The sequence below is a fragment of the Pseudoalteromonas qingdaonensis genome, assembly GCF_038739665.1.
GTDB lineage: Bacteria > Pseudomonadota > Gammaproteobacteria > Enterobacterales > Alteromonadaceae > Pseudoalteromonas > Pseudoalteromonas qingdaonensis.
This window is the reverse complement of the sequence record NZ_JBCGCU010000005.1, coordinates 169,948-215,053: the sequence shown is the minus strand read 5'-3', so window position 1 is coordinate 215,053 and position 45,106 is coordinate 169,948. Positions and strand designations below refer to the sequence as shown.

The window sequence follows — 45,106 nt, the reverse complement described above, 5'->3', positions numbered from 1 at the left end:
ATGGCAAAAGAAAAGTTTGAACGCGTAAAACCGCACGTAAACGTTGGTACAATCGGCCACGTTGACCACGGTAAAACAACTCTAACTGCAGCAATCACTAACGTACTTGCAAAAGTATACGGTGGTACAGCAAAAGACTTCGCATCAATCGATAACGCTCCAGAAGAGCGTGAGCGTGGTATCACCATCTCAACTTCACACGTTGAGTACGACACTCCAACTCGCCACTACGCGCACGTTGACTGTCCTGGACACGCTGACTACGTTAAAAACATGATCACTGGTGCTGCTCAAATGGACGGCGCTATCCTAGTAGTAGCTGCGACTGACGGCCCTATGCCTCAGACTCGTGAGCACATCCTACTTTCTCGTCAGGTTGGTGTACCTTACATCATCGTATTCATGAACAAATGTGACATGGTTGACGACGAAGAGCTACTAGAGCTAGTAGAAATGGAAGTTCGTGAACTTCTTTCTGAGTACGATTTCCCAGGTGACGACCTACCACTAATCCAAGGTTCAGCTCTTAAAGCGCTTGAAGGCGAGAAAGAGTGGGAAGACAAGATCATCGAGCTTGCAGAAGCCCTAGATACTTACATCCCAGAGCCAGAGCGTGACATCGATAAGCCATTCATCATGCCTATCGAAGACGTATTCTCAATCCAGGGTCGTGGTACAGTTGTAACTGGTCGTGTTGAAGCTGGTATCATCAACGTGAACGACGAAGTTGAAATCGTAGGTATCAAAGAAACTACGAAGACAACTTGTACAGGTGTTGAAATGTTCCGTAAGCTTCTAGACGAAGGTCGTGCAGGTGAGAACATCGGTGCCCTTCTACGTGGTACTAAGCGTGACGAAGTTGAGCGTGGTCAAGTACTAGCAGCTCCTGGTACAATCAAGCCGCACACTAAGTTCGAATCAGAAGTATACGTACTTTCTAAAGACGAAGGTGGCCGTCACACGCCATTCTTCAAAGGCTACCGTCCACAGTTCTACTTCCGTACAACTGACGTAACTGGTGACATCCAACTACCAGACGGCGTAGAAATGGTAATGCCTGGCGACAACATCAAGATGACTGTTGAACTAATCTGCCCAATCGCGATGGACGAAGGTCTACGTTTCGCGATCCGTGAAGGTGGTCGTACAGTAGGTGCTGGTGTTGTAGCTACAATCGTTGAGTAATCAACGATATAGCTAAAACGCTAAAAAAGAGGTCGCTTCGGCGGCCTTTTTTTATGCGTGAAAAACCTTATAGGCCAGCTTCACGGCCGTGAGTTGTAGGTCAGGCTTCAGCCTGACAATCCCTGTATCTCCCCACACAGCCTTTTAAGCAACTCTACTTACCTTTTCAATTAAAACTCCCCACAGCTCTCTGTGGTGCGATCTTGTCGCGTTGACGACGGCAACCAAAGGGCGGTTTACGCCAACCACCCCTTGGAAACCCAAGGCGCCCCAACATTGCATAATTTCATCAACGAGTTACGAGAAATGAACGTAACCAACAGGCACAGCGCATCCCTGCTCTGGGCCTGTTTTCGCCAGCGTCCTGCTGGCGATTACTCTTCTCGTATCTCGTTTCGGATGCAATGTAAGGGGATAGGGCTGACACATCTGTGTTCTTGAGGTGGGTTGGAATTTGTGGCTGTGGGCGAGGCTTTAGCCTTGCATTGGCTATCACTAATTTATCGTTGAATCCTGATTCCTGTTCGTGATGATTATCAATCGTAGGCCACTCGTCGCCCCGCTTTGGAAACTCCGCGAACCCATAATTCGCTAATGCTTACGCACTCGGATTTTTGCTAAACGCTTCGCTTAGGCTGCGACACGATTTAGCGGCACTTCCCTGTGCCGATAAATCTAGCTCGGCGTCGTGCCTTGCTGTCTTAGCCACGCGCCGCAGCACAAGCCGATTTCTTCAGCGCGAATTTAAACGGGAAATCAGCTGATACATCTGTGTTAGACAGCTGCATTTGAACGATTGTGAATTAGGGTTTATAGGTTGGCGTGTATCAACAACAATGCACACAGAACTTATTCTTGATGCATTAGAGCAAGCTATTTGGCACCGTGGCAAGCCCGAGGGGTTAATTCACCACAGCGACAGAGGGAGTCAATATTTGTCTATTCGATACACTGAGCGACTTGCTGAAGCTGGAATTCAAGCGTCTGTAGGCAGTGTGGGTGACTCTTATGACAATGCATTGGCTGAAACAATTAATGGCTTATTTAAAACAGAGGTTATTCGCAGAAATGGCCCGTGGAAGAATGTTGATGCTGTTGAATACGCAGCGTTAGAGTGGGTTAATTGGTTTAATAATCAACGCCTCTTATCTTCAATTGGGTATATTTCACCAGCTCAATATGAAACAGACTACTATGATAATTTAAACGAGTCAGGTAAAGTGGTCTGACTTAAACAAACTGGTCTCCGATGAACTCGGGGCGATTCATTGTTTGGCGACGTTAGAATACCACCAACAGGCAGTTGATCGTCTGTCACCCATTAACCATGAGTGGTGCACTTATTATCTGAATTCGGGCGTAATTGTTACAATAGCTCTACCTGTATTATTTATACCGATAGGAACTTATTTTATATGGATATACCTAAAACAATCTCAATGAGAATAGCTATGCTAGCCAAAAAGGATAAGAAGGTTTCTGATTTGTGCGCAAGTTTTATATCAGAAAAGTATAACCCTGATGTAAAGGACTTTTGGGGTAATGTATCTGTTTGGCTTAAGTATGTGGCTAAAGGACTTGAGCTGCAATCAGCTTTAAAAAATGAATACGGTATAGAAGAAGAGTTTAACTGGGGAGAATTTGATAAGTACCCTCACTGTACAATAGCAGAAGGTGCTTTGAGACAATATACAAAAGCTATTTTCATAAATGATTTTAAAGAGTTATCAGCTAAATGCCGTCAGTTGTCTTACAGGAATGAATTTGGTGAAATCGAAAGAGAAGATTTTATAAATTATCTTGTGGGGAAATATATTAATTCAAGGGTAGAGGCTCCATTACGTGCTTTCAAACAGTTTTTGACGGACTACTGTGATAAAGAATGGGTTATAGCTCTGGATATGTCGGAGCTGTATCGTGAGAATATAATGATGGTTTTAGATATTGTTAGGGAAGATGCCTCTGCTTGTGAGAATGAGCCTGATGATCCATATGAGTATGAAAAGATAGTAGCCCACCAACTTTGTGAACTGGGGTGGACTGCGTATTCTACTTCTGGTAGTGGCGATCAAGGAGCAGATGTTGTTGCCGAAAAATATGGTTTGAGGTTTGTTATTCAATGTAAGCTGTATAGCCAACCTGTAGGAAATAAAGCTGTTCAGGAGGTATCTTCTGCAAGAGATTACTATGAAGCGTTTGGTGCCGCAGTTGTAACAAATAATGACTATACAAAGTCTGCTAAGCAATTGGCTGAAAGCCAGGACGTATGGCTTCTCCATGATAGCATGCTCGATGAGTGGAGTTACGCTGTAGATCAAATGATTGAAGCGCTTGATGGCGAAGATTAACTTTGGCTAGGGTCTGTTGATCTTTGTTGTACATATTTTGCTTAGCAATGCGTCGGCAGCCACATTATTGAAAATACCGGTGACAGAGGGCGTTCAGAAATATTAAGGTGGGAGTCCAGTTTGGTTTGTTCTGGTGCCTTCTATATTACGTAGCCTTATTGGTGGTATTTTTAAATTAGCCGTTAAATATCCAATACCTGCGTTAGTCATAGTAGTAATTGTTTTAATTGCTGGTAATTCATAAACACATAACAAGACCTTAAAGTCGGATTCGTAACAGTTTGCTCAGTTTCACTTCGTTTCATATTTTAGCAAACTGCTCACCGCTTAAGGCGGCGTTATACATTTCATAGAGGCTCATATGATTATCCAATTTAAGTGGTCAAATGCAAACTATCTTGAAGCTGGTAAACAAGCTGAGTTTGAAAAAGCAGTTAGAGACGATTTAAATTTAGAATCTGATGATAGAGCAAAACCATGTCATACCGGAGATTTGCTCGTTGATCTTAGTGTTGCAGGTCTATCGCTGAATAAAGTGGTTGGCAACGTTAAATGTAATTGCGGAATCAGCTATTTAATTATTGATGGTACAGTAAATCAAAATATTAGTTACAGCAGGGTCTGATAGACACTGCATGTATAACAAGCACCATCAAAAACGGGTCCTATGGACGCTCGACTCGCAACAAGTTGCTCCCGTTTTGATTCGCGCTGTAGAAATCGGCTTTTGTTGTGGAGTGTGCTAGAGACAGCGAGATAGGGATATCGAGCTAGGTTTACCGAGGTAGGACACCTCGTTAAACCTTGTCGAAAGCAAAACGAAACGCTTAACAAAAGCTTGAGTTCGGAAGCATTAGCGAATCCCGGGTTCGCGGGGTTTCCAAAGGGGGAGTCGAATCACTCCCTCTTTGGTTGTTGTCGCCAACGCGACAAAATCTAAAATCGAAGCGCCTTTCGCAAGGCTAAAGCCTCGCCTACAGACAAGGTGCAGAAACAATCCCGCATTAAAGGCCGGTGCCCTTTGATCGCTTCTCCACCACCGCTGCGGTCATCCTTGAAATACAACACAAATCGCCCGCGCTGTTATAAATCTTAATCTCCCACACGGAAGAGCGGCCGCCGATATGCACGGGTTTGGTTACGGCTTTGAGGGTACCGGTGCGTGAGGCTTTGAGGTGGTTGGCGTTGATCTCCTGGCCGACGCAGTAGTATTTGCTGGTATCGACAACAAAGTTGGCGGCGTAGCTGGCGACGGTTTCGGCCAGTACCACGTAGGCGCCGCCGTGGACTATGCCCATGGGGTTGTAGAGCTCGTTGTCGATTGGCATGGTGGCCACCAGGTAGTCGTCGCCGATTTCGCTGATTTCAATACCGAGTTTGGTCATCAAGGTGCCTTTGCCGCCGACGCCGAGGTCTAGTTGGCGGCAAAGATCAAAATCGATTTCCTGTGCCCAAATACGTGTGCTCATGCTTACTGCTCCTTATGTGGCAAGGTCTGTGAATGCTCGGGTGTTGCTCACGATGGCAACCTGGCTCACATAATGCTGCACATGCTCCGGCATCTGCAAGTCTTTTACGATGGTTAGCTTGCGCAGGGAGGGAAGAGCGGGCGGCTGTATCTGGGGTTGTGAGCAAAAATATCGCCTCCTTGTCATCATCCGAACCCCTGAATTGACTAGACTGTTTGTAACGGCTTAAGGGTTAATGCGCAGGAGAGGTTATGGACTTTCAATCCGTGTATGATTTTTGGTTTTATCAGTGCCAGCCAGAGGATTGGTTTAAAAAGAGTGAGGGGTTCGACGCTCAAGTCACTGAGTTGTTTGCCGAAACCCACCGCGCTGCCAGTCGGGGTGAGCTGTATCAATGGCGTCGAAGTGCCAAAGGGGCGCTCTGTGAAATTATCGTGCTGGATCAATTCTCCCGTAATATATATCGCGATACCGCCAGCGCCTTTGCTCAGGATGCGCAAGCCCTGTGTCTGGCTCAGCATGCGCTAGAAAAGGGTTACGATCTGCTGCTAACCGAGCAGGAGCGTAGTTTTTTATATATGCCTTATATGCACAGCGAAAGCACCGCCATTCATATACTTGCCGAGCACCTGTTTCGACCTTTGGAGAGTTATTCCTATGAGCTGGCCCGTAAGGCTATTATTGACCGCTTTGGTCGCTACCCCCATCGCAACGCCATACTCGGGTGTCGGTCGCCCCCCGAGGAGCAAGCTTTTCTGGAGACGCCCAGCAGTGGCTTTTAACTTGTCGCTGTGGGGCTAAAGAGGAGAGGGGGCGACTTCCGTAAATTCCCTGATTTTATTTGCGATTTTCTGACAACTGTATATACTCACAGTTAAATGTACTGTATGGAAAACCAGTTGTATGCGCCCTTTAACTAATCGCCAATCGCAAATTTTAGAGCTGATCAAAGTCTTTATTAAAGATACCGGCATGCCGCCAACGCGCGCCGAAATTGCACAAACATTAGGTTTTCGCAGTGCCAATGCTGCCGAGGAGCACCTTAAGGCGCTGGCCAAAAAAGGGGTGATCAGAATGAAACCCGGTGCCAGCCGAGGTATTCAGCTGGTTGAGGAAGAAGAGCCGGAGCAATTAGGCCTGCCGTTAATCGGTCGCGTTGCCGCCGGTGAGCCTATTTTGGCGCAGGAACATATCGAGAGTCATTGCCAAATCGACCCCATGTTGTTTAAGCCGGCGGCGGACTATCTGTTACGGGTTAATGGCATGAGTATGAAGGATATAGGTATTCTTGATGGCGACCTGCTGGCGGTACATCGTGCTCAGGTGGCCGAAAACGGTCAGGTGGTGGTGGCCCGAGTGGGTGACGACGTAACCGTGAAACGCCTGGAAAAGGCCGGCCGCAAGGTTTTACTGCATGCGGAAAATGAAGAATTTGCTCCTATCGAAGTCGATTTAGAACATGAATCTTTTGATATTGAGGGCTTAGCGGTTGGTGTAATTCGAAACGCCGACTGGATGTAGGTTTTATTTGGTATTTTGGCCCCCGATACGCCGTTTATTGGGGGTTTTACGACGCTTTTCTCCCTTCTTTCACTGTTAGCTAACAGTTTGAATATTCCACAAATATTTATTTAAAAAAGCAAAACAAAAACGCTTCATTTCTTGCTATTCGTTCAAATCTTGACTAATTGGTTAGATTACAGGCTTTGCTGGTTGCTTTTTAATCGCTTTGTGTAAAGTAAATGTAATCGGCCAGTTCTAAGCATAATAATAATGAAGATTGGCTAGCAGTAATTGCCTCTTCTCTTTTTGCGTTGCGCGTTTTAAGGAGATGGTACATGAAGCAGCTGTGCTCCCTCATGTTGCTGTGTCTGTTTGCCCCGCACTTGGCTTTTGCAAATAGTGATTATAATTTGCGCCCAGGGGTGACGGATATCAGCGAGAATGTTTACCAGTTACACATGACGATATTTATAATCTGTTGTGTGATTGGGGTGATAGTGTTCACTATCATGTTTTGGGCCTTACTAAGGCACCGTAAGTCAAAAGGTGCGCAGCCCGCATCTTTTCACGAGAGCACTAAGGTCGAAATTATTTGGACCGCAATTCCCTTTCTTATCCTTATCGGCATGGCGGTACCTGCGACCAAGACCTTGATTGCCATGGAAGATACCAGCAAGGCCGATATCACCATAAAGATCACCGGCTCGCAGTGGAAGTGGCATTACGAGTATATGGGCCATGATGTGGGCTTTTATTCCTTACTGGCCACGCCACAGGAACAAATTCAGAACGCTCAGAAGAAAGGCGAGAACTACCTTCTTGAAGTGGATAAGCCACTGGTGATCCCAACCGGTAAAAAAGTACGCTTCCTGATGACCTCGGACGATGTTATCCATTCCTGGTGGGTGCCGGACTTTGCGGTGAAAAAAGACGCCAACCCAGGCTTTATCAATGAGGCCTGGACCAAGGTTAACGAAACCGGTATCTATCGCGGCCAATGTGCCGAGCTGTGTGGTAAAGACCACGGCTTTATGCCCGTGGTAGTTGAGGCCAAGGCACCGGCGGAATTCGATACCTGGCTGGCAGGGCAAAAACAGGCTGTGTTGGACCAAGCCCAGGCCGATGCGGCCTTGCTTGACCAAACTCTATCAAAAGACGAGCTGATGGCTCTGGGCGAGCAGGCTTATATGGCCCGCTGTGCCGCCTGTCACCAACCCACAGGTTTGGGCCTTGCCGGGGTGTTCCCTGCTATCAAGGGCAGCCCAATCGCAACTGGCGAAATTAAAGATCACATCGATATTGTGGTGCACGGTAAACCAGGCACCGCCATGCAGGCATTTGTTAGCCAGCTCACACTTAAAGAGCTAGCGGGTGTTATCACCTATCAGCGTAATGCGTTCGGTAATGACACCGGCGATGTTGTGCAACCAAGTGCAATTCAGGCCTTTATTGATGGGGAAGAACAATGAGTACAGCCGCTGCGACACATGAACACCACGGGCCTGCAACTGGTATTAAACGCTGGCTCTTTACCACGAACCATAAAGACATAGGCACGCTTTACCTGCTGTTTTCGTTGCTGATGTTTTTAACCGGCGGTGCCATGGCCATGGTGATCCGCGCCGAACTGTTCCAGCCGGGATTACAACTGGTTGATCCGCACTTTTTTAACCAGATGACCACAGTCCATGGTTTGATCATGGTCTTCGGTGCGGTAATGCCGGCCTTTACCGGCCTGGCTAACTGGATGATCCCCATGATGATCGGGGCACCGGACATGGCCTTGCCGCGCATGAATAACTGGAGCTTCTGGATCCTGCCCTTTGCCTTTGCCATTTTGTTAGCCTCCCTGTTTATGGAAGGAGGCGGCCCGGCATTTGGTTGGACCTTCTACGCGCCTTTGTCGACCACTTACAGTAACGACAACACAGCGCTGTTTGTATTTGCCATCCATATCATGGGGATCAGCTCCATTATGGGTGCCATTAACGTCATAGTGACTATCGTCAACATGCGCGCGCCGGGCATGAAGTGGATGAAACTGCCGCTGTTTGTGTGGACCTGGCTTATCACCGCCTTCCTGTTGATTGCGGTAATGCCGGTGCTGGCCGGGGCGGTGACCATGGTACTGACGGACAAATACTTCGGCACCGATTTCTTTAATGCCGCCGGTGGTGGCGATCCCGTGATGTTCCAGCATATTTTCTGGTTCTTCGGTCACCCCGAGGTGTACATAATGATCTTGCCGGCATTTGGTATTATCTCCACCATAGTGCCCGCCTTCTCGCGCAAAAAACTGTTTGGCTACTCCTCCATGGTGTATGCCACCGCGTCCATCGCCTTGTTGTCTTTCATTGTGTGGGCGCACCATATGTTTACCACCGGCATGCCGCTCGCTGGTGAGCTCTTCTTTATGTACTCCACCATGCTGATATCCGTGCCCACCGGGGTCAAGGTGTTCAACTGGGTGGCAACCATGTGGCGCGGCTCCATCAGTTTTGAAGCGCCCATGATGTTTGCCATCGCCTTTATTGTGCTCTTTACCCTGGGCGGTTTCTCCGGCCTGATGCTGGCCATTACGCCGGTGGATTTCCAGTACCATGATACCTACTTCGTGGTGGCGCACTTCCACTATGTGCTGGTAACTGGCGCTGTGTTCTCCATTATGGCCGCCGCTTATTACTGGCTGCCGAAATGGACCGGGCATATGTACAGCCCCACCTTGGCGAAGTGGCACTTCTGGATGTCCTTAATCAGCGTCAATGTGCTTTTCTTCCCCATGCACTTTGTTGGCCTTGCGGGTATGCCACGCCGTATCCCCGACTATGCGCTGCAGTTTGCCGACTTTAACGCCATTATCAGTATCGGCGGCTTTGCTTTTGGCCTGTCGCAGCTGCTGTTTGTTGCTGTGGTGTTTAAGTGCATTAAGGGCGGTGAAAAAGCGCCGGCTAAGGTTTGGGACGGAGCCGAGGGCTTGGAATGGCAGGTGGCTTCACCAGCGCCTTATCACACCTTTGAAACGCCGCCCGAGGTGAAATAAATGAACCATATGCCGCTGTTAAGAAAGCTGTTATTAGGCACCCTGGCCATGTTCGCCTTTGCCTTTGCGCTGGTGCCCTTGTACGACGTGTTCTGTGATGTCACCGGCCTTAATGGCAAGCCTTCCATGGAGCAGGCGCAACAAAGCGAGCGGGTGGATAACAGCCGTGAGGTTACCGTGAGCTTTACCACTCATGCCCAAAGCGGTGCGCCCTTTAAGGTCAGCGCCCAGCAGCAGTCTGTGGTGGTTAAGCCCGGCGAGATGAGCCTGGTGACCTTTGCGGCAGCCAATACCAGTGATCAAGCCCGAGTGATGCAGGCTATTCCGTCTGTCTCTCCGGGTTTAGCGGCAAAATATCTACATAAACTGGCTTGCTTTTGCTTTGACCAGCAAACCCTGCAAGCCAACGAAAAACAAGAATATCAATTAAGATTTTATGTCGATCCGGCGTTGCCCCCCGAGTACGAGGAGCTAACGCTGTCATATACGCTTTTTGATATCAGCGCCAAGCATCCCGAGTCGTTAGTGGCGTCGGCGCGATAACCCAAATGAGGCATGAATATGAGTGAAGAGTATCAAAAGTACTATGTGCCGGCGCAAAGTCCCTGGCCGATAGTCGGTGCGGTGGCGCTGTTCTTTATTGCCGCCGGTGCGGGCTTAACCGTGATGCAAATGGGGCAGGAAAGCAGCCATGGTCATTATCTGTTATTTGCCGGTATTGCCGTGTTGTTGTATATGCTGGTGGGCTGGTTTCGTAATGTGATCAACGAATCCCACGGCGGTCTCTACTCAATGCAAATGGACCGCTCCTTCAGACAGGGCATGAGCTGGTTTATTTTCTCCGAGGTGATGTTCTTTGCCGCCTTCTTCGGCGCGCTGTTTTACGCCCGTATGCTGGCGGTGCCTTGGCTCGGTGGCGATGGCAATAATGTGATGACGGGCGAAGTGTTATGGCCTGAATTCACATCGGCATGGCCGCTGGAAAGCACCCCAGGTGGCACAACAACCCAGGCCATGGGCTGGCAGGGGCTGCCACTTATCAACACCATTATCCTTTTGGTGTCTTCGGTGACCTTGCAGTTTGCGCACACCGCCATTGAAAAAGATAAGCGCGGGCCACTGACGCTCTTTTTGCTATTAACCGTCCTTTTGGGGCTTAGCTTCCTTGGCTTGCAGGTTTATGAATATATACACGCCTATCAGGACTTAGGGCTGAAGCTGGATTCCGGCATTTATGGCAACACCTTCTTTATGCTAACCGGCTTTCACGGCCTGCACGTAACCCTGGGTACCATAATGCTTATTGTGGTGTTTATCCGGGTATTAAAGGGGCACTTTAGCAGTGAAAAGCACTTCGCATTTCAGGCAGCGGCCTGGTACTGGCACTTTGTAGATGTGGTGTGGTTGTGCCTGTTTGTATTTGTGTATGTGTTGTGATCGGTGATGGATTAAAGCGCAGCAGACCAAACTGCTGCGCCAGCAAAATAATAATAAGTACAAGGATGCACAGGGCGATGCGTTTGCCCAAATAGCGCGACATAGGCACCTTGTTATCGGATTTTATCATCGCCAGTAAGGCGCGGAAAAGGGTGTAAATGACGGTCAGCAAGAGCGCAATAATTATAATTTTAATAAGCAAGATACGGATACTCCGAGGTTGGTGGTTGAGTGTTTACAGCTAAGCTTAGCGCAATTTTATGGATAGGGCTGGTTATCCTCGCGGTAACTGTTTGTACTCGCTTGGGTTTTTGGCAGCTTGAGCGGGCAGAACAAAAACAGCAAAGACAACAGCTGCTGGATTCCTGGTCGGCTCAGGGGGTTATGCCTTTAACCAAGGCGCTGCGCTATATCGAAAGCGAAGATGCCACAGGTTTGCAGGTACGCTTTGATGCTCAGCTGCAGAGCGAATACTGGTTGCTGGACAATCAGGTGTATCAAGGTCGGGTCGGTTATGATCTGCTGGTACTGGCCTTGGCGCCAGGCTCCAGTAACTGGCTGTTGGTCAATCTGGGCTTTGTGCCAGCACCGAGCCAGCGCAATGAGCTGCCCACTATAGCCTTGCCATCAGAGCTCACCCTGACTCAGGCCTTGGTCAAGGAAGGCCCACTGGCACAGTTCACCCTGAGCGAAACCCTGGTGGAGCAGGGCTGGCCCAAACGTATTCAAGAAATCGTCATCACCCAGATGAGCGAGCAAACCCGCAAACCCATTTATCCCTTTATGGTCTATGCCCAAGATGCCATTGATGGCATAGGCGCCACCCCTCATTACCAGCCGGTCACCATGTCGGCTGACAAGCACAAGGCCTACGCCTGGCAGTGGTTTTTAATCGCCCTGGCGGCCCTGGTGATTGCTTTAAGTGCCTATTGGCGAGCAAGGAGAACGCATGCAGCTACCTAAACCCCTTATGTTATTTATCGGCTGCTTTTTGCTGCCAATTGTTGCCGCTGTGGCGGTTTTATATTTCGGCTGGTTGCCCGGCCATAAGAGTAATCAAGGGCGGCTGATGAGCGAGCAGGTGGAAGTGAGCGACTGGCAGCAATTACCACCATCGCCCTGGACCATAGCCCTGGTGAATACCGAGCCCTGTCAGGGCTGTGCGCAGCAATGGCAGGACCTGCAGTCGCTCTATGTGGCTCTGGGTAAAAACAAAGACAAGGTGCGTATTGCCGTGTTGGGCGAAGCAGCAGCAAAGGCGCAAGACATGCCCAGCATTCATATTAACAGCGCTCCGGCACAGCTTAATGCCGGCAGCCTGTATTTAATCGACCACCATGGTTTGGTGGTTCTGGAGTATGACTTTGCTCCACAAGCCGACGCCAATCGTTTGGTACACAAGGGATTGTTGAAGGACTTAAAAAAACTACTTAATTATGCTCGTAGCAGTTAAAGAGGCCAGTATGACAAAAAACTATAAATTTCTGGTGTTAACTACGGCTTTATTGGCCGTGTTGGTGGTGGGTCTGGGGGCCTATACACGATTGAGCGATGCTGGGCTGGGTTGTCCCGACTGGCCCGGCTGTTATGGCTTTTTAACCGTGCCCGATAAGGCCCACGAAATCGCCGCGGTGGAGGAAAACTTTCCCGGTATGGAACTGGATCAGGGTAAAGCATTGAAGGAAATGGTGCATCGTTACTTTGCCGGCACCTTGGGGCTGTTGATCCTCGCCATTGCTTTGTATGCCTGGCGCTATGGCAAGCATGTCCGTATGCCGGTGCGGTTGCCCACAGTGCTTTTGCTCTTGGTGATCTTCCAGGCCATGTTGGGTATGTGGACTGTGACCATGAACCTGCAGCCGCTGGTGGTGATGGGTCACCTACTCGGTGGTTTCTCCATCGCCAGCCTGTTATGGCTCTTGTATTTACGTAACCACAGTCGCCCTGTGCCCGGTGGCGACCCAGGTGCTAGAGCATTGCAGGGCTGGAGCATGGCGGCTCTGTGCATGGTAGTGGTGCAGATTGCCTTAGGGGGCTGGCTGGCAGCCAATTATGCCGCCGCCCATTGTGTTGGCTTTCCCTTGTGTGAAGGCAGCGAGGCCTTTTCCCTGGCCGAGGTATTCCATTTGCCTATGGAGCATGCCAATTATGAGTATGGGGTGCTCTCCTACGAGTCGCGCATGTCCATTCACTTGCTACACCGCTTTGGCGCCCTGATAACACTCTTGATTGTCGGCGCGGCCATGTGGCGGGTGTTTAAGGGCGCCTATTCGCGCACTATTAAAAATGCGGCCTTAGCGGTCGGTGCCGCTTTGGCGACCCAGCTTACTTTGGGTATCGCTTTGATCTATATGCAGATCCCCTTGTTGATGGCGCTGGCCCATAACCTGATGGCTCTGCTCTTACTGCTGACCCTGGTGCGGTTGTGCTATTTACAAAAACGAAAATGTTAGGCGCAAAGGAGAAGAATTATGAGTAAAGCAATAACCTTAACACCCTCTTTGGCGCGCTCAACAAGCTGGCGCGATTATCTGGCCATGTGCAAGGGCAAGGTGGTGCTGATGCTGGTGCTGACCGCCTGGGTTGGCCTGGCCTTGGCGCCGGATATGGGGCGATCCTGGGTGCTGCAGCTGATCAGTTTGCTCGGCATAGGTCTGTTATCGGCGGCGGCGGCGGTGGTCAATCATATTGTCGACCGCGAAATAGACTCCAAGATGGCGCGTACCCGCCATCGTCCGGTGGCCCAGGGTAGGGTCAGTGAAGGGCGAGGCTTTGCCTTTGCTGCGCTGATTGGTGGCATTGGCTTTGTTGCCTTGGTCGGAGCCGCTAACTGGCTGACCGCCTTGTTAACCCTGCTGGCCCTGGTTGGTTATGCCGTGGTCTACACCCTGTTTCTGAAGCGGGCAACGCCGCAAAATATCGTCATTGGTGGTTTGGCCGGTGCCATGCCGCCCTTGTTGGGCTGGGTGAGTGAAACCGGGCAGCTGGCCGCCGCTCCTTGGCTTTTGGTGATGATTATTTTTGCCTGGACGCCGCCGCACTTCTGGGCTCTGGCCATTGCCCGTGAAGCGGATTACCGCCGCGCCAATATTCCCATGCTGCCGGTGACTCATGGTATCGATTTTTGTAAAACCTGTGTGCTGGGTTATACCGTGCTTTTGGCTCTGGTCTGTGTGTTGCCCTATCTGATTGGTATGTCTGGGCTCTTCTATCTGCTGGCGGCATCGGCGCTTAACCTGATGTTTATCGCCTATGCCTGGCGCTTAAAGCGCGAGCCTCAACATCAATCGGCAATGCGTGTTTTTAAGTTCTCTATCTTGCATTTAATGTTACTCTTTGTCGCATTATTTATTGATAAGTGGGTATTTTATGTCGCTTAAGTGGTGGCTGATTGGGGCGCTTACAAGCTTGACACTGGGTTGCACCAAGCCGGAATTGCAGGTGGAGGCTCTAGTGTATGAGCAGCCGCGGGAAATAAATGCCTTTAGTCTGGAAGATCAGCATGGCGAGCGAGTCGGTGTGGCCGATTTACAGGGGCAGTGGGATCTGCTGTTTTTAGGCTATACCAGCTGCCCGGATGTCTGCCCTATGACGCTGGCGAAACTGCGCCAGGTCGAGACACAGGTAAAGGAACCTGACCTGAATGTGTGGTTTATATCTGTGGACCCAGCGCGGGATACGGCGGCGAAACGCCGCCAATATATCACCTACTTTAATCCTCAGTACAAGGCGGTTTCTGCCCCGCACCAGGATCTCTATCCTTTTGTGCAAAACCTGGGGTTGATGTATGCCATTAGCGAGCAGCAAGAAGGTGACTACCTGGTGGATCACAGTGCTTCCGTGGTGCTGGTGGACCCGCATGGGAAGATCCGCGCCATCTTTAAGCCGGAATTTGCCGCCGGCTCGGTACCCACCATAAATACCGAGGTCATGGTACGCGAGCTAAAGGCTATTATTGACTATTACCCCGGTTAGTCTCATCTTGGGTGATCACCCAAGGTTGGGAGAACCACAAATAGCGCCCCGATTTATGCAGCGATGGGGCGGTGCAGTTATAGCGGGCGCGGCCGGGTTTTAAATCCTGCTTAGCCTGCACTGTCACGCGCTTGCCATCCAACCATTTGATCTCGGCTTGCCCCTGGCCGGAGACATAACAAGCAAACTGCTTGTTATGAAAGCCCTTTTCGGCAAACTCCAAGGTCACCATAGGGCGAAGTTCGGCGGTTACAGTGTCGCTATAGTCGATGTTTGCTAGGGCAAATGGCAGGGACTCCAGCTTGGTCGCCAGGGTGTCCAAGTCGGCATAAAAACCAGAAGCTGGAAAGCGTGGCAGGCGGGTAAAATCATTGCCCGGGCCCATGGCACCTGAGTGTTGACCTATGCCTGTATAGCCTAACTCTTTCACCACCTCTTGCAGTGCCTTATCGAATTCGCCATAAGGGTAGGCCAGGTATTTCAGGCTGTAGCCAATTTCCTCTTCGATGCGCTTTTCCGCATGGGTGAGATCGGCTTTAATGCGGCTGCGCCATTGCTCTTCGCTTTCTCCTTCAAGGCGATGATGAAGATAATCGTGACGGCTGCTGTGGTTGGCGATCAGGGCGCCTTGTTTACTGAGCTCCTTGAGCTCTGCCCAGGTCATCACATAGCCTTTTTGTTCGTCGATCAAGGCTGGATTCACAAAAATCGTGTAGGGGTAGCCAAACTCCGCCAGTATGGGAGCGGCCTGCTCGATATTATTGTCGTAGCCGTCATCAAAGGTGATGGCCACAGTTTTATCGTCAAACGCTTGCCCTTGCTGTAAGCCATTGAGCAATGTATCCAGAGCAACGACCTTAAATTCATGCTGCTGCAAATACTGTAAATGGGCACGAAAGGTGTCGGCTTCGACACTGGTTACCTTGGGCAGGGTTTTACTAACGTGATGATACTGTAAAATAACCGCAGCCTGGGCAGAGGCGCCATACAGGGCGCATAAAGAGAAGAGCAAATGGGACAATTTTCTATACATAACAACACTCACCATAAAAGCTTATTGCTGCTTGCCGGGCCCATGATTCTATCTAATATCACGGTGCCTTTACTAGGCCTGGTTGATACCGCGGTTATCGGCCACCTCGGCAGCGCCCATTATTTAGCAGGAATTGCCTTGGGTGCAACGGTTATTTCCATCTTGTTTTGGCTCGCCGGATTTTTGCGTATGAGCACTACCGGGCTTATCGCCGCCGCTTTTGGCGCCGAAGACAAGCAGGAACTGGTGCAGGCGCTGCAAAAAAGCCTGCTGCTGGCACTGGCGGTGGCGTTGCTCTTGTTATTGCTGCAAAAACCTTTGGGGTCGCTGATGGCACTGCTTGCCGATGCTTCGCAGCCAACCATGGAGCAGGCCTTTAATTATTTTTATATTCGTATTTATAGCGCCCCAGCGGCCTTGGCAAATCTGGTGCTGCTGGGCTGGATGCTCGGTGTGCAATACGGGCGTGGGCCATTTTTACTGGTGCTGCTCACCAATGTGGTCAATATTGCTTTGGATATTCTCTTTGTGGTCGGCTTTGGCTGGGGTGTTAAGGGCGCGGCGCTGGCCTCGGTGATCGCCGATTACTGCGCTTTGGCCTTTGCCTTGTGGTTGGTATCTCGTCTGTTTGCCAAGCTAGAGTTGCACTGGTGTTGGTCCTTCGGCGCCCGCTTGCTGCAACTGGGTTCCTTGCTGCGCCTCAATGGCGATATTTTTCTGCGCTCCTTAATGTTGCAGCTGTGCTTTAGTTTTATGACTTTTTACGGTGCCCGCTTAGGGGATGTGGTGCTGGCCGCCAATGCGGTGCTGCTGAACTTTTTGCTCTTGATCAGCTTTGCTATGGACGGCATTGCCTATGCCGCCGAGGCCAAGGTGGGGCAGGCGCGTGGGGCGCAATCCGTGCATCGAATTAGAATGTGGGTAAGTATTAGCTTACAGTGGGGCACTTTATTTGCAGTGCTTTACGCCTTGGGATTCTATATTTTTGGGGAGCAGGTAATACGTTTACTTACCGATGTGCCTGAGGTGAACAGCCTGGCTATCGCCTATTTGCCCTGGCTGGTGCTGATGCCGCTTATTGCTATGAGTTGTTTTTTATTCGATGGCATTTTTGTTGGCCTGATGCGCGCCAAGGATATGCGCAATACCATGATGTTGTCTGCCTTAGTGGGCTTTTTCGGGGTATTTTTGTTAACTCAGGGCTGGGGGAATCATGCCCTGTGGGCGGCCATGAGTGCCTTTATGGCGCTGCGCGGTATTAGTCTGGCGGTGCGTTATCGTCAACTGGTAAAGGCGGATGCGTTGCTGCAATAACCTGAGCAAAGCGATTGGCAAAAATGCCGAGATAACCCCAGATGGCGAAAAATAATGCCACTGCGAGCAACAAGAGACCGGGAATTTGCCACCAGGGCTGATAAAAGTAGCCGAGGGCAATAAAGGCGACGGCAAGAGCGAAGAGGCCGAGGCCAATAAGGAAGCGTTTGAGGCTGCGCTTGGGCTCTGAGCCCAAGCGGTAGATCAGCGCCGCAAACTTAGTAGTAGGAGTGGTCGCCACGGTTGTGTTCGGTAATATCACGCACACCGGTGATTTCGCTGAATTTAGCGATCATTTCCTTCTCGATACCCTCTTTTAGCGTGATATCGATCATAGAACAACCATTACAGCCGCCACCAAACTGCAGCACGGCAATGCCTTCGGCTGTGATTTCAACCAATTGTACCTGGCCGCCGTGGTTGGCAAGCTGAGGGTTTACCTCGGTTTGCAGCATATGATCAACCTGCTCTTCCAGCGAGGCATCGTCTGATAGCTTACGGGCCTTGGCATTAGGTGCCTTAAGGGTCAATTGTGTGCCCATTTTATCGGTTACGAAATCGATTTCCGCTTCTTCTAGAAAAGGCGCACTTTCTTTGTCTACTACCGCATCAAAACCGTTGAAGTTAAGACGAATGTCATCTTCTTCAACCGCATCGGCCGGGCAGTACGACACGCCACATTCGGCTTGAGAGGTACCAGGATTGACAACGAATACACGGATATTGGTGCCATCTGCTTGTTCTGAAAGCAGTTTTGCAAAATGACTTTGCGCGGTTTCTGAAATTGTGATCATAGTAACAACACTATACTTGACTGTTTTACTCGGTTAATGGCTATGATACTCCGCTCGTCGCGTTGCCGCCAGTGTTGAACGTAAAAAGTTGGCTTAATTTTAAGCCAATGGTAGCGTGAGGATATGGTTTTTAATTCACTGTTATACTAATGCGTCGAATTCTATTTTTATTGTTAACGGTCTTTGCTTCATCCCTGGCTGCCCAGCCGCTGAGCTATTATTTTGGTGATGAAGTTCAATTTGATCCCAAGGTGCCCACGCCGGCATCGGTACTGGGTTATGAGGTTGGCCAGTGGCATGTGCGTCATGATCAGCTGGTTTATTATATGCGCGAGCTGGCCGAGCACAGCGACCGCGTGCAAATGCAAACCATAGGCTATACCCATGAGCAGCGCCCTTTGGTGATGCTGACCATAGCCGCACCCGAGCGCCTGGCTAATATTGAACAAGTACGCCAAACACACCTGGCCCGAGTGACGGGCGAAGGCAAGGGCTCCTCTGCTGCCACAACGGCAACTGCACCGGCAGTCATGTATATGGGTTACAGCGTCCATGGCAATGAGCCTTCCGGCAGTAACGCCGCGCTGTTAGTGGCTTATTATCTGGCCGCGGCACAGGATCAGCGCGTTGAGCGCCTGTTGCAGGAAACCGTGATCTTGCTCGACCCTTCGTTAAACCCGGACGGGCTGGCTCGTTTCGCCAACTGGGCTAACTCTAACCGCGCCATGGTGCCGAGCGCCGATCCCAATACCCGTGAGCACAATGAAAACTGGCCAAGCAGCCGTACCAACCATTATTGGTTCGATCTTAACCGCGACTGGTTATTGCTACAGCACCCTGAATCGCAAGCCCGTATCGCTCAGTTTCAGCGCTGGCAGCCCAATGTGCTGACTGACTTCCATGAAATGGGGCCAAACAGCACCTTTTTCTTCCAGCCCGGTATTCCTAGTCGTAAAAACCCGCTGACGCCTGACGAAAACGTGGATTTGACCAAGGCCATAGCCGAGCACCACGCTCGTATTCTCGACAGTCATGATCGCCTGTATTTTACCGAGGAATCATTCGATGACTTTTATGTGGGCAAGGGCTCAACCTACCCGGATGTAAACGGCAGCGTCGGTATTTTGTTTGAGCAGGGCAGCAGTCGCGGCCATGTGCAGGACACCATAAATGGTCGTTTGGAATTTCCATTTACCATTAAAAATCAGCTGCTAACCAACTTTTCTACCTTTGATGCCGTACTTGAAAAACGCCAGCAGCTGCTTGATTATCAGCAAGATTTCTTTGCCAAGGCGAGCCAGCTTGCCGATAAAGACAAGATAAAGGGCTATGTGGTTGGTGCGCCAAAAGATCCGACCCGGTTGCGTTATTTCCTCTCTATTTTGGCGCAACATCAGATAGATGCTTATGCGCTGCAAGAAGATGCGACCGTGGACAAGCAGCAGTTTGCGGCCCAAAGCAGTTACCTGGTGCCCTTGTCTCAGCGCCAATATCGCTTGATCAAGAGTATTTTTAGCGAGCAACAGAGCTTTGCCGATAACACCTTCTATGACGTTTCCGGCTGGACCTTGGCCCATGCCTTTAACCTGGAATTTAAAGAGCTTAATAGCGTTCGCGGCATAGATGTGGCGGCGCAGCCCTGGTCACCGAGCAGCAGTGCCTCGCAACAGGTGTTGCAGCCTCATTATGCCTTTGCCTTTGAGTGGTTCGATTATCACGCACCTAAGTTGTTAACCAAGCTATTGCAGCAAGGTATAGAGGCGCGCGTTGCTTTGGCACCCTTTACCGCCAGCAGTGATGGTCAAAACCGTGAGCTGGCCGCCGGTTCAATTGTGATCGCCGCAGGATTGCAGCAGCGCGATGATTGGCTAGCGATATTAAACCAGGTCAGTGCTGAGTTTGATATTGATCTGCACGGCATAGACTCAGGGTTAACCAGTCGTGGCGTTGACCTGGGTTCACGCCAGTTGGCGCCGGTAAAGTTGCCCAAGGTGCTATTGGTGGGTGGCAAGCAAAGCAGCCAGTATGAAGTGGGCGAACTTTGGTATTACCTTGACCGCCATGTGGGCTTAACGCCGAGTATTATCGAGGCCGATGAGTTAACCAATATCGACTTAAATAATTACACCCATATTGTTTTTGCCAATGGCCGCTATGCCAGTTTGGCCAAGTCATTTAAAGCCGCGCTACATACCTGGGTGCGTAATGGCGGTGTGATCTGGGGTCATAAGGGTGGGGCGCAATTCTTGGCCGATGAGCAGATATTAAAGGCCAGCTACTTGTCCCGTAAAGATATGGCAGCGGCCTTTTCTACCCAAGGTCTGAATTATGGCGACAGGGATATGCTGGCGGGTAAGCAGCGTATTGCCGGCGCGATTTTTAATACCAAGGTCGATTTGAGCCATCCATTGAGTTATTCACTCACTAGGGATGAGTTGCCGGTATTTAAGAACGGTACCTTCTTGCTGGAGCAAGCGTCCGTGCCTTTTGTGAATGTGGCGACCTATACGGAAAAACCCTTGCTTGCCGGTTTTACCCATGAGCAAAACCTGGCACAAATCGCCAATGGGGGTGCCATCCTTGCCCATAGCTATGGTCGTGGTGCTGTGGTGGCTATGACGGACAACCCGGTATTCAGGGGCTTTTGGTATGGCAGCAGCCGTATTTTCAGTAATGCCTTATTCTTTGGCGCCCATATAGATGCCAGCGGCGAGTAAGTTTTACATTTTCGAGTAACTTTACTCTTTCCAGTAATAGTTCTCTCCTAAGCAAAAGCCGGTGTAAAAACCGGCTTTTTTATGTTTTCGCGGTCAAGCACACGACCCAGGCCGACACCGAGCGAGCTCCCGCTGCTTTGAGAAGTTTTGCGGCGCTATCCAAGGTTGCCCCCGTGGTCAGCACATCATCTACCAAGGCAATATCAAGATTATGCACATCGGCCTTAAGGTTAAAGGCCTGGGCCAGGTTTTTGCGTCTTTGCCTGGCACCCAGCCTGGCCTGAGCCCGGGTTGAATGGTGTCGCTCTAATAGGTTGGTGACAAACAGCTGGGGCGGCAGGGCGTCCTGCCATAGCCGCACCACCTGATTAAAGCCACGCCAAACCAGCCGTGAAGGTGCCAAGGGAATAGGGGCGACAAGATGCGGCCAGTGCCAGCTGGGCTGGGTGGCCAACTGCGCAAAATAATGACTAAGCAGGCTGGAGATGGCCACCTGGCGATACATGCGTTGTTGATATTTATACTGCTTTAACCAGGTCGACAGGGGAGGGCGATACCAGTCCAGGGCCTGCAAACTGTCTATATAACGCAGTGGAAACTGGCGTTGAATATCGGCGCGCAACAGCAGATCTTCCTCTAGATCTGTATTTATGCCGTTAAAAGCCTTGATGCAGTGGGCACATACTTGCTGTCCGCCACTGAGGGGCTGAGCACAGAGCTGGCAGTACTGCGGGAACAGCCAGGCACAGGCTTTTGTGAATGCGTCCATTGCATAAGCCTTTATTCACGTTAATAATGCAGGTGTCGGCGCGCGGCGCGACAGGGTTTTATACCAATTCCTTTAAGTTTGTGATCAGATATAGCGCAGGATAAATAACGTGATAACAAGGCGGAATTTTTATTATGTAGTTATTCTACATATAAAAAGTCCAACGCAGTTAACATGATATTTAGCCCGCTAGAATGATTAGCTATTTAAGTGAATTGGTATTGTTAATAGTGGATGCGGAACAGGTTAAATGCAAAAACAACTGGTGTTGCTTCATGGTTGGGGTATGAATCGTGAGGTATGGGAGTTGGTTCGTCCAGAGCTTAACTTTATTTTTGACGGCGAGGTGCGGGCTCTGGACTTGCCCGGTTATGGCCATGCCCAGCCGACCGAGAGTGAAGGGTTTCACTCGGATCTGCCGACCATGGCCAAGCAATTAGCGGAGCAGTTACAAGACGGCTCTATTCTCGTTGGCTGGTCGCTTGGTGGTTTGGTTGCCTTGTATCTGGCGCACTTTTATCCGCATAAGGTCAGCAAGGTGATCTTGGTCGCCTCGACACCATTTTTTAGCCATAGTTCGAACTGGCCAGGCATTAAGAATGCGGTGTTAGAGCAATTTAATCAGCAGCTGGTGGAAAACAGCAATAAAACCATAGAGCGCTTTCTTGCTATTCAGGCCATGGGCAGTGAGTCGGCGCGTCAGGATATTAAACAGCTTAAAGCGCTGATCAAAAAGGCGCCCAGCACTTCAGAGCAGGTGCTTAAGCAGGGCTTGGAAATCCTGGAGTATCAGGACTTAAGACAGGAATTTGCTCACCTTAAGCAGCCCATTGGCGCTATTTTTGGGCGCTTGGATGCGCTAGTGCCTTATAAAGCCATAGAGCAGATGCAGCGCTTAAGGCCGCACTTGGATATAGAAGTGTTGGATAAGGCATCTCATGCGCCTTTTATCTCCCATAAGGATGAGTTTGTCGCGGCCTTAAAAGCCATGCTTTAGTTGTATTTAAGTAGTGTGTTTTTTGCGCAATAATAATTGGAAACTTACCTCGGAGAGCTGAGATGACGGTAGCAATGATTTTTAATGCGGGAATGGATGGCTTTGCCCGTGCCCAGCAGGATGCGACCCAAGCCAGTGCCAATATCAATCGCGCTACTACAGCACAGCTAGACACTCAGCAATTACAACTTGGACGTCAGCCTCAGGGGGCGAGTAATGGTGAAACTCTGATAGCACCGGTAGCGGAAACGCCGCGTCTCGAGCAGGAGCTGGTGAATTTACAGGTTGCCGAATTGCAGGCCAAGGCCAGCGCCAGGGTGATTAGCAGTGCCGATGAACTATTGGGCACCATTATCGATATTCGCGCCTAGTAGCCAATTACAAGCATAAAAAAACGCAGCCTAGGCTGCGTTTCTCAAAGTTTTAAGCCATTACTTTTTCATTTTGGCAAAGGCCTCGGCAAAAGCATTACCCATAGCGGCATTGCCTTGATCCTTGCTGCGATTATTGCCCTTCTTGCTTGGTGCTGCAGTCTTCTTTGCCGCCGGCTTAGCTGTGCTTTTGGCACCTGCTGCTGGCAGCTCGTCATTAAGGCGCATGGTAAAGCTGATACGCTTGCGGGCACTGTCGACTTCCATCACCTTGACCTTAACTATATCGCCGGCCTTAACCACTTCGCGAGGATCGCTAATAAACTTGTCGGTTAGCGCCGAGATATGCACTAGGCCATCCTGATGGACACCCACATCGACAAAGGCACCAAAGTTAGCAACGTTCGATACCACGCCTTCAAGCACCATGCCGGGCTTTAAGTCATTAATGGTTTCTACGCCGGCCTTAAATGCCGCGGTTTTAAACTCAGGGCGTGGATCGCGGCCCGGCTTATGCAGTTCGCTGATGATGTCGGTGACCGTGGGCAGGCCGAATTGCTCGTCTGTATAGTCCGCAGCTTTAAGGTTTTTCAACACCTCGGCATTACCGATCAAATGGGCGATATCCTGATCATTGGCGGCGCAAATATTCTTAACCAGGGGGTAAGCTTCCGGGTGAACCGCAGAAGCATCCAATGGATCTGTACCACCGACAATGCGCAGGAAGCCGGCGCTTTGCTCAAATGCTTTTGGCCCTAAACGCTCAACTTTTTTCAATTCGCTACGCTTGGCGAAGGCACCATTGCTATCGCGGTACTTAACGATATTCTGGGCCAGGGTTTTGTTTAAGCCGGAAACGCGAGTCAGTAGCGGCACCGAGGCGGTGTTCACATCAACGCCCACGGCATTTACACAGTCCTCAACCACAGAGGTCAGGGTTTGCCCTAGCTGGCTTTGCGATACATCATGCTGGTATTGACCCACACCTATGGATTTAGGTTCGATTTTTACCAGCTCTGCGAGAGGATCCTGCAGACGACGGGCGATAGACACAGCACCACGCAGAGAAACGTCAAGATCCGGGAATTCCTGAGCGGCAAACTCGGATGCCGAGTATACGGAGGCACCGGCTTCGCTGACCATTACCTTGCTTAATTTCAATTCTGGCGCCGCTTTAATTAGTTCGGCAACCAGTTTATCGCTTTCACGGCTGGCAGTACCGTTACCTACGGCGATCAGCTCCACCTTGTGCTGGCGGCATAACTGTTCCAGCGTGCGCAAGGACTTATCCCATTGGTTTTGTGGCGCATGAGGGAAAATGGTGGCGGTACCAAGCAGCTTGCCCGTGCTATCAACCACGGCAATTTTACAGCCGGTACGTAGACCCGGATCCAGACCCAGGGTTACCTTGGCGCCCGCAGGGGCTGCCATAAGCAGGTCTTTCAGGTTTTTAGCGAACACATCTATGGCGCCGGTTTCGGCTTGCTCGCGCATATTGGCAAGAAATTCATTTTCCAGATGCAGAACCAGTTTTACCTTCCAGGTCCACTGGGCTACCTGTGCCAACCATTGGCTGGCTGCCTTGCCTTCGATGGCAAGATTGAAGTGGCGGGCAATCATGTTAACGCACAGGGCCTGACCATCTTCGCTTTGCGCATCCGGGTTAATATTCAGCGCTAGCACCCCTTCGTTACGGGCGCGCAGCATGGCTAAGGCGCGGTGCGATGGAATGCTGGCGATGGCTTCGCTGTGCTCAAAATAATCCTGATACTTGGCACCGGTTTTTTCCTGACCGGCGATCACTGCACTGCTAATATGGCCATGCTGTTTGATGTGGCTACGCAGCTTGGCCAGTAACTTGGCGTCCTCGGCAAAGCGCTCCATCAAAATATAGCGGGCTCCTTCTAGGGCTGCTTTGCTATCCGCTATGCCCTTATCGGCATCAACAAAACGCGCCGCTTCACTTTCTGGCTCCAGGTTGGCGTCGTTAAGCAGGGCATCGGCCAAGGGCTCAAGGCCTGCTTCAATGGCTATTTGACCCTTGGTGCGGCGCTTAGGTTTATAGGGAAGATACAGGTCTTCAAGTTCGGTTTTAGTCGCGGCGGCGGCAATATCTGCGCTTAGCTGCGGCGTTAACTTATCTTGTTCGCTAATGGTTTTAATGATGAATTGGCGGCGCTCTTCAAGCTCGCGTAAATAGCCTAAGCGCTGCTCTAAAGTACGTAATTGGGTGTCGTCCAGGCCACCGGTTACTTCTTTACGGTAACGGGCAATAAATGGCACCGTGGCGCCTTCATCTAAAAGCTTGGTTGCTGCTAGCACTTGATGTTCTTGCGCTTGTAATTCCTGCGCCAGAATCGTGGTGAGATTAGCCATTAATAACCTTATATCTTGGTGCCCAAAAGTAGGGCTAATACGAGTAAAATTAACTGGATAATATCACAGCTGGTCACGAACGACAGGGCAAATTTGTCGTTCGTGACCCGCATTTAAAGTGCCTTAAAATGGCCTGTTAGTGAGGGTGTTCAACGCTGGCAACCACATCCTGAAAAGACTGCGCCACCGGGGTGATATCCAAACTAATATTCAGGGTTTTGGCTATCTTACGGGCGCAGAGAATACCGCGGATCTGCTCATTCTCGGTCACCAGCAGATAGAAGCTGCCGGTGTGCTCCATGGTGCTAAGCACATTGCCTAGGCTAGTATTGCGTACCGCCAACATGCTGATGCATGGCAGTGTGTGCAAAGAGCGCATAACATCGTGCACCATCAGTTCACTGGGTTTGAGACCAAGCTGCAGGGCTTGGGTGGTTACACGAATACTTTGCAGCTCGACACTGGAGGTGACTCCTATCACCTGACCTTGCTCATTAAGCACCATAAGCGCATCCGTTGGCGTGTTGCTGGCCAGTTTGCGCGCCGCCGTCAGCGGAGTGTTGGCCTGCACACAAATGGGGCTTTGCAGGGTGAAGTCTTGCAACAGACTCAAGGCGCCACTGTTGGTATCTAGCTGTAAGTGTGACTCGTGAGCGCTCGCTAATTGAGCGCCATCAAGAATATGGTGTGTACGTAATGAATTAAAATTAGTCATGATATTTCTCCAAAAAAATTGTAAATAAAACAGTTTCTTAAGAGAAGTGTGGCGGTGCCCTTTGTTGTGCTGCCGTGAACACTCGGCGGCTAAGCGGCGCACCAGGCGCTACCGACACATGGGTGTTAGTTAAAGCGGCTTGCTTAATGGCTGGGTTTAGCGGATGCTCAGGGTCGTGATCATTATCGCTATCATGATTGATAGTTTGTGCCGTATCCACCTGTAGGGTAAGGCTATACTGGTCACTGGAGTTGGCAGCTGAGGTGAATAAATGCTGGCTTGCGAGTAGGCCGCAAAGGGCAAACAAGGCAAACACAAATAGCAGGTTGTACTTCAAGTTGTACTTTTGCATACCATCACCTGCCTATAAAATTACTACCTAGGGTAAATATGACCCTGATCATATGAACGAAAACTGAACATTATTTATGAAAACGAAATTAATCACCCGCCGTGGTTATCTGCAATTACAAACCGAGCTCGACCATTTATGGCGAACCGAGCGCCCGGAAGTAACAAAAAAAGTAGCCTGGGCGGCAAGCCTTGGCGATCGTTCTGAGAATGCGGATTACCAATATAACAAGAAGCGCCTGCGGGAAATTGACCGCCGAGTCAGATACTTACGCAAGCGATTGGACGAGCTGAGAGTGGTAGATTACAGCCCGCAGCAAGAAGGTAAGGTATTTTTTGGCGCCTATGTGGAGGTTGAAGACGAGCAAGGTGAAGTGCTGGCCTTTCAAATCGTTGGCCCAGATGAAATTTATGATAACAAGGCCGTGGTTTCCATCGATGCCCCTATGGCTCGCGCCTTATTGAAAAAGGAGGTTGATGACGAGGCCTGGGTGAGCACGCCTAATGGTCGAAAATTGTGGTATATCAATAGTATTTGCTATCAGCAAGGGGGAGAGTAAGGCGGAAAACAAATGTAACAATGTTATCGTCCTTGGGCGTTTCCCAACTCGGGTATTTCGCATATAGTTAAGGTTACAACAAGAACAATTAAGCAAGAACATGGGACAAGAAACCACCAAAATCCTCGTTGTCGATGATGATATGCGTTTGCGCAGCCTGCTAGAAAGGTACCTGGTTGAGCAGGGCTTTATCGTTCGCAGTGCCGCCAACTCAGAGCAAATGGATAAATTGCTGGAGCGGGAAAACTTCCACCTTATGGTGCTGGATCTAATGCTGCCCGGTGAAGACGGCCTGTCAATCTGCCGTCGTTTACGACAAAAGGAAAACGAAATTCCAATTGTCATGCTGACGGCGAAAGGGGACGAGGTAGACCGCATTATCGGCCTGGAACTCGGTGCCGATGATTATATCCCTAAGCCTTTTAATCCCCGTGAATTGCTGGCCCGTGTAAAGGCCATTCTGCGCCGCCGCGCCAAAGAGGTACCTGGTGCTCCTTCTGCGGAAGAGAACCTGGTGAAATTCGGTGAATTTGCCCTTAATCTGGCGACCCGGGAAATGACCCGAGGCGATGAGGTGATCTCCCTGACCAGCGGCGAGTTCGCTGTACTTAAAGCCTTGGTTTCGCATCCTCGCGAGCCGTTGAGCCGAGACAAGCTAATGAACCTGGCTCGGGGCCGTGACTACAGCGCCTTGGAGCGCAGTATCGATGTGCAGGTGTCGCGCCTAAGGCGGATGATAGAGGTGGATGCCGCCAATCCTCGCTATATTCAAACCGTTTGGGGACTAGGTTACGTATTCGTACCCGATGGCAATAAATAGATGCACTTACTTCCTCGAAGCGCTTTTGGACAAACGGTTTTTCTGGTTGGCGCCCTGCTACTGATAAATCAGGTGGTGTCTTATGTGGCGGTGAGCTTTTATGTGGTGAAGCCGACCATAGAGCAGGTTAATATTATGCTCGCCAAGCAGGTAAAAACCGTGTTTATCGGCGTGAATGACGGCGTGGAGGTGAGCGATGAGGTGTCCAAGCGTTTCCTTGAGGAAACCGGCATTGAGATATTAACTCAGCGCGATGCCTATATTAATGGTCTAGGCGAAGCGCGAGAGTATTCCATGCTCTCCAATATTATGTCGCAGCAGCTCAATGGCTCGGCGCGGGTGCGCATCAGTCAAACCGATCCCTTGGTTTACTGGATAGAGCCACCGCAGGCACCGGGTTATTGGGTGCGAGTGCCGCTGTCGGGTTTTACCGAAGCCAATATCGAATTCTTAACCTTTTACCTGACCAGTATCGGTTTTCTCAGTGTGCTTGGTGGCTGGCTCTTTGCTCGTCACCTCAACCGTCCATTAAAGGCGTTGCAGGAAGCGGCTATTAAGGTGAGTAAGGGAGATTTCAGTACCGAGGTGGATGAGCAAGGTTCGACGGAAATGGTCGAGGTAACCAAGGCCTTTAACCAGATGTCGCGGAGCATAGCCGCCCTTGAGCAGGACAGGCGCTTACTAATGGCGGGGGTCTCCCACGATTTGCGCACCCCTTTAACCCGCATTCGTCTGGCAACGGAAATGATGTCTGACGATGAAGACTACCTGCGTGAAGGCATAATTCATGATATCGAAGATATGAATGCCATTATCGACCAGTTTATCGAGTACCTGCGCCACCATGATAAGGGCGATTATCAAAAGGAAGATCTAAATGCTTTGGTGGAAGAGGTAGTGCATGCGGAGCAGCAGCATAGGCGCGTAGATGGGCGAAAGATAAGTGCTTACCCGAACCCCAGTTTACCCAATGTGCCCATGAGTCATGTAGCCATTAAGCGGGTGCTGACCAATATGATTGAAAATGCGCTGCGCTACTCCAGCGCCGATATTGATGTGGTGACCCACTATAACGCCCGTAAAACTTATGTCTGTGTGAGCGTAAAAGACCGTGGGCCGGGTATTCCCGAGTCGGAGCTGGAAAAGGTGTTTGCGCCCTTTACTCAGGGCGATCAGGCCCGTGGCAGTGAGGGCAGTGGTCTGGGTCTTGCCATTATTAAGCGCATTATCACCATGCATAACGGCCGGGTGGAATTAAGAAACCGCAAAGAAGGTGGTTTGTGTGCCACCATCTACCTACCTATAAAAACGCCGGCGTAACACCGGCGTTGCTTCCTGTCTGCTGATTTCGCCAGGCTCTAGCAACAAAAACGCCAGCATAAAGCTGGCGTTGGTGCGAATTCTCAGCGCTATGGCTAAGTTAAATAAGTCGACCCTTTAGCTATTAGGGCCAGCTTGTTTAATGGCGTCAGATACGTCGTACTTAGCAAAGTTCTCGTTAAAGTCGTTCGCTAGTTTCTGTGCGTATTCTGCGTATTTCTCTTTGTCGTTCCAAGTGTTGATTGGGTTTAGAACCGCGCTATCAACGCCAGGTACGGCTACCGGTACGTCTAGGTTTAGTACGTCGATGTGCTGAGTTTCAACGTCGGCTAGTTTGCCAGATACGATAGCATCAACAACGGCACGCGTAGTCGGGATGTCGAAACGCTTACCAACGCCGTAAGGACCACCAGTCCAACCTGTGTTTACTAGGTATACCTTGGCACCGAACTCACGAACGCGCTTCATTAGAAGCTCTGCGTAAACGCCAGCTGGGCGAGGGAAGAAAGGTGCACCGAAACAAGTAGAGAAGGTTGATTCGATATCAGAAGTTGAACCGATTTCAGTTGAACCTACTTTCGCTGTGTAACCGCTTAGGAAGTGGTATGCAGCTGCTTCTTCGCTTAGTACAGAAACAGGAGGTAGTACGCCACTTACGTCACAAGTTAGGAAGACCACGGCCTTAGGCTCGCCAGCGCGGTTTTCTTCTTTACGCTTGGCTACGTGCTCAAGTGGGTATGCAGCACGAGTATTTTGCGTAAGTGATGAATCTGTGTAATCAGGAGTACGTGTGTCATCTAGAACAACGTTCTCAAGGATGGTGCCGAAGCGGATAGCATCCCAAATAACTGGCTCGTTTTTCTGTGACAGGTCGATACATTTCGCGTAACAACCGCCTTCGATGTTAAATACGCTGCCAGGTGCCCAGCCGTGCTCGTCATCACCGATTAGGAAACGGCTTGGATCCGCAGAAAGAGTTGTTTTACCAGTACCGGATAGACCGAAGAACAGGGCAGTGTCGCCTGCTTCGCCTACGTTTGCAGAGCAGTGCATAGGTAGCACGCCTTTAGCAGGAAGTAGGAAGTTCTGTACTGAGAACATAGATTTTTTCATTTCGCCGGCGTAGTGCATACCAGCAAGTAGTACTTTACGCTCTGCGAAGTTGATGATTACCGTTCCGTCACTGTTTGTACCGTCACGCTCTGGCTCACATACAAATGAAGGTACATTTAGAATTTGCCACTGTGGCATGTTGGCCTTGTTGAAGTGCTCAGGCTGGATAAACATGTTTTTAGCGAAAACATGGTGCCAAGCAGTTTCAGTGGTTACAACGATTGGTAAGTAGTGCTCTGGATCCGCACCTACTTCAAGGTGAGAAACGAAGTGGTCGTTTTGCGATACATGATTCTCAACTCGCTCCCAAAGGGCGTTGAATTTATCAGCATCGAAAGGACGGTTAACGTTACCCCATTGGATATCGTTCTCGGTGCTAGACTCTTTTACGATAAAACGATCGTTAGGAGAGCGGCCGGTACGACGACCAGTTTTAGCCACGAAAGCTCCGTTAGCAGCAAGAGAACCTTCACCACGGCGAATTGCCTGCTCGATTAGTTCTGCAGTTGTAAGATCAACAAAACGAGTAGCGCTTGAAGTCATGTTTTTACCTAAAAGTTGTGAGAGATTGAACGGTTAATCTAAAGCGGTGTGAGAGTGCTTTGATATGCAAATTATAGTAACAGATGGTTTGTGCATATACGAGCTTTGAAGTCGCTAAAAATGCCCGTTTTAGGTGAAAAAACATGAATAATTTCAGTGATACCGGTGTCATGAAAAGTGCATCTTCTTATGATACCGGTGTCATTTTTATTCATAAAAAAACTCGGGCGTTAATAACCCGAGTTTTTTATCGCCTTCGTTTCGGCTTATATTAATTAAAAATCGCTTTAATCTGTTCTTCGTTAAAACGGTAATCAGTCAGGCAATAATGACAGCTGATCACTATCTCACCATTTTGATGTACGTCGTCGAGCAACTCTTCCAGGCCTATATTAACCAAGGCGTCCATGGTTTTTTCACGGCTACAGGTGCATTTAAAGCGAATCGGCTGTGGCTCGAACAGCTGGGGGTTGTCTTCGTGATAAAGGCGCGTTAGCACTGTATGGGCATCGAGGTTGAGCAGCTCATCGCTGGTAACCGTGTCGCTCAGGGCTTCTAAATGGCTGAAATCGACTTCCGATTTATCCTTGTGCACCGGCAGTACTTGTAAAAATAAACCTGCGGCGCGCTCTTGGCCCTCGGTGACATCGGTGGCAAACCACAGGCGCGTGCGCAGTTGCTCTGACTGAGTAAAGTACTGCTCAACACATTTTGCCAAGGTGTCATGCTCTAATGGCACTATGCCCTGGTAGCGCTCGCCTTTAACAGGAGTGATGGTGATAATCATATGACCCTTACCCATCAGCTCAAGCAGGTTGTCGCTTTTTACTTCACCCTGCATACGGGCAACACCGCGCATATTTTGTTCGTGGTCACCATTAATTGCGGCAAATTTAACCGGGCCATCCCCTTGGATTTGCACATTAATATGACCTTGAAACTTTAAGGTTGCTGTGAGTAAAGAAGTCGTTACAAATAGCTCGCCCAGCAGCTTTTTAACCGGGTCCGGGTAGTTACGACCTTCAACCATTTGGGTGAAAGCGTCACTTACTTGCACTAACTCGCCGCGTACGTCGAGTTGTTCAAAAATATAACGATGTAGTTGATCTTGCTGCATGTGTTTCTCTATCTGGCTTTAAACTTGATCAGTTCACGGCGCTGTTTTTTATCCGGCTTGTGATCTGGATGCGGTGCAAAGAAGGCGTTATTTTTGCGGGCTTGCGCGTTTTCTTCGCGTTTTTGCTTACTTTGCTCTGTTTCCTCATAGCAAGTCTCAGCAATGGGGGCGGCAGCGCGTTTTTCAAGTAATTTAACTACCCTAATTTTCTTTTCATCGAAGCCCTGAGCGAGACGAATTTGCGCACCTACCTCAACCTGCTTGCTGGGTTTACAGCGTTGGCCATTGTAATGCACTCGGCCGCCTTGCACCATCTCGCGAGCCAGGGCGCGGGTCTTATATAAACGCACCGCCCAGAGCCACTTATCTAAGCGTACTGGGTCGGGTTTTTGTTCGGGGGTTTTGGTCATGATGTTTGGCCTAATTGCAAGCCCGTATAGAAGGGCAAAGTTAGCATATAAGCCAGTGTAAAAAAAGTTGGCAAGACTGTAATACAGATGCCTTACTTAGCTTATATAGTCGTGCCCCGATTTTACAGATTGCTACAGTACGCGCTTGTTGAACGCAGGTGATGAATGTACTATGTGGCGTTAGTTAACATAATGATAATAGTGAACAGTTTTGGATTTAGCCCAACTACAACAAAGGCTTAAACAGCTTCCACAGACGAAGATTGTGACTGCTATAGTGCTGGCTACGACAATATATTGTGGCTATTTAGCGGCTTCATTGGTGTGGTTACTGTGGCCACAACCACAAGTTACGGCGGTCATGCCGCCGGCGACTACGACCTCGACGGCAAATAATGGCGTCAATATTGCCGCTATTAAGGCAGTTAAATTATTTGGTGATGTTGCGGCCGTAGTGCAGGAGCAGCCCAAGCAAGAAGTGACCAGCGATGCTCCCGAAACACGTTTAAGCATCAACCTTACCGGAGTTGTGGCAGCCACCGATGATAACAGTGCCGGCTTGGCCATTATCGAATCCCAGGGTAACCAGGAAACCTACGGCATAGATGATGTGATCAAGGGCACCCGAGCAAAACTGGCTAAAGTTTTGCCCGATCGCGCCATTTTGGACGTTAACGGTCGTTTTGAAACCCTGATGCTCGATGGTATCAGTTTTACCAAAACGGTCAGCATGCCGGTTCCGGCCAGCAAGGAGCCACAAAGCTCCGGCCCCAGCCGACAACAGGCGAAGCAAAGCGTGAATGTTACCGCCAATCCCGAGCTCAAAGCAGAGATAAAACAAAAACGCGAAGAGGTATTGGCGGATCCCGGCAAACTGGCGGACTATATCCGTGTCAGCCCGGTGCGCAACCAGGGACAGTTGCAAGGTTACAAGTTAAGTCCGGGTAAAGATCCCCAGCTGTTTAAGCAGATGGGCTTAGAGAATAATGATATTGCTGTTGCGATTAATGGCTATCAACTCACCGATATGAAACAAGCAATGGCGGCTTTGCAGGAGCTTCGTTCAAGTACAGATGCGGCGATTACGGTGAATCGTAATGGCCAGCTTATCGACGTGCAATTTAGCCTGCAATAATCACAAGTGTGGAGAGAAGAATAATGGGCGCGAAATTTCGCACAAAAATTTTCAAAGGGTTGGCCAAATATGGTGCGCTCTTTTTTGCCGCTGGTATTAGTTTAAACCTGTATGCAGTTGAGTATGCGGCAAATTTTAAAGGCACGGATATTAATGAATTTATTAATATCGTCGGTAAAAACCTCAATAAAACCGTGATCATCGACCCCAATGTGCGCGGTAAAATCAATGTCCGCAGTTATGAGTTGATGGACGAAGAATTGTATTATCAATTCTTCCTCAATGTGCTTGAAGTGCATGGCTTTGCTGCGGTAGAAATGCCTAACGGTATTCTTAAGGTAGAAAAAAGCTCGGACGCGAAAAAGACCAATGTGCCGGTGATCGGCGAAGAAGACGGTTACGGCGGTGATATGCTAGTGACCCGCGTAGTACGAGTTAAAAACGTAACCGTGCAAGAGCTTGGCCCACTTATTCGTCAATTCAGCGATCAAAAAGACGGCGGCCATGTAACTAACTTTAACCCATCGAACGTTATGATGCTGACCGGCCATGCCGAGTCGGTGAACCGCCTGGTAGAGATCATTCGCCTGGTTGACCAAGCCGGTGATAAGAGCGTGGATATTGTTCGCTTAAAACATGCCACCGCCGCAGATGTGGTATCCGTAGTCGATAATATTTTTAAAGATACCGGCAAGGGCAGTGTGCCCGAGTTTTTGATCCCCCGCGTGGTTGCCGATGAGCGCACCAACAGTGTGATCGTCAGTGGTGAAGGCCAGGCCCGCACCCGTGCCATAGAATTAGTGAAGCGTCTTGATAACGAGTTGGAAAGCACGGGTAATACCAAGGTGTTTTATCTTAACTACGCCAAGGCCGAAGAGCTGGTTACCGTATTACAAGGTGTAAGTAAATCACTGACCGAAGAACAACAGGGCGCCGCTGCTACTCAGCGCACATCGCGTCGCTCTCGCAGCGATATCAGCATTGAAGCCCATAGCGATTCCAACTCACTGGTTATTACCGCGCAGCCGGATATGATGCGCTCGCTTGAGAAAGTAATAGAGCGTTTGGATATTCGCCGTGCTCAGGTATTGGTTGAAGCCATTATCGTTGAAGTATCCGAAGGCGACGGCATTAACTTTGGCCTGCAGTGGATCACCGAAGAAGGCGGCATGCTGCAGTTTAATAACGGTACCACTGTGCCCGTGGGTGCATTGGCCGTGGCCGCCGAGCAAGCTCGTGATGAGACCATTACTGAGAATGTGATTGGCACCGAAACTGGTAATGTGACCGAAATTAAGCGTACTCGCGAGGGTGACTTAGGCCCGTTAGGTGCGCTGCTAGGCGGTATCAATGGTTTGGCCATGGGTATTGTCCGCAACGACTGGGGCGCCATAGTGCAGGCGGTATCAAATGATACCAACTCGAACATTCTAGCGACACCTTCGATCACCACCATGGATAACGAAGAAGCTTCGATGATCGTGGGTCAGGAAGTACCAATTATCACCGGCTCATCGACTGGCAGTAACAACGATAACCCATTCCAGACCGTTGAGCGTCAGGAAGTGGGTGTGAAACTCAAAGTAACGCCGCAAATCAATGATGGCTCGGCGGTACAACTGACAATTGAGCAGGAAGTATCGAACGTTGCTGGCTCTACCGCGGTGGATATCTCTATCAACAAGCGTGCCATTACCACAACAGTTCTAGCCGATGACGGCGGCATGGTGGTACTAGGTGGCTTGATCGACGAAGACGTACAAGAAAGTGTTTCTAAGGTGCCATTACTGGGCGATATTCCAGTACTGGGTCACCTGTTTAAGTCGACCAGTACGGCCAAGCGTAAGCGTAACCTGATAGTCTTTATTCGCCCGACTATTCTTCGCGACAGCGAGAGCATGAACCGTCTTAGCCACAGCAAGTATAACTTTATCCGCGGCGAGCAGTTAAAACAGGATGATGGTGGTATCGATCTGATGCCATTTGAGAAGGTACCCATGCTTCCTGAGTGGGACGACGCTCTGGTATTGCCTCCTACGTATGAAGAGTACCTGAGAGAACAGAATAAGGCTGAGCGTAACAATGACTGAGCAAGTGGCCAATGATGCCTCTGTTGAGGTGCAGGTAAGCGACGAAGAGCTGATGGAAGTATCGGAAGTGCTTGCCGCAGCGCCGTTGCGACTGCCTTTTGCTTATGCCCGTCGTTTCCAGGTGTTGTTGGTCGAAAATGACCAGCAACTGGTGCTCTATTATGCCAATGCTTTAGACGCCCAGGTGATGCTGGAAGTGCGTCGTTTCGCCGGCCGCGGTTTTGTGGTGGAAAAGCTCGCAGAAGATAAATTTGAGCTGCTGTTGGAAGCCTCTTATCAAAGAGACAGCTCGGAAACCCAGCAGATCATGGAAGACATTGGCAATGAGGCGGATCTATTCTCCCTTGCCGAAGAGCTGCCGCAAACCGAAGATCTGCTGGCCGGTGACGATGATGCGCCTATTATCAAGTTGATCAACGCCATGCTCGGCGAAGCCATTAAAGAAGGCGCCTCGGATATACATATAGAAACCTTTGAGCAGGATCTGGTGATACGTTTTCGTGTCGATGGCGTGCTTAAAGAAGTACTTAAACCAAATCGTAAACTGTCGTCGCTTTTGGTGTCGCGTATCAAGGTTATGGCCAAGCTGGATATCGCTGAAAAGCGGGTGCCACAAGACGGTCGTATTAGCTTAAGAATCGCCGGTCGCGCCGTTGATGTGCGGGTATCGACCATGCCATCGAGCTTTGGTGAGCGTGTGGTGCTGCGTTTGTTGGACAAAAACAATGCCCGTCTTAATCTGCAAGACTTAGGCATGACGCAGCACAATCAGGAGTTGTTCGACGAGCTGATCCGCAAGCCTCACGGTATTATCCTGGTTACCGGTCCTACGGGCTCGGGTAAGAGTACGACCTTGTATGCCGGTATGAGCGAAATCAACAGTAAAGATCGTAATATATTAACCGTTGAAGATCCAATCGAATATGAAATTCCAGGCATAGGCCAGACTCAGGTTAACCCTAAGGTGGATATGACCTTTGCCCGTGGCTTACGAGCAATTTTGCGTCAGGATCCGGATGTGGTTATGGTCGGTGAGATCCGTGACCTGGAAACAGCGCAGATCGCCGTACAGGCCTCCTTAACCGGCCACCTGGTATTATCGACCCTGCACACCAACACCGCCGCTGGCGCCATTACCCGGATGGAAGATATGGGCGTGGAGTCCTTCCTGCTTTCTTCATCTTTACTCGGGGTCTTGTCGCAGCGTCTGGTACGTACCTTGTGTAACTCTTGTAAGCAGCCACATCAGGCTGATGCCAACGAGTGTCAGATGCTCGGCGTTAGCGCTGAATCGGCGCCGGTTATTTACCGTGCCGTGGGCTGTGAAGAATGTAACTACAACGGCTATAAAGGCCGAACCGGTATTCATGAGCTGTTGATCGTGAACGACCATATTCGCGAACTTATTCACAATGGTAAGGGCGAGCAAGCGGTTGAGAAATACATTCGTCAACATAGCCCGAGTATTCGTGGCGACGGTTGTACCCGCGTGTTGGCTGGCAAAACCACTCTGGAAGAAGTATTACGGGTCACCCGTGAGGAGCAATAGTGGCGGCGTTTGAATATCGAGCTCTGGATGGCAAAGGTAAAGAAAAGAAGGGCCTGTTAGAGGCCGATACCGCCAAACAGGTGCGTCAGCAATTGCGCGATAAGGGTTTAATGCCTTTAGTGGTTGAGCTTGCGGCTTCGCAGGAAAAGGCCAGTGCTGCAAAAACAGGGATGTTCAGTGGCTTGTTTAAGGCCAAGATATCCACCTCTGACTTGGCTTTGATCACTCGCCAGTTGGCGACCCTGATTCAGTCGGCTTTACCGGTTGAAGCGGCGGTGATGGCGGTGGCCGAACAGTGTGAAAAGCCGCGCTTAAAAAAGATGTTGATGGCGGTGCGTTCCAAGGTGGTTGAAGGTTATACCCTGGCCGATGGTCTTGCCGAGTTTCCTCACGTTTTCGATAATCTCTATCGTGCCATGGTAGCGGCAGGGGAAAAATCCGGGCATTTGGATCAGGTATTAAACCGCCTGGCTGACTACACTGAACAGCGCCAGCATATGCGCTCGCAAATAGTGCAGGCCATGGTGTATCCCACCATACTTGTGGTGTTCGCCATTGCCATAGTGTCTATCTTGCTTGGTACAGTCGTTCCCGAGATCTTAAAAACCTTTGAGAAATCCAAACAGGCTCTGCCTTGGACCACCGAATGGGTTATGGCGGCCAGTGCCTTTGTGCAAAACTACTGGTTTATTACCCTGGTCGTGCTGATAGCCGTGGTGGTCGCGATTAAGCAGGCCTTGAAGCGTCCCAATATTCGTTTTTGGTATCACACTCGCTTGTTGGCCATACCCGGTTTGGGCAAGGTCAGCCGTGGCTTGAACACCGCCCGCTTTGCCCGCACGTTAAGCATACTTTCTTCCAGTGCAGTGCCCTTACTCGAAGGCATGAAGATCTCAGGTCAGGTATTGGAGAACGAAAAAATCAAACAGGCGGTGGCCGAAGCGGCGACCCGGGTCAGCGAAGGTGCCAGCCTGCGGGCATCTTTGGAACAGTCTAAACTTTTCCCACCCATGATGCTGCATATGATTGCCAGCGGTGAAAAGTCCGGTGAGTTGGAGCAAATGCTTGAGCGTGCCGCCGACAACCAGGACCGCGAGTTTGAGACCATGGTGAATGTGTCACTAAAACTCTTAGAGCCGGCAATGATAGCGAGCATGGCGCTAATTGTGCTATTTATCGTAATGGCAATATTGCAGCCAATCATGGCAATGAACAAGGCAATTGGCTTATAGTGGCCAAGTAAACACAGATTTCAGTAAATTTAGAGGTACGAACAATGAGAAAGCAGTCTGGTTTTTCATTACTTGAAGTGATGGTGGTATTGGTCATCATAGGCATGATCATGTCGATTGTAGCCCCGAATATCATGGGCCAAAAAGAAGAAGCCGATCTGGATAAGGCACAGTTGGATATTCAGCAAATTGAAGATGCGCTAAGCATGTATAAGTTGCGCGTTAATACCTACCCAACTACAGAGCAGGGTTTGGAAGCACTCGTGACCAAGACCAGCATAGAGCCAATTCCAAAGCGTTTCCCTGAAGGTGGCTTTATCAATGAATTGCCAATGGATCCTTGGGGTAACCCTTACCAGCTAATCTATCCGGGTGAAATCGGTAAGATTGATGTATTTTCTATGGGCCCTGATGGCGAAGCCGGCACCGAAGACGATATCGGTAACTGGGACGAAGAAGAGCGCTAAGCATGAAGGCGGTGAATCATCGATCCGGTTTTACCCTAATCGAAATTCTGGTGGTGCTGGCAATTATTGCGTTTAGCGCCAACCTGATAGTTTATAGCATTGATGATTCACGCCACGACGAGTTAGAGCAAACGGCCTTTGCCTTGCAAACCAGCATTAACTTTGCGTCCGAATACGCCATTCTTAATCAGCGTCAGCTCGGTTTATTTGTAGATGACGAAAATGGTTATGAGTTTATGGTTTATGGCGAGCAAAAATGGCAAGCATTGGATGACAGCGATGGTGTGCTAAAAGGCAAAAAGCTGGAGTCCGACTTTTCCCTGACCCTGAATCAAGAAGATCTCCCTTGGGCGCAGGATAGTCTGCTCAATGAAGTGGATTGGCAAAAGCTGTTGGGAGCCGATGACGATGACTTTCTTGAACTGCAAAAAATGCAGATCCCCCAAGTGATGATCCTATCCTCCGGTGAAATCAGCCCGTTTCAACTACGTCTTGCCTTGCAGGATACGGACGAAGATCTGGCCCCCTTTATTATCGAAGGGGAATTTATGGCGCCGGTTAGCCTTTACCAAGAAGAGCTGCAATGATGGCTCAGCATAGATCTTGCTCAGGCAAGCGCAGCACAGGCTTTACCCTTATCGAAGTTTTAGTGGCGCTCAGTATTTGTGCTATGGCCGGGATCGCTGCCATGCAGATCAGTGGCGAACACATTAATCATTTAGGTGCCATTCAAGAGCAAACCTATGGCTCCTGGGTAGCGGAAAACCAGTTGGTTGAAATTCGTGCTCAGGGAGATAAGTGGGATGCCAAAAATGGTGCCAAGGGTAAAACCGAGTTGGCCGGAGTAACCTGGTATTGGCAACAGGAAGTGATACGCACCGCCAACAGCAGTTTTGTGAAAGTGGTGATCTCCGTATTTACCGATGAAGAGCACGAACAGTTTGCCTATGAGCTCGCGACCTATATAGATAAAGAGGCGAGCAAAACATGATGCCTAGCCGCTTTGCTAATGTGTCTCGCCAACGTGCTTTTACCCTGGTTGAGGTGCTTGTTGCCTTGGCCGTAATGGCCTTTATTATCGGCGCCACCCATCAGATTTTTGAGGTCAGCACTCGCACCAAGGAAATGTCGGAAGAGACGCTTGAGCAATTGTCGCGTATGCAGACGGTTTTTCGGGTGATGGAGCAGGATTTTAGTCAGATCAGTAAGCGTAAGGTGCGCAATGAGGCTGGCGATTTTCAGGAAAAATACCTGTTACACGAGCGCTTTTTATTTGGCAGTGAACTAGATGGCATTGCCTTTATACGCAACGGCTGGACCAACCCAGGTTACTTATTGCCGCGCAGTGAACTGCAAGCGGTAGCTTATCGGGTGCAAGAAGGGCGTTTAGAGCGTTTGTATAGTCTTTATGTCGATCAGTTAGACAGCAGTGAGCCTAGAGTGCAGGTGCTGTTGAATGATGTGGAAGATTTTAGGTTTGAATTTTTTAACGGTCAGGCGCAAACATGGCAGGAGCAGTGGCAGCAGGAGCTGTTACCCAAGGCCGTTGCCGTGGATCTGACCTTAAAAGAAGGTGACCCTATACGTCGATTGTTTTTATTAGCCGGTCAGGGCAGCGATATCCCAGTGCAGCAAGGCGGTTCCCAAGGCGGAAATAATAATCAAGGCGGCAACAACTCGGGTGGCAGCGGTTCGACAGGGAGCCCTAATCATGGTTAATCGTCATCAAGGCGGGGCGGCCCTGATCATTGTTTTATTTATTGTTGCCCTGGCCGCAACTATTGCCGCGCAGATGAGTATGAATCTTATGGTTCAGGTGCAAAAGTCATCGAATCTTAACGATTTTCGTCAGGCTAAATGGTATGCCTATGCGGCTGAGTCCCTGGCGCAAAAGGTGCTGCGCGAAAGTATCGAAGAAGAGCCGGACAAAATGCACCTGCAGCAGAGCTGGGCTTTGGCGGCCAATACGCCGTTTCCTGTGGAAAATGGCACCATCGCCGGGGAAATAAAAGACTTGCAAGCCTGTTTAAATCTTAATGCGCTACGGGCTGAGCCCGAGACGCAAAATGGCGGCTATGTAAAATCTAACCCGGCTCATAAGGCTCTGTTAGCCTTATTGAAGGAAATTGATGACTTGCCCAGTGATGAGTCCGAAGAGGCTATGGCCGACAGCGTGTTTGACTGGGTGGATGAAGACAGTATTACCATGCGTTCCGGCGCCGAGGAAGACGAATATTTATCCCGGGATGTGCCTTATTTAACCGCCAATAACTTTTTTGCTGATATTTCCGAGTTACGCTTGGTAAAAGGCTTTAACCCCTTGGCGATGCGTAAATTGGCTCCTTATGTCTGCGTGATCCCCGGCAGTGAGGTGTTTGCATTAAATGTAAATACCATTACCGAAGATCAAGCCTTGCTTCTGGCTGCTATGATTGAAGGGCTGGACGAGTCATCGGCGCAGTCGGTGATCAGTGCACGCCCGGAAAAAGGCTTTGATTCACTGAGCGAATTTGTTAACGAGGTAACCCAGCAGGGGGGCCGTGATGTTAAAGAGGATGATGGTCGGTTTGTGCTGAAGAGTGCGTATTTTCAATTGCAAACAACCGCAACTTTTGTCGAGTTTGAGTTTACTATGACCTCGCTATTACAAATAAATAATAAAGAAATTTCCATTATGGCGCGAAAATTTGGAGGCCTGCAGTGAGAGAATCCTTACTGATCCACGTGGGCGAGCGCCCAGAGCAGCCTATTCATTGGCTGGTATATAATCCCGCAGAGGACGAAATTATCGCCAGCGGCCATCTGGCCGATGCAGCCGCTTTATCCGGACTTACGGACAAGGCGCGCAATCGCGATTGCACCTTAGTAGTGCCCTGTGCTCAGGTGCAGCTGCAAAGCGTGAAATTGCCGGCGAAGTGGAATCGCAAGCTGGCTCAGGCTTTACCCTTTATGGTGGAAGAGCAGGTGGCGGTCGATATCGACAGCCTGTTTATCGCCCATGGTAATGCTTACAGCGAGGCGGATAATCATTTTATTAATATTGCCCTGGTCAATAAGCAGTGGTTGCAAAACTGGCTGGATTTATTTGCCGAGGCCGATATTGCCGCGGCAAATGTGTATGTTGATGCTCTCTTGCTGCCCGAGCCAGCACCGCAAAGAGCCAGCGCCATTGCCATTAATGATGACAGTTTTTTGGTGCGTTCCAGCCAGTGGCAAGGCGCACAGCTGGAACCTGATTGGGCAGCAGCCTATTTAATCTCGGCAGGCATCGAGACCTTGGACTTATACAGTCCATTACCCAGTGGCGAATTGGGCATTGAAACCTATAGCCACGAAGATAAGTTTGAATTGCCTTTAGCCATGTTTGCCAAGGCCGTCTCGCCTATCAATTTGCGCCAAGGCACCTTTGCCTACAAGAAAAAAAGCAGTGGCTGGATTAAGGTATGGCGTCCGGCCATGGTTGCCGCGGGTGTGGCACTGGTCTTTATGTTGGGCGTCAAGGGGGGGCTGTGGTATCACTATTCTTCTCAGGCCGAGTCGGTGAAAGAGCAGGTGGTGAGCAGCTATGAGTCGGCTTTCCCCGGCACCAAGGTGCGTCCGCATCTTATTCGTAACCAGATTAATACCGCACTGGGCGGGCAAAGCCAGGACGGCGGCGCCGATTTTTTGATGATATTGCAGGATTTTGCCGATATCGTGCAGCAAAGCAATGAGTTTGTAACGCAAACGCTGCGTTTTGATCAGCGTCGCAACGAATTACGGGTTGGCGCCAGAGCCAAAGACTTCCAAAGTTTTGCACAAGTAAAGGCGCGCTTGGAACAGCGCGGTTTCAGTGTCGACCAAGGGTCATTAAACAATGACGGCGAAACCGTGGTGGGTGAATTACGCATAAGGGGCGAACAATGAGCGCATTAACGAATTATTGGCAATCATTGAAGCCACAAGAGCAGCGTTTGCTAAGCATCGCCGGCGTTATTTTTATCATCTTTTTCTTTGTTATGGTGATCTATCGGCCGTTAAATAACGCCGTTGCTGAGGCCAAACAAGAGTTAAGCAAGCAGCAAGAATTATTACAGTTTGTGCAGCAAAGTGTGGTGCAAATTAAGGCTAAGGGCGGCTCAGCAAAAGCTGTACCCAGCGGCAATGTCACTCAGGTGGTGAACAGCACCCGCTCACGCTATCAAATTGAGATTGCTCGTATGCAGCCCAGCGGTGAAGGCTTGCGCTTAAATATAGATAGTGTGCCCTTTAATCAACTTTTGTCTTGGTTGGACGACATAGTCAAAAACCATGGCGTGACCATTAGTAATATTGAGCTGTCTTTAGATCCAAAACCGGGCCATGTCCGTGTTAGTCGTATCGTTCTGGAGTAACTATGTCTGTGAAGAAAATCAGCGGTCTAGCCGTTGTCTTTGTTGTTTTTTTGCTGGTTTTCGCCATTGCTCTGTTGCCCGCTTCGGTGGCCCTGCAATGGGTTAAAAAGGATTTACCGCCGGGCTTACAGCTGGGTCCGGCCACGGGAACCATCTGGCAAGGCCAGGTGCATGGCGTGCGTTATCAGGGCCAGTATGTCAGCCAGGCAAAATGGCAGGTTCAGCCGTTGGCGCTGTTGCAGGCTAAGCTTAATACGGATCTGGTGCTGGGTAATAAGCGCAATACCAGCGAAATTTCGGCCCAGGGTCAATTAGTCTACGGTCTGTTTAGCAAAGAACTAGAGCTTCGCGATACCCAAGCTCGACTTTCACTTGAGCAAGTGCTGCAGCGAGTGCGCCTACCCATACCTACAGAGGCCAAGGGGCGGGTGTTTGTCGAACTGGATAACTACCAACTAGGTGAGCCTCATTGCCAGGCGCTAGCCGGCACCATCAGCTCGGCGGATATCAGCGTCAAGGGTCGTAACGGTTGGTTTAGTATTGGTGAACTTGAAGGTGAACTTGGTTGTGTGAATGGCGCCGCCAAGGTGACAGTTACCAAGGAAAACCGCCTGGGTTTACAGGTTGATGCCGGCTTTGACGACCGTGGTCAGTTTAGTGTTAAAGGCTTTATTAAACCCGATGCCAGCCTGCCTAAGGACGTACATGATGCGGTGCAGTTTCTGGGATCGCAGGGAGCCGATGGTCGCTATCGGATCAACTTCTAATGAACGAGCTATCGCTTACCCCCTTGCGTGAATACCTGAGTGCGGCTGGTAATGCCATGCCCTTGGCTCAGGTTCAGGGTTATCTTTTTGCGCTTATCTGTGCCCCTGCTCCCATAGAAGAAGAACAATGGTTGCAAGAGGTGCTTGGTGACCATGCTGCCGATTGCGATGAAAGTGTTTTATTTGCACTTATGGGTCTGCATCAGCAGATCAGTGAGCAGGTGTTTGAAAGTGGCTATAAGCTCACTAGCAATGTCACAGTTGCACAGCATTGGCAGGATAATCTTGCCGCCGATGCTGAGCTGCATCAGTGGGCGCAGGGCTTTGTACTGGGTGTCAGTTATTATCTTGAGCCCTTGCTTAACGCCCCAGCTTGCCCTGAACAAAGTAAAGAGATGCTTGCTCAGGCGGTCACTGTACTTGGACTATTTGCCGATGCTGAGCAATTCAGCATACATGCGGCAAGCTCTGGTCAGGATAAGCAGGCATTTAATGATGCACTGGTCGATATGATGACTGATTTCAGCCTGGGATTTGCCGAGCTGATTGAACTTACCGCGGTGCAAAGTGGTTTATTCGATGATGAGGAGCACTGGGAAACCTGAACCATCAGGTGTGAAATCAATGCTTAGCCGAGTTGCAGTAGCAGGTCGGTGCAGCCCTTGGCGCAACGGGCTTTGGCATAGCCGGGCTCGGCGAGTTGCAAGCTGATAGCGCCTTGGCAGTGCTTGCATAACACGGTTTTACCCTTGCTCAGTTGCTGCAGCAGGCGTTTGTGCTCGGCAAAAGAATCGCCCTGCTTTTTGTTTAGTGCTGAGAAGTCCATTGCTTACTAGTGGGTAGCCGCAATAATGGTGCAGGTCTGCAGTAAATCATCACCATAAAAATACTGATTAAGCTCCCTGTTTTTACAGTATTTTTGCTCCCACCAGTGCATACCTCTAACCGTTTTAAAGCTGTCGGCGAGATGGGTATCCTGATCTTTGTTTAATTTAAGCTGAGAGCGGACCTCAGTTAAGGCATGTTTTGCCTTTACTTCACGTTGTACCTGGGTGGAATCACTTAAATCCGACACCACAGAGCCAAGAATCTTGTCACGGGGGTTTTTGATCAATGGATGATCGACACTCAGCAGTGCTAAAAGAATAACGACCAACAGTAATAACTTCTTCATGAGTAAACCTTGATCTAGGTGGTAACGGGTACGCTGTTAGTG

General features: G+C 49.9%; 48 protein-coding genes and 1 pseudogene. 35 read left to right on the top strand and 14 right to left on the bottom strand.

Going from position 1 to position 45,106, the window contains the following annotated elements:
• The 4 genes and pseudogenes from tuf (at position 1) to WCN91_RS06855 (ending at position 4,158) form a co-directional block, all read left to right on the top strand.
• Positions 1–1,185, top strand: coding sequence for an elongation factor Tu (gene tuf / locus WCN91_RS06870; RefSeq protein WP_342677552.1), 1,185 nt, complete (start codon positions 1–3; stop codon positions 1,183–1,185).
• 812 nt (positions 1,186–1,997) lie between these two features.
• Positions 1,998–2,414, top strand: a pseudogene (locus WCN91_RS06865) (DDE-type integrase/transposase/recombinase); the annotation flags it as partial.
• A gap of 186 nt (positions 2,415–2,600) precedes the next feature.
• Positions 2,601–3,533, top strand: a complete 933-nt coding sequence (locus WCN91_RS06860; protein WP_342677550.1) for a restriction endonuclease — start codon at positions 2,601–2,603, stop codon at positions 3,531–3,533.
• A 361-nt stretch (positions 3,534–3,894) separates the two neighbouring features.
• Positions 3,895–4,158 carry a hypothetical protein gene (locus WCN91_RS06855; RefSeq protein ID WP_342677548.1) on the top strand — a complete coding sequence of 88 codons (264 nt, stop codon included), beginning with the start codon at positions 3,895–3,897 and terminating at the stop codon, positions 4,156–4,158.
• Between the two features lie 379 nt (positions 4,159–4,537).
• On the opposite strand, the gene WCN91_RS06850 is transcribed toward WCN91_RS06855, so the two are convergent.
• Complete coding sequence (locus tag WCN91_RS06850; RefSeq protein ID WP_342677546.1) at positions 4,538–5,002, bottom strand: PaaI family thioesterase; 465 nt, start codon at positions 5,000–5,002, stop codon at positions 4,538–4,540.
• Between the two features lie 251 nt (positions 5,003–5,253).
• On the opposite strand from WCN91_RS06850, the gene WCN91_RS06845 reads away from it, so the two are divergent.
• From WCN91_RS06845 to WCN91_RS06820, 6 genes are all read left to right on the top strand, one after another.
• Positions 5,254–5,784: a DUF924 family protein gene (locus tag WCN91_RS06845; RefSeq protein WP_342677544.1), complete on the top strand. Its 531-nt coding sequence runs from the start codon at positions 5,254–5,256 to the stop codon at positions 5,782–5,784.
• Positions 5,785–5,905: 121 nt separating this feature from the next.
• Positions 5,906–6,523, top strand: a complete 618-nt coding sequence (lexA, locus tag WCN91_RS06840; protein ID WP_342677542.1) for a transcriptional repressor LexA — start codon at positions 5,906–5,908, stop codon at positions 6,521–6,523.
• A gap of 317 nt (positions 6,524–6,840) precedes the next feature.
• Positions 6,841–7,974 carry a cytochrome c oxidase subunit II gene (gene coxB / locus WCN91_RS06835; RefSeq protein WP_342677540.1) on the top strand — a complete coding sequence of 378 codons (1,134 nt, stop codon included), beginning with the start codon at positions 6,841–6,843 and terminating at the stop codon, positions 7,972–7,974.
• Positions 7,971–9,545, top strand: a complete 1,575-nt coding sequence (gene ctaD / locus WCN91_RS06830) for a cytochrome c oxidase subunit I (RefSeq protein WP_342677538.1) — start codon at positions 7,971–7,973, stop codon at positions 9,543–9,545. Before coxB ends, ctaD begins: the two co-directional genes overlap by 4 nt.
• Positions 9,546–10,088, top strand: coding sequence for a cytochrome c oxidase assembly protein (locus tag WCN91_RS06825; RefSeq protein ID WP_342677536.1), 543 nt, complete (start codon positions 9,546–9,548; stop codon positions 10,086–10,088).
• Between the two features lie 18 nt (positions 10,089–10,106).
• Positions 10,107–10,982, top strand: a complete 876-nt coding sequence (locus WCN91_RS06820; RefSeq protein ID WP_342677534.1) for a cytochrome c oxidase subunit 3 — start codon at positions 10,107–10,109, stop codon at positions 10,980–10,982.
• Here WCN91_RS06820 and WCN91_RS06815 read toward each other — a convergent pair.
• Positions 10,882–11,184, bottom strand: a complete 303-nt coding sequence (locus tag WCN91_RS06815) for a DUF2909 family protein (RefSeq protein WP_342677532.1) — start codon at positions 11,182–11,184, stop codon at positions 10,882–10,884. The two genes, WCN91_RS06820 and WCN91_RS06815, sit on opposite strands and share 101 nt — an antisense overlap.
• A gap of 29 nt (positions 11,185–11,213) precedes the next feature.
• Here WCN91_RS06815 and WCN91_RS06810 point away from each other — a divergent pair, with 29 nt between their 5' ends.
• From WCN91_RS06810 to WCN91_RS06790, 5 genes are read left to right on the top strand one after another with little or no spacing between them, the layout of a single operon-like run.
• A complete protein-coding gene (locus WCN91_RS06810; protein ID WP_342677530.1) occupies positions 11,214–11,945 on the top strand; it encodes an SURF1 family protein in 732 nt (243 codons plus the stop codon).
• Positions 11,932–12,435 (top strand): transmembrane cytochrome oxidase associated protein, encoded by a 504-nt coding sequence (locus tag WCN91_RS06805; protein ID WP_342677528.1) that lies wholly within the window; start codon positions 11,932–11,934, stop codon positions 12,433–12,435. Before WCN91_RS06810 ends, WCN91_RS06805 begins: the two co-directional genes overlap by 14 nt.
• 10 nt (positions 12,436–12,445) lie before the next feature.
• Complete coding sequence (locus tag WCN91_RS06800; protein ID WP_342677526.1) at positions 12,446–13,435, top strand: COX15/CtaA family protein; 990 nt, start codon at positions 12,446–12,448, stop codon at positions 13,433–13,435.
• 18 nt (positions 13,436–13,453) lie between these two features.
• A complete protein-coding gene (gene cyoE / locus WCN91_RS06795) occupies positions 13,454–14,362 on the top strand; it encodes a heme o synthase (protein ID WP_342677524.1) in 909 nt (302 codons plus the stop codon).
• Positions 14,352–14,957 (top strand): SCO family protein, encoded by a 606-nt coding sequence (locus WCN91_RS06790; protein WP_342677522.1) that lies wholly within the window; start codon positions 14,352–14,354, stop codon positions 14,955–14,957. The genes cyoE and WCN91_RS06790 overlap by 11 nt, the downstream gene beginning before the upstream one ends.
• Here the strand turns inward: WCN91_RS06790 and WCN91_RS06785 are convergent.
• A complete protein-coding gene (locus tag WCN91_RS06785; RefSeq protein ID WP_342677521.1) occupies positions 14,935–15,990 on the bottom strand; it encodes a polysaccharide deacetylase family protein in 1,056 nt (351 codons plus the stop codon). The genes WCN91_RS06790 and WCN91_RS06785 overlap by 23 nt on opposite strands.
• A 42-nt stretch (positions 15,991–16,032) precedes the next feature.
• On the opposite strand from WCN91_RS06785, the gene dinF reads away from it, so the two are divergent.
• Positions 16,033–17,304 carry an MATE family efflux transporter DinF gene (dinF, locus tag WCN91_RS06780; protein WP_342677566.1) on the top strand — a complete coding sequence of 424 codons (1,272 nt, stop codon included), beginning with the start codon at positions 16,033–16,035 and terminating at the stop codon, positions 17,302–17,304.
• Here the strand turns inward: dinF and WCN91_RS06775 are convergent.
• Both WCN91_RS06775 and nfuA read right to left on the bottom strand, forming a co-directional pair.
• Positions 17,249–17,545 carry a hypothetical protein gene (locus WCN91_RS06775; protein WP_342677519.1) on the bottom strand — a complete coding sequence of 99 codons (297 nt, stop codon included), beginning with the start codon at positions 17,543–17,545 and terminating at the stop codon, positions 17,249–17,251. The genes dinF and WCN91_RS06775 overlap by 56 nt on opposite strands.
• Positions 17,523–18,098 (bottom strand): Fe-S biogenesis protein NfuA, encoded by a 576-nt coding sequence (nfuA, locus tag WCN91_RS06770; RefSeq protein WP_342677517.1) that lies wholly within the window; start codon positions 18,096–18,098, stop codon positions 17,523–17,525. Before nfuA ends, WCN91_RS06775 begins: the two co-directional genes overlap by 23 nt.
• Positions 18,099–18,247: 149 nt before the next feature.
• On the opposite strand from nfuA, the gene WCN91_RS06765 reads away from it, so the two are divergent.
• Entirely contained in the window at positions 18,248–20,815 is a 2,568-nt protein-coding gene (locus WCN91_RS06765) for a M14 metallopeptidase family protein (RefSeq protein WP_342677515.1), read from the top strand.
• A 79-nt stretch (positions 20,816–20,894) separates the two neighbouring features.
• Here WCN91_RS06765 and WCN91_RS06760 read toward each other — a convergent pair whose 3' ends face one another.
• Positions 20,895–21,584, bottom strand: a complete 690-nt coding sequence (locus tag WCN91_RS06760; protein ID WP_342677513.1) for a ComF family protein — start codon at positions 21,582–21,584, stop codon at positions 20,895–20,897.
• A 250-nt stretch (positions 21,585–21,834) separates the two neighbouring features.
• Between WCN91_RS06760 and bioH the strand changes: the two genes are divergently transcribed.
• Together bioH and WCN91_RS06750 are read left to right on the top strand one after the other, a co-directional pair.
• Complete coding sequence (bioH, locus tag WCN91_RS06755) at positions 21,835–22,581, top strand: pimeloyl-ACP methyl ester esterase BioH (protein ID WP_342677511.1); 747 nt, start codon at positions 21,835–21,837, stop codon at positions 22,579–22,581.
• Between the two features lie 62 nt (positions 22,582–22,643).
• Positions 22,644–22,952, top strand: coding sequence for a hypothetical protein (locus WCN91_RS06750; RefSeq protein ID WP_342677509.1), 309 nt, complete (start codon positions 22,644–22,646; stop codon positions 22,950–22,952).
• A 60-nt stretch (positions 22,953–23,012) separates the two neighbouring features.
• Here the strand turns inward: WCN91_RS06750 and WCN91_RS06745 are convergent, their stop codons facing one another.
• The 3 genes from WCN91_RS06745 to WCN91_RS06735 form a co-directional block, all read right to left on the bottom strand.
• The gene (locus WCN91_RS06745) at positions 23,013–25,328 is read right to left on the bottom strand and encodes a Tex family protein (RefSeq protein WP_342677507.1); all 2,316 of its coding nucleotides are present in this window, start codon (positions 25,326–25,328) and stop codon (positions 23,013–23,015) included.
• 136 nt (positions 25,329–25,464) lie between these two features.
• On the bottom strand, positions 25,465–26,043 hold the full coding sequence (locus WCN91_RS06740; RefSeq protein ID WP_342677505.1) for a CBS domain-containing protein: 579 nt from the start codon (positions 26,041–26,043) through the stop codon (positions 25,465–25,467).
• 37 nt (positions 26,044–26,080) lie between these two features.
• Positions 26,081–26,395 carry a hypothetical protein gene (locus tag WCN91_RS06735; protein WP_342677503.1) on the bottom strand — a complete coding sequence of 105 codons (315 nt, stop codon included), beginning with the start codon at positions 26,393–26,395 and terminating at the stop codon, positions 26,081–26,083.
• A 76-nt stretch (positions 26,396–26,471) separates the two neighbouring features.
• Between WCN91_RS06735 and greB the strand changes: the two genes are divergently transcribed.
• From greB to envZ, 3 genes are all read left to right on the top strand, one after another.
• A complete protein-coding gene (gene greB / locus WCN91_RS06730; RefSeq protein ID WP_342677501.1) occupies positions 26,472–26,954 on the top strand; it encodes a transcription elongation factor GreB in 483 nt (160 codons plus the stop codon).
• A 100-nt stretch (positions 26,955–27,054) separates the two neighbouring features.
• Positions 27,055–27,774, top strand: a complete 720-nt coding sequence (gene ompR, locus WCN91_RS06725) for an osmolarity response regulator transcription factor OmpR (protein ID WP_105188058.1) — start codon at positions 27,055–27,057, stop codon at positions 27,772–27,774.
• Positions 27,775–29,094 (top strand): two-component system sensor histidine kinase EnvZ, encoded by a 1,320-nt coding sequence (envZ, locus tag WCN91_RS06720; protein ID WP_342677497.1) that lies wholly within the window; start codon positions 27,775–27,777, stop codon positions 29,092–29,094.
• A 117-nt stretch (positions 29,095–29,211) separates the two neighbouring features.
• Here the strand turns inward: envZ and WCN91_RS06715 are convergent, their stop codons facing one another.
• From WCN91_RS06715 to hslR, 3 genes are all read right to left on the bottom strand, one after another.
• Entirely contained in the window at positions 29,212–30,750 is a 1,539-nt protein-coding gene (locus tag WCN91_RS06715; protein ID WP_105199998.1) for a phosphoenolpyruvate carboxykinase, read from the bottom strand.
• A 271-nt stretch (positions 30,751–31,021) separates the two neighbouring features.
• Positions 31,022–31,867 carry an Hsp33 family molecular chaperone HslO gene (gene hslO / locus WCN91_RS06710; protein ID WP_342677495.1) on the bottom strand — a complete coding sequence of 282 codons (846 nt, stop codon included), beginning with the start codon at positions 31,865–31,867 and terminating at the stop codon, positions 31,022–31,024.
• 8 nt (positions 31,868–31,875) lie between these two features.
• Positions 31,876–32,277, bottom strand: coding sequence for a ribosome-associated heat shock protein Hsp15 (gene hslR, locus WCN91_RS06705; protein WP_342677493.1), 402 nt, complete (start codon positions 32,275–32,277; stop codon positions 31,876–31,878).
• Between the two features lie 211 nt (positions 32,278–32,488).
• Here hslR and gspC point away from each other — a divergent pair, with 211 nt between their 5' ends.
• Genes gspC through WCN91_RS06640 form a run of 13 tightly spaced genes read left to right on the top strand, consistent with a single transcriptional unit; the run spans position 32,489 to position 44,495 of the window.
• A complete protein-coding gene (gene gspC, locus WCN91_RS06700) occupies positions 32,489–33,412 on the top strand; it encodes a type II secretion system protein GspC (protein WP_342677491.1) in 924 nt (307 codons plus the stop codon).
• 23 nt (positions 33,413–33,435) lie between these two features.
• Positions 33,436–35,502, top strand: a complete 2,067-nt coding sequence (gene gspD / locus WCN91_RS06695; protein ID WP_342677489.1) for a type II secretion system secretin GspD — start codon at positions 33,436–33,438, stop codon at positions 35,500–35,502.
• Between the two features lie 52 nt (positions 35,503–35,554).
• Positions 35,555–37,051 (top strand): type II secretion system ATPase GspE, encoded by a 1,497-nt coding sequence (gene gspE / locus WCN91_RS06690; RefSeq protein ID WP_425416019.1) that lies wholly within the window; start codon positions 35,555–35,557, stop codon positions 37,049–37,051.
• Positions 37,051–38,283, top strand: a complete 1,233-nt coding sequence (gene gspF / locus WCN91_RS06685) for a type II secretion system inner membrane protein GspF (RefSeq protein ID WP_342677484.1) — start codon at positions 37,051–37,053, stop codon at positions 38,281–38,283. The genes gspE and gspF overlap by 1 nt, the downstream gene beginning before the upstream one ends.
• 44 nt (positions 38,284–38,327) lie before the next feature.
• Complete coding sequence (gene gspG / locus WCN91_RS06680) at positions 38,328–38,750, top strand: type II secretion system major pseudopilin GspG (RefSeq protein WP_342677482.1); 423 nt, start codon at positions 38,328–38,330, stop codon at positions 38,748–38,750.
• A gap of 2 nt (positions 38,751–38,752) precedes the next feature.
• On the top strand, positions 38,753–39,337 hold the full coding sequence (gene gspH / locus WCN91_RS06675) for a type II secretion system minor pseudopilin GspH (protein ID WP_342677480.1): 585 nt from the start codon (positions 38,753–38,755) through the stop codon (positions 39,335–39,337).
• Positions 39,334–39,741, top strand: a complete 408-nt coding sequence (gene gspI, locus WCN91_RS06670; RefSeq protein ID WP_342677478.1) for a type II secretion system minor pseudopilin GspI — start codon at positions 39,334–39,336, stop codon at positions 39,739–39,741. The genes gspH and gspI overlap by 4 nt, the downstream gene beginning before the upstream one ends.
• A complete protein-coding gene (gene gspJ, locus WCN91_RS06665; RefSeq protein ID WP_342677476.1) occupies positions 39,738–40,469 on the top strand; it encodes a type II secretion system minor pseudopilin GspJ in 732 nt (243 codons plus the stop codon). Before gspI ends, gspJ begins: the two co-directional genes overlap by 4 nt.
• Positions 40,462–41,454, top strand: a complete 993-nt coding sequence (gene gspK / locus WCN91_RS06660; protein WP_342677474.1) for a type II secretion system minor pseudopilin GspK — start codon at positions 40,462–40,464, stop codon at positions 41,452–41,454. The genes gspJ and gspK overlap by 8 nt, the downstream gene beginning before the upstream one ends.
• On the top strand, positions 41,451–42,656 hold the full coding sequence (gene gspL / locus WCN91_RS06655) for a type II secretion system protein GspL (RefSeq protein WP_342677472.1): 1,206 nt from the start codon (positions 41,451–41,453) through the stop codon (positions 42,654–42,656). Before gspK ends, gspL begins: the two co-directional genes overlap by 4 nt.
• Positions 42,653–43,123, top strand: a complete 471-nt coding sequence (gspM, locus tag WCN91_RS06650; RefSeq protein ID WP_342677470.1) for a type II secretion system protein GspM — start codon at positions 42,653–42,655, stop codon at positions 43,121–43,123. Before gspL ends, gspM begins: the two co-directional genes overlap by 4 nt.
• Before the next feature lie 2 nt (positions 43,124–43,125).
• Positions 43,126–43,890, top strand: a complete 765-nt coding sequence (locus WCN91_RS06645; protein ID WP_342677468.1) for a type II secretion system protein N — start codon at positions 43,126–43,128, stop codon at positions 43,888–43,890.
• On the top strand, positions 43,890–44,495 hold the full coding sequence (locus tag WCN91_RS06640; RefSeq protein WP_342677466.1) for a UPF0149 family protein: 606 nt from the start codon (positions 43,890–43,892) through the stop codon (positions 44,493–44,495). Before WCN91_RS06645 ends, WCN91_RS06640 begins: the two co-directional genes overlap by 1 nt.
• A 23-nt stretch (positions 44,496–44,518) precedes the next feature.
• On the opposite strand, the gene WCN91_RS06635 is transcribed toward WCN91_RS06640, so the two are convergent.
• On the bottom strand, positions 44,519–44,716 hold the full coding sequence (locus WCN91_RS06635; protein WP_342677464.1) for a hypothetical protein: 198 nt from the start codon (positions 44,714–44,716) through the stop codon (positions 44,519–44,521).
• A 6-nt stretch (positions 44,717–44,722) separates the two neighbouring features.
• Positions 44,723–45,064 carry a hypothetical protein gene (locus tag WCN91_RS06630; RefSeq protein ID WP_342677462.1) on the bottom strand — a complete coding sequence of 114 codons (342 nt, stop codon included), beginning with the start codon at positions 45,062–45,064 and terminating at the stop codon, positions 44,723–44,725.
• Positions 45,065–45,106 lie beyond the last annotated feature (42 nt).

What these genes read in the sequence shown, in the direction of transcription:
- tuf (WP_342677552.1), top strand. Translation starts at nt 1, where the DNA reads ATGGCAAAAGAAAAGTTTGAACGCGTAAAACCGCACGTAAACGTTGGT.
- WCN91_RS06860 (WP_342677550.1), top strand. Translation starts at nt 2,601, where the DNA reads ATGGATATACCTAAAACAATCTCAATGAGAATAGCTATGCTAGCCAAA.
- WCN91_RS06855 (WP_342677548.1), top strand. Translation starts at nt 3,895, where the DNA reads ATGATTATCCAATTTAAGTGGTCAAATGCAAACTATCTTGAAGCTGGT.
- WCN91_RS06850 (WP_342677546.1), bottom strand. Translation starts at nt 5,002, where the DNA reads ATGAGCACACGTATTTGGGCACAGGAAATCGATTTTGATCTTTGCCGC.
- WCN91_RS06845 (WP_342677544.1), top strand. Translation starts at nt 5,254, where the DNA reads ATGGACTTTCAATCCGTGTATGATTTTTGGTTTTATCAGTGCCAGCCA.
- lexA (WP_342677542.1), top strand. Translation starts at nt 5,906, where the DNA reads ATGCGCCCTTTAACTAATCGCCAATCGCAAATTTTAGAGCTGATCAAA.
- coxB (WP_342677540.1), top strand. Translation starts at nt 6,841, where the DNA reads ATGAAGCAGCTGTGCTCCCTCATGTTGCTGTGTCTGTTTGCCCCGCAC.
- ctaD (WP_342677538.1), top strand. Translation starts at nt 7,971, where the DNA reads ATGAGTACAGCCGCTGCGACACATGAACACCACGGGCCTGCAACTGGT.
- WCN91_RS06825 (WP_342677536.1), top strand. Translation starts at nt 9,546, where the DNA reads ATGAACCATATGCCGCTGTTAAGAAAGCTGTTATTAGGCACCCTGGCC.
- WCN91_RS06820 (WP_342677534.1), top strand. Translation starts at nt 10,107, where the DNA reads ATGAGTGAAGAGTATCAAAAGTACTATGTGCCGGCGCAAAGTCCCTGG.
- WCN91_RS06805 (WP_342677528.1), top strand. Translation starts at nt 11,932, where the DNA reads ATGCAGCTACCTAAACCCCTTATGTTATTTATCGGCTGCTTTTTGCTG.
- WCN91_RS06800 (WP_342677526.1), top strand. Translation starts at nt 12,446, where the DNA reads ATGACAAAAAACTATAAATTTCTGGTGTTAACTACGGCTTTATTGGCC.
- cyoE (WP_342677524.1), top strand. Translation starts at nt 13,454, where the DNA reads ATGAGTAAAGCAATAACCTTAACACCCTCTTTGGCGCGCTCAACAAGC.
- WCN91_RS06790 (WP_342677522.1), top strand. Translation starts at nt 14,352, where the DNA reads ATGTCGCTTAAGTGGTGGCTGATTGGGGCGCTTACAAGCTTGACACTG.
- WCN91_RS06785 (WP_342677521.1), bottom strand. Translation starts at nt 15,990, where the DNA reads ATGTATAGAAAATTGTCCCATTTGCTCTTCTCTTTATGCGCCCTGTAT.
- dinF (WP_342677566.1), top strand. Translation starts at nt 16,033, where the DNA reads ATGATTCTATCTAATATCACGGTGCCTTTACTAGGCCTGGTTGATACC.
- nfuA (WP_342677517.1), bottom strand. Translation starts at nt 18,098, where the DNA reads ATGATCACAATTTCAGAAACCGCGCAAAGTCATTTTGCAAAACTGCTT.
- WCN91_RS06765 (WP_342677515.1), top strand. Translation starts at nt 18,248, where the DNA reads ATGCGTCGAATTCTATTTTTATTGTTAACGGTCTTTGCTTCATCCCTG.
- WCN91_RS06760 (WP_342677513.1), bottom strand. Translation starts at nt 21,584, where the DNA reads ATGGACGCATTCACAAAAGCCTGTGCCTGGCTGTTCCCGCAGTACTGC.
- bioH (WP_342677511.1), top strand. Translation starts at nt 21,835, where the DNA reads ATGCAAAAACAACTGGTGTTGCTTCATGGTTGGGGTATGAATCGTGAG.
- WCN91_RS06750 (WP_342677509.1), top strand. Translation starts at nt 22,644, where the DNA reads ATGACGGTAGCAATGATTTTTAATGCGGGAATGGATGGCTTTGCCCGT.
- WCN91_RS06745 (WP_342677507.1), bottom strand. Translation starts at nt 25,328, where the DNA reads ATGGCTAATCTCACCACGATTCTGGCGCAGGAATTACAAGCGCAAGAA.
- WCN91_RS06740 (WP_342677505.1), bottom strand. Translation starts at nt 26,043, where the DNA reads ATGACTAATTTTAATTCATTACGTACACACCATATTCTTGATGGCGCT.
- WCN91_RS06735 (WP_342677503.1), bottom strand. Translation starts at nt 26,395, where the DNA reads ATGCAAAAGTACAACTTGAAGTACAACCTGCTATTTGTGTTTGCCTTG.
- greB (WP_342677501.1), top strand. Translation starts at nt 26,472, where the DNA reads ATGAAAACGAAATTAATCACCCGCCGTGGTTATCTGCAATTACAAACC.
- ompR (WP_105188058.1), top strand. Translation starts at nt 27,055, where the DNA reads ATGGGACAAGAAACCACCAAAATCCTCGTTGTCGATGATGATATGCGT.
- envZ (WP_342677497.1), top strand. Translation starts at nt 27,775, where the DNA reads ATGCACTTACTTCCTCGAAGCGCTTTTGGACAAACGGTTTTTCTGGTT.
- WCN91_RS06715 (WP_105199998.1), bottom strand. Translation starts at nt 30,750, where the DNA reads ATGACTTCAAGCGCTACTCGTTTTGTTGATCTTACAACTGCAGAACTA.
- hslO (WP_342677495.1), bottom strand. Translation starts at nt 31,867, where the DNA reads ATGCAGCAAGATCAACTACATCGTTATATTTTTGAACAACTCGACGTA.
- hslR (WP_342677493.1), bottom strand. Translation starts at nt 32,277, where the DNA reads ATGACCAAAACCCCCGAACAAAAACCCGACCCAGTACGCTTAGATAAG.
- gspD (WP_342677489.1), top strand. Translation starts at nt 33,436, where the DNA reads ATGGGCGCGAAATTTCGCACAAAAATTTTCAAAGGGTTGGCCAAATAT.
- gspE (WP_425416019.1), top strand. Translation starts at nt 35,555, where the DNA reads ATGGAAGTATCGGAAGTGCTTGCCGCAGCGCCGTTGCGACTGCCTTTT.
- gspG (WP_342677482.1), top strand. Translation starts at nt 38,328, where the DNA reads ATGAGAAAGCAGTCTGGTTTTTCATTACTTGAAGTGATGGTGGTATTG.
- gspH (WP_342677480.1), top strand. Translation starts at nt 38,753, where the DNA reads ATGAAGGCGGTGAATCATCGATCCGGTTTTACCCTAATCGAAATTCTG.
- gspI (WP_342677478.1), top strand. Translation starts at nt 39,334, where the DNA reads ATGATGGCTCAGCATAGATCTTGCTCAGGCAAGCGCAGCACAGGCTTT.
- gspJ (WP_342677476.1), top strand. Translation starts at nt 39,738, where the DNA reads ATGATGCCTAGCCGCTTTGCTAATGTGTCTCGCCAACGTGCTTTTACC.
- gspK (WP_342677474.1), top strand. Translation starts at nt 40,462, where the DNA reads ATGGTTAATCGTCATCAAGGCGGGGCGGCCCTGATCATTGTTTTATTT.
- gspM (WP_342677470.1), top strand. Translation starts at nt 42,653, where the DNA reads ATGAGCGCATTAACGAATTATTGGCAATCATTGAAGCCACAAGAGCAG.
- WCN91_RS06645 (WP_342677468.1), top strand. Translation starts at nt 43,126, where the DNA reads ATGTCTGTGAAGAAAATCAGCGGTCTAGCCGTTGTCTTTGTTGTTTTT.
- WCN91_RS06640 (WP_342677466.1), top strand. Translation starts at nt 43,890, where the DNA reads ATGAACGAGCTATCGCTTACCCCCTTGCGTGAATACCTGAGTGCGGCT.
- WCN91_RS06635 (WP_342677464.1), bottom strand. Translation starts at nt 44,716, where the DNA reads ATGGACTTCTCAGCACTAAACAAAAAGCAGGGCGATTCTTTTGCCGAG.
- WCN91_RS06630 (WP_342677462.1), bottom strand. Translation starts at nt 45,064, where the DNA reads ATGAAGAAGTTATTACTGTTGGTCGTTATTCTTTTAGCACTGCTGAGT.